The 57,671-nt window shown below is 31.9% G+C and carries 52 protein-coding genes (2 of these 52 only partly in view); 41 read left to right on the top strand and 11 right to left on the bottom strand.

Annotation, left to right across the window (positions count from 1 at the left end; all coding sequences use genetic code 11):
* The 27 genes from QBK95_RS13980 to QBK95_RS13850 form a co-directional block, all read left to right on the top strand.
* Window positions 1-282: the 3' portion of a hotdog family protein gene (locus tag QBK95_RS13980; protein WP_280934809.1), read on the top strand. It extends 174 nt beyond the left edge of the window; 282 of the gene's 456 nt are visible here — the last part of the coding sequence; its start codon lies beyond the left edge, outside the window; its stop codon occupies window positions 280-282.
* 44 nt (window positions 283-326) lie between these two features.
* A complete protein-coding gene (DarG, locus tag QBK95_RS13975; protein ID WP_280934807.1) occupies window positions 327-728 on the top strand; it encodes a flexirubin biosynthesis protein DarG in 402 nt (133 codons plus the stop codon).
* On the top strand, window positions 725-1,723 hold the full coding sequence (gene darH, locus QBK95_RS13970; protein WP_280934805.1) for a BtrH-related acyltransferase DarH: 999 nt from the start codon (window positions 725-727) through the stop codon (window positions 1,721-1,723). Before DarG ends, darH begins: the two co-directional genes overlap by 4 nt.
* A gap of 7 nt (window positions 1,724-1,730) precedes the next feature.
* The gene (locus QBK95_RS13965; protein ID WP_280934802.1) at window positions 1,731-2,489 is read left to right on the top strand and encodes an ABC transporter ATP-binding protein; all 759 of its coding nucleotides are present in this window, start codon (window positions 1,731-1,733) and stop codon (window positions 2,487-2,489) included.
* Complete coding sequence (locus tag QBK95_RS13960) at window positions 2,482-3,771, top strand: ABC transporter permease (protein WP_280934799.1); 1,290 nt, start codon at window positions 2,482-2,484, stop codon at window positions 3,769-3,771. Before QBK95_RS13965 ends, QBK95_RS13960 begins: the two co-directional genes overlap by 8 nt.
* Entirely contained in the window at window positions 3,749-4,195 is a 447-nt protein-coding gene (locus QBK95_RS13955; protein ID WP_280934797.1) for an acyl-CoA thioesterase, read from the top strand. The genes QBK95_RS13960 and QBK95_RS13955 overlap by 23 nt, the downstream gene beginning before the upstream one ends.
* Window positions 4,192-5,331, top strand: coding sequence for a beta-ketoacyl synthase N-terminal-like domain-containing protein (locus tag QBK95_RS13950; protein WP_280934795.1), 1,140 nt, complete (start codon window positions 4,192-4,194; stop codon window positions 5,329-5,331). Before QBK95_RS13955 ends, QBK95_RS13950 begins: the two co-directional genes overlap by 4 nt.
* Window positions 5,328-5,942 (top strand): hypothetical protein, encoded by a 615-nt coding sequence (locus tag QBK95_RS13945; protein WP_280934792.1) that lies wholly within the window; start codon window positions 5,328-5,330, stop codon window positions 5,940-5,942. The genes QBK95_RS13950 and QBK95_RS13945 overlap by 4 nt, the downstream gene beginning before the upstream one ends.
* A 2-nt stretch (window positions 5,943-5,944) precedes the next feature.
* The gene (locus tag QBK95_RS13940) at window positions 5,945-6,202 is read left to right on the top strand and encodes a phosphopantetheine-binding protein (RefSeq protein WP_280934790.1); all 258 of its coding nucleotides are present in this window, start codon (window positions 5,945-5,947) and stop codon (window positions 6,200-6,202) included.
* A 1-nt stretch (window position 6,203) separates the two neighbouring features.
* Entirely contained in the window at window positions 6,204-7,400 is a 1,197-nt protein-coding gene (locus QBK95_RS13935) for a beta-ketoacyl-[acyl-carrier-protein] synthase family protein (protein WP_280934788.1), read from the top strand.
* Window positions 7,400-8,464, top strand: coding sequence for a beta-ketoacyl synthase N-terminal-like domain-containing protein (locus QBK95_RS13930; protein WP_280934786.1), 1,065 nt, complete (start codon window positions 7,400-7,402; stop codon window positions 8,462-8,464). Before QBK95_RS13935 ends, QBK95_RS13930 begins: the two co-directional genes overlap by 1 nt.
* Complete coding sequence (locus tag QBK95_RS13925) at window positions 8,458-9,231, top strand: polysaccharide deacetylase family protein (protein ID WP_280934784.1); 774 nt, start codon at window positions 8,458-8,460, stop codon at window positions 9,229-9,231. The genes QBK95_RS13930 and QBK95_RS13925 overlap by 7 nt, the downstream gene beginning before the upstream one ends.
* Entirely contained in the window at window positions 9,224-9,853 is a 630-nt protein-coding gene (lolA2, locus tag QBK95_RS13920) for a flexirubin biosynthesis/transport protein LolA2 (protein ID WP_280934782.1), read from the top strand. Before QBK95_RS13925 ends, lolA2 begins: the two co-directional genes overlap by 8 nt.
* Window positions 9,834-10,454: a flexirubin biosynthesis protein LolB2 gene (gene lolB2, locus QBK95_RS13915; protein WP_280934781.1), complete on the top strand. Its 621-nt coding sequence runs from the start codon at window positions 9,834-9,836 to the stop codon at window positions 10,452-10,454. Before lolA2 ends, lolB2 begins: the two co-directional genes overlap by 20 nt.
* A gap of 1 nt (window position 10,455) precedes the next feature.
* A complete protein-coding gene (locus tag QBK95_RS13910) occupies window positions 10,456-10,821 on the top strand; it encodes an ApeI family dehydratase (RefSeq protein WP_280934779.1) in 366 nt (121 codons plus the stop codon).
* 19 nt (window positions 10,822-10,840) lie between these two features.
* A complete protein-coding gene (locus QBK95_RS13905) occupies window positions 10,841-11,311 on the top strand; it encodes a hypothetical protein (RefSeq protein WP_280934776.1) in 471 nt (156 codons plus the stop codon).
* Window positions 11,312-11,509: 198 nt separating this feature from the next.
* A complete protein-coding gene (locus QBK95_RS13900) occupies window positions 11,510-13,993 on the top strand; it encodes a T9SS type A sorting domain-containing protein (RefSeq protein WP_280934774.1) in 2,484 nt (827 codons plus the stop codon).
* A 30-nt stretch (window positions 13,994-14,023) separates the two neighbouring features.
* Complete coding sequence (locus QBK95_RS13895) at window positions 14,024-14,440, top strand: hypothetical protein (protein WP_280934772.1); 417 nt, start codon at window positions 14,024-14,026, stop codon at window positions 14,438-14,440.
* 111 nt (window positions 14,441-14,551) lie between these two features.
* Window positions 14,552-15,760 carry a DUF2062 domain-containing protein gene (locus QBK95_RS13890; protein ID WP_280934770.1) on the top strand — a complete coding sequence of 403 codons (1,209 nt, stop codon included), beginning with the start codon at window positions 14,552-14,554 and terminating at the stop codon, window positions 15,758-15,760.
* Window positions 15,753-19,433 carry an MMPL family transporter gene (locus QBK95_RS13885; protein ID WP_280934767.1) on the top strand — a complete coding sequence of 1,227 codons (3,681 nt, stop codon included), beginning with the start codon at window positions 15,753-15,755 and terminating at the stop codon, window positions 19,431-19,433. The genes QBK95_RS13890 and QBK95_RS13885 overlap by 8 nt, the downstream gene beginning before the upstream one ends.
* Complete coding sequence (locus QBK95_RS13880) at window positions 19,434-20,975, top strand: phytoene desaturase family protein (protein ID WP_280934766.1); 1,542 nt, start codon at window positions 19,434-19,436, stop codon at window positions 20,973-20,975.
* Window positions 20,975-22,642, top strand: a complete 1,668-nt coding sequence (locus tag QBK95_RS13875) for a C45 family autoproteolytic acyltransferase/hydrolase (RefSeq protein WP_280934764.1) — start codon at window positions 20,975-20,977, stop codon at window positions 22,640-22,642. The genes QBK95_RS13880 and QBK95_RS13875 overlap by 1 nt, the downstream gene beginning before the upstream one ends.
* A gap of 5 nt (window positions 22,643-22,647) precedes the next feature.
* Window positions 22,648-23,949 (top strand): flexirubin biosynthesis putative acyl-CoA ligase FlxY, encoded by a 1,302-nt coding sequence (flxY, locus tag QBK95_RS13870; RefSeq protein WP_280934762.1) that lies wholly within the window; start codon window positions 22,648-22,650, stop codon window positions 23,947-23,949.
* Between the two features lie 139 nt (window positions 23,950-24,088).
* On the top strand, window positions 24,089-24,514 hold the full coding sequence (locus QBK95_RS13865) for a hypothetical protein (protein ID WP_280934760.1): 426 nt from the start codon (window positions 24,089-24,091) through the stop codon (window positions 24,512-24,514).
* A gap of 3 nt (window positions 24,515-24,517) precedes the next feature.
* Window positions 24,518-25,153 carry a hypothetical protein gene (locus QBK95_RS13860; RefSeq protein ID WP_280934758.1) on the top strand — a complete coding sequence of 212 codons (636 nt, stop codon included), beginning with the start codon at window positions 24,518-24,520 and terminating at the stop codon, window positions 25,151-25,153.
* Entirely contained in the window at window positions 25,117-25,923 is an 807-nt protein-coding gene (locus QBK95_RS13855; protein WP_280934757.1) for a sensor histidine kinase, read from the top strand. Before QBK95_RS13860 ends, QBK95_RS13855 begins: the two co-directional genes overlap by 37 nt.
* The gene (locus QBK95_RS13850) at window positions 25,920-26,591 is read left to right on the top strand and encodes a response regulator transcription factor (protein WP_280934755.1); all 672 of its coding nucleotides are present in this window, start codon (window positions 25,920-25,922) and stop codon (window positions 26,589-26,591) included. Before QBK95_RS13855 ends, QBK95_RS13850 begins: the two co-directional genes overlap by 4 nt.
* Here the strand turns inward: QBK95_RS13850 and QBK95_RS13845 are convergent.
* From QBK95_RS13845 to QBK95_RS13830, 4 genes are all read right to left on the bottom strand, one after another.
* A complete protein-coding gene (locus tag QBK95_RS13845; protein ID WP_280934752.1) occupies window positions 26,586-27,770 on the bottom strand; it encodes a THUMP-like domain-containing protein in 1,185 nt (394 codons plus the stop codon). The two genes, QBK95_RS13850 and QBK95_RS13845, sit on opposite strands and share 6 nt — an antisense overlap.
* A 78-nt stretch (window positions 27,771-27,848) precedes the next feature.
* Complete coding sequence (locus QBK95_RS13840; RefSeq protein ID WP_280934751.1) at window positions 27,849-28,937, bottom strand: AI-2E family transporter; 1,089 nt, start codon at window positions 28,935-28,937, stop codon at window positions 27,849-27,851.
* Between the two features lie 8 nt (window positions 28,938-28,945).
* The gene (locus QBK95_RS13835; protein WP_280934749.1) at window positions 28,946-29,458 is read right to left on the bottom strand and encodes a TrmH family RNA methyltransferase; all 513 of its coding nucleotides are present in this window, start codon (window positions 29,456-29,458) and stop codon (window positions 28,946-28,948) included.
* Window positions 29,459-29,463: 5 nt separating this feature from the next.
* On the bottom strand, window positions 29,464-30,111 hold the full coding sequence (locus tag QBK95_RS13830; protein ID WP_280934748.1) for a DUF4159 domain-containing protein: 648 nt from the start codon (window positions 30,109-30,111) through the stop codon (window positions 29,464-29,466).
* A gap of 44 nt (window positions 30,112-30,155) precedes the next feature.
* Between QBK95_RS13830 and QBK95_RS13825 the strand changes: the two genes are divergently transcribed.
* Window positions 30,156-30,875: a DUF1223 domain-containing protein gene (locus QBK95_RS13825; RefSeq protein WP_280934745.1), complete on the top strand. Its 720-nt coding sequence runs from the start codon at window positions 30,156-30,158 to the stop codon at window positions 30,873-30,875.
* Window positions 30,876-31,210: 335 nt separating this feature from the next.
* Window positions 31,211-31,786, top strand: coding sequence for a hypothetical protein (locus QBK95_RS13820; RefSeq protein WP_348637340.1), 576 nt, complete (start codon window positions 31,211-31,213; stop codon window positions 31,784-31,786).
* Between the two features lie 112 nt (window positions 31,787-31,898).
* Here the strand turns inward: QBK95_RS13820 and QBK95_RS22955 are convergent, their stop codons facing one another.
* The gene (locus tag QBK95_RS22955) at window positions 31,899-32,114 is read right to left on the bottom strand and encodes a T9SS type A sorting domain-containing protein (RefSeq protein WP_445012629.1); all 216 of its coding nucleotides are present in this window, start codon (window positions 32,112-32,114) and stop codon (window positions 31,899-31,901) included.
* 241 nt (window positions 32,115-32,355) lie between these two features.
* On the opposite strand from QBK95_RS22955, the gene QBK95_RS13815 reads away from it, so the two are divergent.
* Window positions 32,356-34,044, top strand: coding sequence for a T9SS type A sorting domain-containing protein (locus QBK95_RS13815; protein ID WP_280934742.1), 1,689 nt, complete (start codon window positions 32,356-32,358; stop codon window positions 34,042-34,044).
* A gap of 195 nt (window positions 34,045-34,239) precedes the next feature.
* On the opposite strand, the gene QBK95_RS13810 is transcribed toward QBK95_RS13815, so the two are convergent.
* From QBK95_RS13810 to tsaD, 3 genes are read right to left on the bottom strand one after another with little or no spacing between them, the layout of a single operon-like run.
* Complete coding sequence (locus QBK95_RS13810; protein ID WP_280934740.1) at window positions 34,240-35,382, bottom strand: esterase-like activity of phytase family protein; 1,143 nt, start codon at window positions 35,380-35,382, stop codon at window positions 34,240-34,242.
* Between the two features lie 45 nt (window positions 35,383-35,427).
* The gene (locus QBK95_RS13805; RefSeq protein WP_280934738.1) at window positions 35,428-36,132 is read right to left on the bottom strand and encodes a 16S rRNA (uracil(1498)-N(3))-methyltransferase; all 705 of its coding nucleotides are present in this window, start codon (window positions 36,130-36,132) and stop codon (window positions 35,428-35,430) included.
* Window positions 36,133-36,144: 12 nt separating this feature from the next.
* Window positions 36,145-37,167: a tRNA (adenosine(37)-N6)-threonylcarbamoyltransferase complex transferase subunit TsaD gene (tsaD, locus tag QBK95_RS13800; protein ID WP_280934736.1), complete on the bottom strand. Its 1,023-nt coding sequence runs from the start codon at window positions 37,165-37,167 to the stop codon at window positions 36,145-36,147.
* Window positions 37,168-37,248: 81 nt separating this feature from the next.
* Between tsaD and QBK95_RS13795 the strand changes: the two genes are divergently transcribed.
* The gene (locus QBK95_RS13795; RefSeq protein ID WP_280934734.1) at window positions 37,249-41,676 is read left to right on the top strand and encodes a translocation/assembly module TamB domain-containing protein; all 4,428 of its coding nucleotides are present in this window, start codon (window positions 37,249-37,251) and stop codon (window positions 41,674-41,676) included.
* Between the two features lie 26 nt (window positions 41,677-41,702).
* Window positions 41,703-42,689 (top strand): 6-phosphofructokinase, encoded by a 987-nt coding sequence (pfkA, locus tag QBK95_RS13790; RefSeq protein ID WP_280934733.1) that lies wholly within the window; start codon window positions 41,703-41,705, stop codon window positions 42,687-42,689.
* 63 nt (window positions 42,690-42,752) lie between these two features.
* On the opposite strand, the gene QBK95_RS13785 is transcribed toward pfkA, so the two are convergent.
* Window positions 42,753-43,091: a cupin domain-containing protein gene (locus tag QBK95_RS13785; RefSeq protein ID WP_280934731.1), complete on the bottom strand. Its 339-nt coding sequence runs from the start codon at window positions 43,089-43,091 to the stop codon at window positions 42,753-42,755.
* Between the two features lie 207 nt (window positions 43,092-43,298).
* On the opposite strand from QBK95_RS13785, the gene QBK95_RS13780 reads away from it, so the two are divergent.
* The 3 genes from QBK95_RS13780 (at window position 43,299) to QBK95_RS13770 (ending at window position 49,001) form a co-directional block, all read left to right on the top strand.
* Complete coding sequence (locus tag QBK95_RS13780; protein WP_280934729.1) at window positions 43,299-45,548, top strand: nitric-oxide reductase large subunit; 2,250 nt, start codon at window positions 43,299-43,301, stop codon at window positions 45,546-45,548.
* On the top strand, window positions 45,545-46,015 hold the full coding sequence (locus QBK95_RS13775) for a hypothetical protein (protein ID WP_280934728.1): 471 nt from the start codon (window positions 45,545-45,547) through the stop codon (window positions 46,013-46,015). The genes QBK95_RS13780 and QBK95_RS13775 overlap by 4 nt, the downstream gene beginning before the upstream one ends.
* 796 nt (window positions 46,016-46,811) lie before the next feature.
* Entirely contained in the window at window positions 46,812-49,001 is a 2,190-nt protein-coding gene (locus QBK95_RS13770; protein WP_280934727.1) for a T9SS type A sorting domain-containing protein, read from the top strand.
* Between the two features lie 78 nt (window positions 49,002-49,079).
* On the opposite strand, the gene QBK95_RS13765 is transcribed toward QBK95_RS13770, so the two are convergent.
* Window positions 49,080-49,460 carry a Rid family detoxifying hydrolase gene (locus QBK95_RS13765; protein WP_280934725.1) on the bottom strand — a complete coding sequence of 127 codons (381 nt, stop codon included), beginning with the start codon at window positions 49,458-49,460 and terminating at the stop codon, window positions 49,080-49,082.
* A 73-nt stretch (window positions 49,461-49,533) separates the two neighbouring features.
* Window positions 49,534-52,317 (bottom strand): putative LPS assembly protein LptD, encoded by a 2,784-nt coding sequence (locus tag QBK95_RS13760; protein WP_280934723.1) that lies wholly within the window; start codon window positions 52,315-52,317, stop codon window positions 49,534-49,536.
* A gap of 199 nt (window positions 52,318-52,516) precedes the next feature.
* Here QBK95_RS13760 and QBK95_RS13755 point away from each other — a divergent pair, with 199 nt between their 5' ends.
* The 6 genes from QBK95_RS13755 to QBK95_RS13730 all read left to right on the top strand — a co-directional run.
* Window positions 52,517-53,650, top strand: coding sequence for an N-acetylmuramoyl-L-alanine amidase family protein (locus QBK95_RS13755; protein ID WP_280934720.1), 1,134 nt, complete (start codon window positions 52,517-52,519; stop codon window positions 53,648-53,650).
* Window positions 53,651-53,736: 86 nt separating this feature from the next.
* A complete protein-coding gene (locus QBK95_RS13750) occupies window positions 53,737-54,687 on the top strand; it encodes an MlaD family protein (protein ID WP_280934718.1) in 951 nt (316 codons plus the stop codon).
* A 13-nt stretch (window positions 54,688-54,700) separates the two neighbouring features.
* The gene (locus QBK95_RS13745) at window positions 54,701-56,026 is read left to right on the top strand and encodes a 4Fe-4S dicluster domain-containing protein (protein WP_280934716.1); all 1,326 of its coding nucleotides are present in this window, start codon (window positions 54,701-54,703) and stop codon (window positions 56,024-56,026) included.
* A 62-nt stretch (window positions 56,027-56,088) separates the two neighbouring features.
* On the top strand, window positions 56,089-56,535 hold the full coding sequence (locus QBK95_RS13740; protein WP_280934714.1) for an LNS2 domain-containing protein: 447 nt from the start codon (window positions 56,089-56,091) through the stop codon (window positions 56,533-56,535).
* A 63-nt stretch (window positions 56,536-56,598) separates the two neighbouring features.
* On the top strand, window positions 56,599-57,390 hold the full coding sequence (locus QBK95_RS13735) for a (Fe-S)-binding protein (RefSeq protein ID WP_280934712.1): 792 nt from the start codon (window positions 56,599-56,601) through the stop codon (window positions 57,388-57,390).
* A 122-nt stretch (window positions 57,391-57,512) separates the two neighbouring features.
* On the top strand, window positions 57,513-57,671 hold the 5' end (the start) of the coding sequence (locus QBK95_RS13730; RefSeq protein ID WP_280934710.1) for an ABC transporter ATPase. The gene runs 327 nt beyond the window's last position; only the first 159 of its 486 coding nucleotides appear in the window; it begins with the start codon at window positions 57,513-57,515; the stop codon falls past the right edge of the window.

Raw genomic sequence — 57,671 nt, 5'->3', positions numbered from 1 at the left:
GAAGGTGGACTTATCGAGAACATGGCTCAAAGTATCGCTTTACATCGTGGATATAGAGGATACATAAATCGTGGAAAAGACGAAAAACCTAAAACAGGTTTTATTGGCTCTATAAAGCATGCAACAATACATACCTTACCAAAAGTAGGAACAGAACTTATAACCACGGTAGAAATTATTGCAGAAATAATGCAGGTTTCTTTAGTTGAAATCAAGGTTAATGATACAGAAGGGAATTTAATCGCTTCTTCAGAGATGAAAACGATTATTGTAGATGCTTAGTCATATTGCCAATTAATTTTAAAACTTTTTAAAACACTATTAGGATGAAAAAGGACGAAGTACCACAAGACGAAAGTTGTTTTTCTCATACCAACATGAAAGAAGTTGTGTATGCTGTGGATAAAGATGGAAAGTATGGAAAGGCATTAAGTTCTGGTTGGGAAGCAAAAACTATAGCATTGAACGAATCTTTGGAGTTAATAGAAGAACAACTTCAGGAAACTGTTAAAAAAATAAAACAAGGAGAACTTAGCCCAATTGCGTATTATATGGAATTACAACGAATGGATGTTGTAGTTTTATCTGGTTATGTAGGTTTTTGGCAATGGAAAGTGAAAAGACACTTAAAAGCTAAAATATTTAAAAAACTTAGCCAAAAAACGTTGAACAAATATGCTCAAGCTTTTGAAGTCTCTATAGAAGAACTTAAAAATCCAAAGATTTGAAAATAAACTTTGAACACAATCAATCTGCTCATTGCGAAAATGGAGTGGTTTCTAATTTATTGAATTATAACGGACTTAAAGTAAGCGAACCCATGGTTTTTGGTATAGCTTCGGGAGTTTTCTTTATATTCATCCCTTTTATAAAAGTGAATTTTGCTCCAATGTTTAGTTTTAGACCTGTTCCAGGGTTTATTTTTTCAAGAGTAAGTAAAAGATTAGGCTTTAAGATTAAAAGACATAAGTTTAAATCTACTGAGAAAGCACAACAAACGTTAGATACAGAATTGTCAAAAAACAACCCTGTTGGATTACAGGTAGGTGTATATAACTTAACGTATTTTCCTGATGAATATCGCTTTCACTTTAATGCACATAATTTAGTAGTGTATGGTAAAGAAGGAGATGATTATTTAATAAGCGATCCTGTAATGCCAGAAGTTACAACCTTATCTGCTAAAGAATTAGAAAAAGTACGCTTCGCTAAAGGGCCTTTTGCTCCTAATGGTCATATTTATTACCCTACTCAATTACCTGATAATGTAGATCTTAAAAAGGCAATTACTAAAGGAATTAAGCAAGCATATAGACATATGCTGGCTCCTGTTCCTATTGTAGGATTTAGAGGAATAAGATATGTTGCTAAACGAATTCGTAAATGGCCAGATAAAATTGGAGTAAAGAAAACAAATCATTATTTAGGTCAGTTGGTTCGTATGCAAGAAGAAATAGGAACTGGAGGAGGAGGTTTTCGATTTATTTTTGCAGCTTTCTTGCAAGAAGCATCTGTGATTATGGAAAATCAGAAACTTGCAGATTTATCAAAAGAAATGACTGTAATTGGTGATCAATGGAGAGATTTTGCAATTGATGCCTCTAGATTATATAAGAACAGAAGTAGAGAAACAGATGCATATAATAAAATTGCAGATAAACTGGATGCCATTGCATTAGCTGAAAGAGCTTTCTTTTTAAAACTTAAAAAGACAATTAAATAATTCTGGGATGGATGCAACTCCTCTTATTCAAATAAAAAAAATCTCTAAGCAATATAAAGGAGCTACTTTTCTTTCTTTGGATGCTGTAGATTTACAAATAAATAGAGGAGAAATATATGGTTTGTTAGGTCCTAATGGAGCTGGAAAAACTACGTTGATTTCTATTTTGTGTGGTTTGATTAAACCCTCAGAAGGAGAAGTTCTAGTTTCTGGACATAAGTTTAATACTCATGCTAAAGAAATTCAAAAAATAATAGGTGTTGTGCCACAAGAGTATGCATTATATCCTAAATTGACCGCAAAAGAAAATCTATTGTATTTCGGAAGTATGTTTGGGATGACTAAATCCGAGTTAAACCCACTTGTATTATCTCATTTAGATCAGTTAGGGTTGCTTCCTTTTGCAGATAAAAAGATTAAAACTTTTTCTGGAGGAATGAAAAGAAGAGTAAATCTGATTGCAGGAATACTTCATAAACCACAAGTGTTGTTTTTAGATGAGCCTACTGTTGGAGTAGATGTGCAGTCAAAACAAGCAATCACAACCAAGCTTAAAGAACTTAATAAAGAAGGTACTACTATAATTTATACTTCTCATCATTTAAGAGAAGCGCAAGATTTATGCTCTCAAGTTGGTATAATTGACTCGGGAAAAATTATAGCAGAAGATACTCCTGCCAGTTTAATTTCAAGTATTGAACAAGCAAGGAATTTAGAAGATGTTTTTATAGAACTTACAGGAAGAGAACTAAGAGATTATGCATAAATTTTTAGCTTCCATAAAAAAAGAGTTTTTATTGCTTCTTCGTGATCCTGGAGGTCTTATCATATTGTTTCTAATGCCAATTGTATTGGTAGTTACGATCACATTAATTCAGGATGCCACATTTAAATCTATATCAAGTAATTCTATAGAAATCCTTTTGGTAGATAATGATAAAGGAGCTTTATCAGAAGAAATTCAAAAGAGTTTTTCTGAAATAGAATTTCTCGAACCTGTTTCCGAAATAAACAACGTTCCTTTAACAGAAGAAAGAGCTAGTGTGTTAGTCGCTTCTGGAGACTACCAATTGGCTGTGGTGATTCCTGAAGGTTTAAGTAAAGGGCTTAAAGAGCAAATAAATAACAACATCACTAAAATTCTCGAGGAGTTTGAAGGAGTAGAGGATTCCTTAAAAGTAACTAGTGTTCAAGAAAAACTATCAGGCAAAGTTGTTAAACTATATTTCGACCCGATAACGCAAGAAACCTTTAGGAGTTCTGTGATATTTGCAGTAGATAAGCTAGTAGCAAGTATCGAAACAAAATCTATTTACGAAGCGTTTGAAAAAGAACTTGGAGAATCAGAAAGCCTAAAATCTTTTAATAGAGAACATTTTGTGAAGTACGAACAGATTAACCCTTCATTATCAGGTGAGTCTATTCTTCCTAACTCTGTGCAACATAATATTCCTGCTTGGACATTGTTCGCAATTTTCTTTATGATTTTACCATTGTCATTAAACTTGGTTCACGAAAAGAGTCAGGGAACATTTGTACGTTTACAAACAACACCGATTAATTATTTTACAATTATTGTCGGCAAAGCATTTTTGTTTTTATTAGTGAGTTTGTTGCAGTTTACTTTGATTTTGTTATTAGGATTATTTGTATTCCCAAAACTAGGGTTGCCTGTATTGCATATAGGCGATAATGTAGGTTTATTATATGTGGTTGCTTTATCATCTGGATTGGGAGCTATTGGATTAGGAATTTTACTTGGTACTATATTTAATTCTCATGAACAAGCAGCTCCGTTTGGAGCAGTATTGGTTGTTTTATTAGCAGCAATAGGAGGAGTATGGGTTCCTGTATTTGCAATGCCAGACACCATGCAAATGATAGCTAAAATATCGCCTATGAATTGGGGATTAGAAGCTTTTTATGATTGTTTCTTAAGAAAAGGAAGTTTGATAGATATTCTTCCTGAAATAGGTTTGCTAATTGGATTTTTTATTAGTACTATCGTAATCGCTATATTATATTATGAAAAGAAAAAAGCGGTCTAAAGAAATTGTAACCGATATAAAACATGTACACGAGGTAAGAGTCCGATTTAATGACTGTGATCCTTTGAGTATTGTTTGGCACGGAATATACATAACATATTTTGAAGAAGGCAGAGAAGCTTTCGGGCGAAGTCATGGAGTTTCTTATCTTCATGTAAAAGATAATAATTATGTGACACCCATAGTTAATTCTAATTGTGATCATAAATTACCTCTTAAATATGGGGATGTTGCTACGGTAGAAACAGTATATGTAGATAGTCCAGCAGCAAAAATGATTTTTAGATATAATGTTTATAACCAAAATAAAGAATTGGTTTGTGTAGGAGAAACTACACAGGTATTTTTGGATTTGGAAGGTAATATGTCACTAAGTATTCCAGAGTTTTTTCTTGAATGGAAACGTAAAGTTGGGTTATTATGAGAAAGGTGTATCTAGTTTCTGATAATATAATTTCACCAATAGGGTTTTCTACAGAAGAGAATCTTCATAACCTACGTTTAAATCAAACAGCGATTCAAAAAGTGGATGATGATTCAGTTTGGTCAGAACCATTTTTCGGAGCTTTGATTGATAATGATATATTGTCAAAGGCTTGGAACGCTATCTCGAAAAACTCTGATTATACCAAGTTAGAGAAAATGATGTTGCTATCAATATCAAAACTTCTGAAAGAGAATCCTTCATTGGATGTTAAGAAAAGTGGCGTTGTTATTTCAACAACCAAAGGAAACATAAACAGCCTGCGTAGTGATACAGATAAAAAGGCATACTTAAGTAGTATTTCTAAAACAATCCAACAATTTTTTGATATAGAACATACTCCAGTGGTTTTATCAAATGCCTGTATTTCTGGTGGATTGGCGTTAGCTGTAGGAAAAAGAATGATTCAATCAGAATACTATGAGGATGTAATAGTGGTAGGAGGTGATTTACTTTCTGAATTTACATTATCGGGATTTTTTTCTTTTCAAGCAGTAAGTGATGCACCTTGTAAACCATTTTGTAAAAACAGAACAGGGATTAGCTTAGGAGAAGCTGCAGCTTCTGCATGGTTAAGTGCTAAAAAAGAGTATAATGTAACTGACGTTATAGAGATTACTGGCGATGCTTCTGCTAATGACGCAAATCATATTTCTGGACCTTCAAGAACAGGAGAAGGATTGTATATAAGTATACAAAAAGCCATGAAGGAAGCAGGATTAGAAAGTAATCAAATAGATTACATAACAGCTCATGGAACTGCAACTCCGTATAATGATGAAATGGAGGCCATTGCTTTCAATAGAGTAGGGTTGCAAGATGTTCCCCTTAATAGTTTAAAAGGATATTATGGCCATACTCTGGGAGCTTCTGCGTTAATCGAGATTATTGTAGCAAGACACTGCTTACTTAATAATGAATTATTTGCTTCATTAGGTTTTGAAGCGTTAGGAGTTTCGGAATCAATTAATGTGATTGCAAAGAATCATAAAAAAGAGTTGAATAGAGTTCTTAAAACAGCGTCTGGATTTGGTGGCTGTAATGTAGCATTGATTATAGAAAAAGTTACATCGTGATTGAAGAAAAATTTTACATATCAGATTCCTGCGTGATTCGAGATGGAAGAGTCTTTAAAAATGGAGATCAATTGTATGCCGATTCGGCATCTGATAATCTTAAAGATTTTGCAAAAGGAGTATACCAATTTATGGAATTAAAGTATCCAAAATTCCATAAAATGGATGAGTTGTGTAAATTAGGTTTTTTAGCATCAGAAATACTGATAAAAGATAATAACCAGGTTGATGAAGATACAGCTTTGGTGTTTTCTAATAGAGCTTCCAGTTTGGATACAGATAGAAAACATCAACTAAGTATTCAGGACAGAGAAGATTTTTATCCTTCTCCAGCTGTATTTGTATATACACTTCCTAATATTATTATGGGAGAGATAAGCATCAAAAATAAACTAAAGAGTGAGAATGCATTTTTTGTTATGGATAGTTTTGATGCAGATTTTATGGCTAAATATTCAGAGATATTGTTGAGAACCAAAAAAGCAAGTAATGTTATTTGTGGCTGGGTAGATTTGGATACTAATAAATATGACGTATTTTTGGCGTTCCTTTCAAGAAAAGGTGAAAAAGAGCTAACAAAAAAAGAATTAAATAATTTATATAAGCAATAGTTATGGCTGAATTAAGAGAAGAGCTAAAAGAAAAATTAATAGAACAATTAAGTCTAGAAGATGTAGAAGTTAGTGAAATAGGAGATAATGATCCCCTTTTTGGTGATGGTCTTGGATTGGATTCTATTGATGCTCTTGAATTAATTGTGTTATTAGAGAAGGATTATGGGATTAAGTTAAAAGATCCTAAAGAAGGCAAAGCAATATTTGAATCTATCGCTGTAATGGCCGATTATATTTCACAACATCGTACAAAATAATATGGATAAAGGCATTGCCATAACTGGTATGGGAATTATTTCATCTATCGGAAATTCGGTAGACGAAAATTTAAATGCTTTAAAATCAGTATCTCATGGTATTTCAAGAATTGAAATGCTAAAAACCCGACATAGTGATCAAATTATGGTTGGTGAGATTAAGAAGACGAATAGCGATTTAGAAAAGCAATTAGGTTTAGAACCTTTGCATAGTTTTTCTAGAACTGCTATGATTGGTGCAATTGCAGCAAAGGAAGCATTACAGGACGCTAAGATTTCTGATATAAGCGAGTATAGAACTGGTTTCATATCAGGAACCAGTGTTGGTGGAATGGATACTACAGAAAAATATTACCTGGATTATCATGATAATGAGGATAATAGGCGATTTATCCAAGCTCAACATGCTGGATATACCACCCAATCAATTTCTAATTATTTAGGAATCAAGGGATATGTGTCTACTATAAGTACCGCTTGTTCTTCTGCCGCTAATGCTATTATGCTTGGAGCTCGTATGATTAAAGCTGGAAAAATAGATAGAATGATTGTGGGTGGAACCGATGCCTTATCTAAGTTTACAATAAACGGTTTCGGTACTTTGATGATTTTATCAGATGAAGAATGCACTCCTTTTGATGATAACAGAAAGGGATTAAATCTTGGTGAAGCAGCTGCATACTTAGTACTAGAAAGTGATGCTATTGTGAAAAAGGAAAATAAAAAAGTACTAGGACGTGTTGCTGGTTGGGCAAATGCCAATGATGCATATCACCAAACGGCTTCATCTTCTGATGGAGAAGGAGCATACTTAGCCATGAATAAGGCGCTAGAAGTAGCCAATATGAAAGCTGAAGATGTGGACTATGTAAATGCGCACGGTACAGCAACTCCAAATAATGATTTGTCTGAAGGTGTCGCTATGACTAGAATTTTTGGAGAAGAAAACCCTCCAGTTTTTAGCTCAACTAAAGCATTTACGGGACATACTCTAGCTGCTGCGGGATCTGTCGAGGCAATATATTCACTATTATCTTTACGAGAGAATCTTATTTTTCCGAATTTGAATTTCAAAACACAAATGAAAGAATTTTCATTAGTACCAGAAACAGCCCTAGTTTCTAAGGAAATGAATACTATTTTATCAAATTCTTTTGGTTTTGGAGGGAATTGTTCCACTTTAATTTTTACGAAATAATGAGCAGTTGTTTTATCAATGGTATTGCTAGTATATCTGCACAACCAACTACAGAACCAAATACATTTTTAGAAGAAATTATTGCTCATAAAGAATCTATATTTAGGTCTCATGATCCTAACTATAAAGAGTATATAAAACCTGCTGCAATGAGAAGGATGTCTAAATCTGTTAAGATGGGTGTTACCACAGCATCGATGGCTTTAGATTATTCAGGAGTGGATATGCCAGATGCAATCATTACAGGAACTGGTATGGGATGTAAGCAAGATTCTGAAAAGTTTTTAGAAAATATTCTTCATAATGATGAACAGTTTTTGACTCCAACACTTTTTATTCAGTCTACACATAATACTGTAGGAGGACAGGTAGCTTTAGGATTAGGTTGTAAGGCGTATAATGTAACATATGTTCAGGGATCTGCATCCTTTGAAACATCTGTTATGGACGCACAATTAATGTTGTCTGAAGAGCCTCAAAAGAATATTTTAGTTGGTGGGATTGATGAAGTAGCTAAAAACTCTACATTATTGCATAGACTTGATGGTCAGATAAAGGAAGATAACCTGAACGTTTTAGAATTGCTAAATTCAAAAACCGCAGGCACTGTAAATAGTGAAGGAGCTACTTTTATGGTATTAGGTGCGGATAAAAATGAAAAAAGCATTGCCGAAATTGTAGATGTAGAAACAATTAGTACAGCTACTCCCGAAGGAATTAAATCAGAAATTTTATCCTTTGTTGATCGTCAAGGAATATCTATTGAAGATATTGATGCGGTTGTGTTGGGTAATAATGGAGATGTCAATTTTGATGATTATTTTGAGAACTTGCAAACTTCAATATTTTCAAATAAAGAACAACTTTGTTATAAACATTTAATCGGGGATTATCCTGTCGCTTCAAGTTTTGGTTTTTGGTTGGGGTGCAAAATTTTTGAAACAAATACGATACCTTCTGTGTTAAAGGTAAACGATGTGAGTGCGAAGAAGTATGATACAATACTTCTGTATAATCAATATCTGGGAAAAAATCATAGTATTGTGTTACTGCAACGATGCTAATCAGAAATAAAGTTAATATTATATTTACAGTTGCTGGTGTTCTATCGATTATAGGGATTATGTTCGATAAACTTCCTTGGTGGAGTTTATTTATTATAGCTTTTTTTTGGTTCTGTATTACCGCATATGGTGTAACTAATATTAGATCTGGATATTTTTTAAAAAGCCTAAGTAATAATGCTAATATTAAAGAAAAAAAAGTAGCTATTACTTTTGATGATGGCCCTGATCATAATACACTTAAAATCCTTGAAGTTTTAGATAAATATAAAGTTAAATGCACTTTTTTTTGTATCGGAAAGCAAGTAGAAAAGCACCCTGATATATTAAAAAGAATTGTTTTAGAAGGTCATGTAGTAGGGAATCATACCTTTACACATGATAAACTAATTGATTTGTATGGTACAGAGAAATTTATCTCTGAAATAGAAGCAGCTGATAGGATTATAAAAAAACATGCTGGAAAGAAACCTTTGCTATTCAGGCCTCCATATGGAATTACAAACCCTAAAATAGCACGTGCAGTTAAAAAGACTCAACACGCTGTTATTGGATGGAATAAAAGATCATTTGATACTACAATACCTTCAGAAAAAGTGATTTTTAATAGAGTTACAAAAAATCTAAAAGGAGGTGATGTAATACTTCTTCATGATACAAAAATCATAACTGTGACAGTATTGGAACAATTGTTGCTATTTTTGCAAAAGAATAATTATACAACCGTTACAATAGATGAACTATTTTCGATACACGCATATGCTTAAATACTTTTTATATAGCTGCTGTTTTTTCAGTATTTCGTTATTACAGGCTCAAGAAATAGAGCTTTCGACTTCAGAAACCAAAGTCTTTAAAGATAAAGTTAGTGCTACAGCGCAACAATCAAAAACAATTGTAAATACTTTTGTACAGCTAAAACATATAGATTTTCTTTCTAATGATATAGAAAGCAGTGGGGATTTGTATTTTAAATCCCCTAATATTATAAAATGGGCATATACTAAACCATATGAATATAGTGTGATCTTTAAAGATAAAAAACTATATATCAATGATGCAGGTAAGAAGAGTGATGTCAATCTAGCCTCTAATAAAGTTTTTAAGAAGTTAAATGACTTAATTGCTAAAAGTGTTAGTGGAGACATGTTAGATGATACTCAATTCGGAATGACTTTTTATAAGGCTGATAAATTTTATATAGCTAAATTATCTCCAAAAGATCAAACGTTAAAAGACATGTTTAAACAGATTGTATTGAGTTTTGGAACAGAAGATTTTTTGGTATCAAGTGTTAAGTTAATTGAACCATCTGAGGATTATACCTTAATAAATTTCAAGAATAAGTCTTTAAATCAACCAATTCCTGATGCGGTATTTACTAATTAGTATACTACTAGTAGTATCAGGATGTAAGGTTAGTACGGTTAAAAATTTCACAGAATCGGAGGACGTCTTGCAGGATGTAGTGTATAACCCTTATTTTGCTAATTCAGAAATAGATTATGTCTATAAAGCAGATATTGCAATCTATGGAAATGAATTTAGTGGGATACTTATTCTAAAGAAAATAAAAGCTAAAAAACATCGTATGGTGTTTACCTCACAATTCGGAAGCACTTTTTTTGATATAGAATTTGATAATGGAACCCATAAAATTAATTCAGTTATAGAACAACTAAATAGGAAAATTATTCTAAATACCTTAATTAGAGATTTTTCGTTATTAGTTAAAGAAGAAGGAATTGTTGCCGAAAAATATTTTAACGATACGTTTAATGTTTTAAAAAACATTAAAGATAAGCGTAACAATTATTATTTTTACAACCAATCAGATTCAAAACTGAATAAGATTGTTAACGCTTCAAAAACTAAAGAAAAATTTATAATACTTTTTAAAGATATTTCTGAAGATCAGGTAGCTAATAATATACATATTGATCATAAGAATATTAAATTGAAAATAGAATTAAACTTTTTAAAAAAATAAAATGCTTATAGCTGATTTATATAAAATTAATGAAGATACTGTAAGGGATGGTGTTCAAACTACGTCTATTACTTTAAATCCAGACAATGAGGTTTTTAAAGGTCATTTTCCTGGTAATCCTGTAACTCCTGGAGTTTGTATGTTACAAATTATTAAAGAACTTACAGAGAATAGAGTTGGTCGTTCATTGTTCTTAAAAAAAGCATCTAATGTAAAATTTATGGCAGTAATAAATCCTGAGAAAACTCCAGATTTGATTATAACCAACGATTTTACAGATTCTGAAGATGAAATTAAAGTAAAAAACACTTTTAAATATGATGATACGATCGCATTAAAAGTTGTAGTGACCTTTATTAAAATATAATAACCATAAGTTAAGTATTATGAAAGTTTTTGTTTTTTTTATTGGATTCCTGTTTTTAGGTAGCAGCATAATTGATTTAACCGAGGTTCGAAACTCATATAGGTATGCAAAAGAATCTAAAGAAAATACAGAGAAGTTTTATGAATTAACGCAGAAAACAGATCATCAGAATAATCAGCTATTGTCCGCATATTATGGATGTGCATTAACCTTAAAAGCTTCTTTTTCCGAAAGAAGAGGAGAGAAAATATCTTTTTTTAAACAAGGAAGAAAACGTATAGAAAATGCTATTGCATCTGATCCCAATAATATAGAGCTTAGAATGATTCGATTAAGTGTGCAAACCAGTGCTCCCAGAATCACAAGATATTATAAAAACATAGATGGTGACAAAAAGTTTATAATAGAGAATATTGACAAAGTTTCTTCTTCTAACCTAAAAGAGTTTATTAAGGGGTTTATGTCTAAATCTTCTGCATTTACCGAATAAAAGAGATTATTATAATATTTATAAAAGGCCGAAAGTATATTGCTTTCGGCCTTTGTTTATGTATATGAAGATTGTTTAATTATTATATCTTTTTTAAGGTATTATAGTTTTTAATACTTTATTCTTGATTTTCTTCAAAAATAATTAGGGTTATATCGTAATTACTTGTTTAAGATATATCAATTAATATCAACTATAATGAAAAAAATTAACCTAGTAATTTTGTTTAGCCTGTCAATTTGCTTCTTATCAGCACAAGATTGGCGCCAAGCAGCATTTGAAGAAAATAGTAATTATTTCGACATAATAGATAGCAAGAAAAATGAACTTTCTACCATTCGCAATAGTAAACAAAGAGAAGATAGGAAAAAAGTTAAGCAATTTGAACGTTGGGCTTATTTTTGGGAAAGACGTATTAATGATGATGGTTCTTTTCCAAGTCCTATGAAAACTTATAATGAATGGAATAAATATCAAAAAACTCAAACGAATCAAAAAAATGTTCTTGCAGGAGATTGGACTATTTTTGGACCTACTGTTATTCCAGAATCTACAGTTGGTTTTTATGCTGGAATGGGAAGATTAAATGTAGTGACATTTAACCCAACGAACACTGATGAAATATGGGTTGGTTCTCCAGGAGGTGGAATATGGAGGTCTAACGATGCGGGAGCAAACTGGATACCCAAAGGTGATGACATACCTAACCTAGGAGTTTCTGATATAGTCTTTGATCCAACAAATCAAAATGTTATGTATCTAGCAACAGGAGATTTTGATGGTGCACAGAACAATTCAATAGGTGTCTTGAAATCTACAGATCATGGTGAAACATGGGTGCCTACTGGTCTTAATTATGATGTTACTCAAATTAGAAGAATAGCACATTTGTTAATCGATCCAAATAATACCAGTACGATTTTTGCAACAACAAGTTTGGGAATTTATAAGTCTACAGATGGCGGTATAAACTGGGCTCTTAAATCTGCCGCAGTTGGATTTAATGATATTCTTTATAAAGAAGGCAGTGCTACTACAATGTTTGCTACGGAATCTGGAAGTACTAAATTTTATATTTCCACGGATAACGGAGAGAATTGGACAGAATCTTCAACAGGTCTTACTAGTGCTCGTAAATTAGATATTGCTTTAACAGCTGCGGATCCAGAAGTTATTCTTGCAATGAATAATAGTTCGGTTTTTAAATCTACTGATGGTGGAGCGTCATGGGGATCATTACCAAGCCCATCTACTTTAAGTACGCAAGGAGGCTATAATCAAACAATTTTGGTAGCTCCTAATAATAAAAACCTAATCATTATAGGTGGAGTTGATGGATGGAGAAGTACCAATGGAGGATTTACTTGGCAGAAATATATGGATGGATATTGGGAAGCAGGACAACCATTTTTCTATGTGCATTCGGATCATCATGATTTAGAATTTTTACCAGGTAGTAATACAGAAGTGTTTTCTGCTAATGATGGAGGATTGTTTAAAGGGGATATTACATCAGATAATGCTTGGACAGATTTATCTTCTGGTTTAGCGATTACCCAGTACTATAAATTGGCAGGAACTCCTCAAAATAGTAATTTAATTCTAGCTGGAGCACAAGATAATGATGTAACACACTATGATGGAACTAACTGGAATAATAGAAATTATGGAAGTGATGGAGTAGAAGCCTTGTGGAATTATAGTGATTCTAATATTGCTTGGAGTTGTAGTCAAGCAGGAGGAATGGAGCGTACAACTGATGGATGGGCCACAACCCCACGTTTTATTAGTACTCCTAGTGGTGCAAATTTTGTTTGGCCTCTAGAAATAAGCCCAACGAATCCAGATATTATTTATGGAGGTTTTAATAGCCTTTATAAATCAGTGGATAGAGGAGATACTTGGACTTCCTTAAATTCTCCAGGTTCTTCTCCAAGAGTTATTACAATTGCTCCATCAAATGATCAAATAATTTATACTAGTAATGGTAGTGGATTGTATAGGACAATTAATGGAGGTATTACTTGGAACATGTTAACACTTCCCGTAGGTGGTTCAGTTACAAGTATTGCAGTTAATTCTTCGGTTCCAGAAGAGGTTTATATTTGTTACGGAAGGTATAATGACGGGAATAAAGTGTTTAAATCTACAGATTCTGGTAGTAGTTGGACAAATATTTCTGGTACCTTACCTAACCTGCCTGCAAACAAAATATTATATCTTACAGGTGGAAATGGAGATTTGTTTCTAGGAACTGATGTAGGAGTGTTTCATAGAAACAATGGAACCACAGACTGGCAAGTCATAGGGAGAGGATTACCTAATGTGATCGTTAATGATCTGGAAGTACATTATGGAACAGAAAAATTAAGAGCAGCTACCTACGGAAGAGGTATTTGGGAAATAAATATTACAACCGAAGTACTAGGAGTTACCGAATTTGATGAAAATGTGTTGGCAATATACCCTAATCCTACAGAGGGGATATTTACCATTCAATTAAAAGATATAGAAGGTGAATCTGATATTACTATTTATAATATTATCGGAGGAGTGGTTAAGAATTTTAGAACCAGAGAATCTGTAATTGATATGAATATGACTGGATATAGTTCTGGGATATATATGGTACAGGTTAGAAATGGAAACAAACAAATAGTTAAAAAACTAATTGTAAAATAAAATCAATATTAGAAACCGTTATTAGATGTTATGAAAATATTTAAAATCACTTTTTTACTTCTAATAACGGTTTTTTCTTCTTGTAAAAAAGATGTAGAAATACTTTCTGCAATAAAAGAAACAATCATTCCTGGAATTCCTGAATCAAAACCGTATGTTCGGTACGTAGTTGATTTAGAATTATTAAATGATCATAATGTTGAGATTGAAAAAATAGAGTTTCTTCAGAATAAAGTATCTGATTTTTCTATTGTTGATAGTAAGAATAATACTGATATATCAAAAATAGAAAAAAAGGGGATGTATAAACTTATAGTCACTCCAAATATGGAAAACAATGAGTCATCTGATATAAAAGATACATTGGTCATATTTTATAAGTTTGATGATCAAAACAAAAAGATCACCCTAAATTCATTTACTGAAAAAGTTACTAGAAGACGCTAGCATACCTCATAGAGTAATATTGAAGGATATATTAAAAGATCCTAATTTCATTACTATAATTTCAGAGCATAACAGAGATTATGTTATTTTTGCAACGGAAAATAAAGCTCTGTGACCATAAACACATTACAAGATCATCGTTTTGAAACACTTAACTGTTGTGTTTTTATACCTACCTATAATAACCAGAAAACACTGGATAATGTTATTAAAGGAGTATTAGAATACACAGATCGAATCATAGTTGTTAATGATGGGGCAACGGATGATACGTCAAATATATTAGCAAAGTATAAAGATACACTAAGAATTATAACGTTTCCTGTAAACAAGGGTAAGGGAGTAGCTTTACGAGAAGGATTTAAAGAAGCGGATCGTTTGGGCTATGATTATATGATTACTATTGATAGTGATGGGCAGCATTTCCCTAATGATCTTCCAGTTTTTTTGGATCAACTTGAAAAGCAGGACCCTAATACTTCCTTATTACTAATAGGTTCCAGAAATATGGATGATCCTTCAGTACCTGGAAAAAGTAGTTTTGGAAATAAGTTTTCTAATTTCTGGTATTATATAGAAACAGGAATCAAACTTAAGGATACGCAGTCTGGTTATAGGCTGTATCCAATAAAAGAAATAAGTAAGTTGAAATTGTTTACTTCTAAATTTGAATTAGAAATAGAAGTTATCGTAAAGCTTGCCTGGAGAAATGTTGAAGTTCGTAATATACCTGTTCAAGTGCTATATGATGAAACAGAACGAGTATCACATTTTAGGCCTTTTAAAGATTTTACTCGTATAAGTATTTTAAATACCTGGTTAGTTACATTAACACTGTTTTATTACCTTCCTAAACGATTAATCCGTAGAGTAAAAAAAAAAGGGTTTAAAAAGTATTGGAGAGAAAACGTATTAAGAAGTGATGATCCTCCTTTTAAAAAGGCGAGTGCCATATCCTTAGGCCTTTTTATCGGTATTTCTCCGCTTTGGGGTTTTCATACTATTTTAGCATTGTCTTTGGCGGTTGCTTTAAAATTAAATAGAGCAATTACCTTTCTGTTTTCTAATATTAGTTTGCCCCCTTTTATTCCCTTTATTATATATTGTAGTTATCAACTCGGAGCAATTGCAATGGGAAAACAAATGGATGCAACACTTAATATCGAAGATATAAAATCAGGTACAGATGTGTTTAAGAGTTTAGGTCAGTATATTTTAGGTAGTTTTATTTTAGCAACATTAGTCTCATTGATTTCAGGAGTCATTGCGTATTTGTATTTTAGCCTTCGCAAATCAAAAAGTAGTGCTATCGATGCATAATTTTTTTCTTTCAGTATATCAATTTATTAAGCAAAATAAATTAATTGCCTGGCCAATAATTATTGGAGTTTTTGCTGTATTTGCCTTTTTAGCAAGTTCTATAGGTTTCGAAGAAGATATCACGCGATTAATACCCAATAGTGATAAGTCTGAAATTACTCAGAAAGTTTTAAAAACGGTTTCGTTTTCGGATAAAATCGTGGTTAATATCAGAAACAAAGGAGAAAATCCAGATGATCTTACTGCATATGCTTCAGCGTATATAGATTCCTTAAATAAGCACCTTCCTCAATACATTAAAAAGATACAAGGAAAAGTAGCAGATGATAATGTTATGCAGTTATACGATTTTGTATATAAACACCTTCCTTTTTTTCTTACAGAATCTGATTATAGGGATATAGATCATAAAATTAACCCAGATTCGATCTCAAAAATCATCGAGAACAATTACAAAAGTTTAATCTCTCCAGCAGGATTGGTTACCAAAAAATATATAGTAAAAGATCCATTAGCATTAACTCCAAAAGGGCTTCAGAAACTTGCTCAACTTCAATTAGGAGATAATTATGATCTCTATAATGGTTTTTTGATTACAAAAGACAGAAAAAATCTTTTACTGTTCCTTACTCCTGCATTGGCTACTAATGAAACAGGAGAGAATACGATTTTTGTAGAAGGGTTAAAAAAAATTACTTCAGAGTTAAATAGTAAGTATGCCTCAAATGCAGAAGCTACATTATTTGGAGCGACCTTATATGCTGTTGCTAATGCAAAACAAATTAAAGGAGATATACAGCTTACAGTTAGCATTGCGATGAGTATATTATTACTTATTTTGATTTTCTTCTATCGAAAACTTGCTGTACCACTTATTATTTTTACTCCTACAGTGTTTGGAGCCATAGTAGCCATTGCAATGTTGTACCTGATTAAAGGCAAAATTTCTGCAATATCGCTGGGTATCGGATCTGTATTATTGGGCATAACATTAGATTATTCTTTACACATTCTAACACATTTTAGGAATAATAATAATGTCAAGGAGTTATATCGAGATGTCTCAATGCCTGTTTTGATGAGTAGCTTGACTACTGCGGTTGCTTTTTTGTGCTTAGTTTTTGTGAAATCCGAAGCGTTAAATGACCTAGGGATTTTTGCAGCAATAAGTGTAGTAAGTGCATCTATATTTGCCTTAGTATTTATTCCACAAGTGTATCGTTTTTCTGAACATAAAAAAGCTAAAAGAAGAACGTTTATAGATAAAATTTCTCAAACGGATTTTCATAAAAATAAAATTCTTATTTCTATAATTACAGTTGTATTTATAATTGCATTGTTCTTGTTTCACAAAGTTGGATTTAATACAGATTTAAATACAATGAACTATCAACCAGAAGAGTTGGTTGCAGCAGAAGTTGATTTGGATCGTATTAACAATAATAAAGCTAAATCAATTTACCTGGTTTCCTATGGCACATCGCTTAATGAAGCATTAAATGCTAATAATAGACTTTTTGAAACCTTAGATCAGAAAAAATCAAATAATGAGTTGATTAATTTTAGTTCTGTTGGTGGTGTTGTACTTTCTCAAGAGGCTCAAAAAGAAAAAATAAAGCTATGGAATGAGTTTTGGACAGATCAACGTAAAGATTCGATTACCAATCTTTTGAAACAAAAAGGATCATTAATTGGCTTTAAACCAGAGACATTTACTCAGTTTTATAATGCCTTGAATGTAGAGGTTTCGCCAATAGGTTTTAATACTTACAAACAAATTAAAGAACTTTATTTAGATGAGTTCGTTACGGATCAAGAAAATTTCGCAACGGTGGTTTCTGCGATCAAGGTGGATCATGAGGATGCGGATAATATTAATGCTTCGTTAAGTAAGATACCCAATACTGTAGTAATTGACAGGAAACAATTAAATGAAACATTACTAGGTAATCTTAAGAATGACTTTAATTCATTAATTGGATATTCTTTAATTGCAGTTGTACTATTATTACTCATTTTTTATCGTGATCCAATGTTAACGTTACTTACCGCGTTACCAATTGCGATAACCTGGGTGATAACATTGGGAGTAATGAAAATACTCGGTATTGATTTCAATATTTTTAATGTGATTATATCTACGTTTATTTTTGGACTGGGAGTCGATTACAGTATATTTATCACCAATGGACTTGTTAAAGAATTTACCTATGGAGTAAAAGAATTATCAACTTATAAAACCTCTATTCTATTATCTGTAATAACCACAATATTAGGAGTAGGAGTTTTAATTTTTGCTAAACACCCAGCGCTCCGTTCAATTTCTACAGTATCTCTAATCGGTATTCTATCAGCTGTTTTAGTAGCGTTTACCATTCAACCTATGTTGTTTAGACTATTTATTACGAATAGAGTAAAAAAAGGGTTAACACCACTTAGAATAAGACAAACCTTATGGTCTATATTTAGTTTTGGATATTTTATTATTGGTGGGTTTCTTGTCTCTATTATGAGCAGTCTTATTATCCCTTGGTTTCCAGTAAGTAAGAAAAAGAAAATGGGAGTTTTTCATAAAATAACTTCTAGGTTAATGGGATCCGTTCTGTATTCTAATCCTTTTGTAAAAAAACGAGTATATAATCCTGAGCAAGAAGATTTTAGCAAACAATGTATTATCATAGCCAATCACTCTTCATTCTTGGATATTATATCTATTGGCATGCTATATCCTAAACTAATATATCTTGTTAAAGATTGGGTATATGATAATCCAGTATTTGGAAGAGCTGCTAAACTGGCTGGGTTTTACCCAGTTTCTTCAGGAATTGAAGGAGGTGTAGAACATCTTCGCGAAAAAGTGAAACAAGGATATTCGTTAATAGCATTTCCCGAAGGTTCTAGAACAGAAACAGCTAAAATGAGTAGGTTTCATAAAGGGTCATTCTATCTGGCGCAAGAATTAAATTTGGATATACTTCCAGTGGTAATTCATGGAAATGCACAAGTATCTCCTAAAGGTGATTTTATTATTCATGATGGTGCGGTTCAATTAAAAATACTGCCAAGAATAACTGTAAATAATAAAGAATTTGGGAATGGATATGCAGAGAGAACTAAAAAAATAAGCACATATTTTAGAGAGCAATATTCGGATTTACAGAAAGATTTAGAAGGTGTAGATTATTATAAAAAAGCACTACTTAATAATTATAGATATAAAAGTTGCTATTCTGATATAAAAAATGATTTCAAAATTAACAAAGAAAAATACTATAAAGCAGCTAGCTATATTGAACATAAAAACAATGTACTTCAGTACAGCGATGATTACGGACAGTTTCTTTTGTATCTAAGTTTTAAAAAACCATATACTAAACTAAAAGGGATACTTACAGAAAGTGAGAAGTTATTGGTTGCACAAAATTGTTATACAACAATACGTAATAAAGTAGGATTTGTATCAAATATGGATTTGACTTCGACAAAATTTGATGTACTTTTGCTAAACACAACCACACCAATACAACCACAATACATAAAAGAATTAGTATCAGAGGATATAAAACGAATTATTATTTTCTCTGGACATAATGAATTTCCTGATGCAATAAAAACTACTTTTAAAGTAGATGTTCAGGAGTTTGGATTAACAGTTTTGAATAGAATATCGTAAATGCAAGATAAGTTTGACGTTATTATCATTGGAAGTGGATTAGGAGGATTGGTCTCTGCTAATATCCTTGCAAAAGAAGGTAAGAAAGTTTGTGTTTTAGAAAAGAATAATCAGTTCGGAGGAAATCTACAAACTTTTGTAAGAGATAAAAGTATATTCGATACAGGTATCCATTATATCGGTGGTTTAGAAAAAGGGCAGAATTTATATCAGTACTTTAAGTACTTGGATATTATGGATGACCTTAAGATTACAAGAATGGATATCGATAGTTATGATGTCATAACTTTTGATGATGATGAATTAGAATATCCACATGCGCAAGGATATGATAATTTTGTAAAACAATTAGTTAAGTTCTTTCCAGAGGAAGAAAAAGGAATTAAAGAATATGCTGATAAAGTAAAAGAAACCTGCTATAAATTTCCGTTATATAACCTAGAACCTGGAGATAGATATTATGGAGAAGATCTATTAACATTAAAGGCTAAGGATTATATTGATAGTGTTGTAGAGAATCCAAAATTAAGAGCGGTACTTGCGGGATCTAATTTATTATATGCTGGAGATCCAGATAAAACACCTTTTTATGTACATGCATTGTCAATCAATTCTTATATAGAAAGTGCTTGGAGATGTGTACAAGGAGGAAGCCAAATTGCAAAATTACTGGTAAAACGATTTAGAGCTTTAGGAGGTACTATCTTTAAATATCAAGAAGTAAATAAATTTAATTTTGAAGAAAATCAGTTAGTATCGGTTTCTACTACAAAGGGCGATACTTTTTTTGCAGATAACTTTATTTCTAATGTAGACCCTAAACTTACGTTACAAATAATAGGAAAAGAGCATTTCAGAAACATATATTACAAGAGGATTCTGAATACAGAAAGTATTATATCCTCATTTAGCTTATATATTGTTTTTGAAAAAGGTACTTTTCCATATATCAATAAAAATTATTATCACACCAATACACCAGAAAAGGTTTGGACTACCCAAAACTATGAAGAAGAAAATTGGCCAGAAGCATATTTAATTTCTACCAATGAAGATCTTAAAAACCCTGGTTTTGCAGAGAATTTAACATCTATCGCATATATGCGATTCGAAGAAACACAACCTTGGGCAGATACTTTTAATACTGTTGCAATTAAGAATGATAGAGGAGAAGATTATGAGGATTTTAAACAACGTAAGATAGAAGCTTATCTAAAAGAAATAGAGAAGAAATTTCCTGATATTCGATCTTGTATTAAGTCTGTTCATACTTCTACACCATTGTCTTATAGAGATTATATAGGATGTTATGAAGGATCTATGTATGGTTTTGCAAAGGATGCGGATAGTCCAATGAAATCCTTTTTATCTCCAAGAACCAAGATTCCAAACTTATTGTTTACGGGTCAAGGATTAAATATGCACGGTGTTTTGGGAGTAACAATAAGTGCAGTAGTAACTTGTGGAGAATTAGTGGGTAAAGAGTATTTATTACAACGTATAAAAGATACATTGGCAGAAAAAGAACTGACCGATTCATAATGAGAAATTCCATTTATCATATACTTTTTCTTACGCTTGTTATTTTGTCATCATCTTGTGGTGTCAAGAAATCATTGGCTGCAAGACCAGATATTTCTGGAATTGAACGTATAGATACAACCAGAGTGCAGCATAGTGAAAATTTTTACACATTGAATGGTAATCTACTTCGTAAAAATACTCAAGGATTATGGGAGTTGTATCTCGAAGGAAAACCATTAGAAAGAGGAATTGCAGCAGGAAGTTTAGCTAGGGAATTAATTAAGATTCAGGAGGACGCTTTTATTGGAAAAGTAACAGAGCTAATTCCATCAAAAAGTTATTTGAAATTTTTAAGCAAAATCGTAGCCTGGTATAATAGAAAGTTACACCTTAATGTACCAGAAGAATATAAAGCAGAAATCTATGGAGTATCCAGATATGCATCCAATGATTATAATGATTTTGCAGAACCTTATGTGCGTATGTTATACGCTCACGGAGCTCATGATATTGGACATGCATTACAGGATTTAATGTTGGTAGGATGTACTTCGTTTGCTGCTTGGGGTGATAAAACAGAAGATGGACAATTACTGATTGGACGTAATTTTGATTTCTATGCTGGAGATGAATTTTCTAAAGAAAAACTAGTCACTTTTATGAATCCTGAAAAAGGACATAAGTTTATGACCTATGGTTGGGCTGGAATGATAGGTGCACTATCTGGAATGAATGAAAAAGGACTAACCGTTACGATTAATGCTGGTAAATCTAAGATTCCTCTAATTGCTAAAACACCAATTTCAATTCTTACCCGAGAAATATTGCAATATGCTGCAACTATAGATGAAGCCATTGAGATAGCCAAAAAAAGAGAAGTTTTTGTTTCAGAGTCTATCATGATAGGGAGCGCCAAAGATAAAAAAGCAGTATTAATAGAAGTTTCACCAAATAATTTTGGAGTGTATGATGTGCCCAATACCGATCAATTGATTTGCTCAAATCATTTCCAAAGTGAATCTTATAAAGATGATAAACGTAATCTAAAAGCTATCGCAGAAAGCCATTCTTTTTACCGTTATCAACGTATGACAGAGTTATTATCTGAGCATAATATTTTAAACCCTAAGAAAGCTGTTGAAATTTTAAGAAATCGAGAAGGATTAAAAGATAAATTAATTGGATATGGTAACGAGAAAGCATTGAACCAAATGTTAGCACATCATGGCATTGTTTTTCAACCAGAAAGCAGAAAAGTTTGGGTATCTACTAATCCTTATCAGATGGGAGAATTTGTAGCCTATGACCTTGATGAAGTTTTTAGTAAAATGAAAATTCAAAAAGAAGAAGTTGTAATTGCTTCTGAATCGTTAAATATTCCTGAGGATACATTTATACACACTGAAAAGTATATGAATTATGAGTCTTTTAGAGTGTTGAGTAGGAAAATTGAAAACGCTGTAGATGATGAACAAAAAATTTCTGAAGAAGAATTAAAACAATTCGAAAATCTAAACCCTAATTATTGGGCAACGTATTTTGTACTTGGGAAATATTATTACGTTCAAAAAGATTTTAAAAAAGCATTGACAGCTTTTAAGCAAGCTAAGAAAAGAGAAGTAACCACAATTCCTGATATGAAACAAATAGAGAAGTATATCAGAAAATGTGAACGAAAAATATAACATCCATGATCCAAAGCATCGAACAATCAACACAGACAGAAATATCGAACCTTCAGAATAAGAAGCTTCAGGAATTGATTGCTTTTGTGTTTCAACATTCTCCATATTATAAAAGGTTGTTCTCCAAATATGATATTGCCTTGGATGATATTAATACGGTTGAGGACCTTAAAAAACTTCCGATAACAACTAAGGATGATTTACAAGCTTACAATGATGATTTTTTATGTGTTCCAAAATCCGAGATTGTTGATTATGTAACAACATCTGGAACTTTGGGGAAACCAGTTACATTTGCATTAACAGAAAATGATCTGGAACGATTAGCCTATAATGAAGCAATTTCTTTTGAAACTGCTGGCGTCACTAAAAATGATGTAGTTCAACTAACAACAACGTTGGATCGTAGGTTTATGGCTGGTCTTGCTTATTTTTTGGGAACCAGAAAACTAGGTGCAGCAATGGTTAGAGTAGGTGCTGGAATTCCTGAACTACAATGGGATTCTATACAGCGGTTTCAATCTACCTATTTGGTTGTAGTACCTTCATTTTTACTAAAGTTGATTTCCTATGCAGAAACACATGGGATTGATTATAAAAACTCTTCAGTAAAAGCAGCAATATGTATTGGAGAACCATTAAGAGACCAGGATTTTAATCTAAATACACTAGGAAGTAAGATTAAAGAAAAGTGGGATATCGAATTATATTCTACATATGCTTCTACAGAGATGAGTACAGCGTTTACAGAGTGTGAGGCACATCAAGGAGGGCATCATCGTCCAGAATTGATTATTGCAGAGATTTTAGATGAAAATGGAGCGCTGGTACAAGAAGGAGAAGTAGGAGAGTTAGCTATAACAACACTAGGTTTAGAAGCGATGCCGTTATTACGGTATACAACTGGTGATATGGTTCAATCTCATAAAGAGAATTGTAGTTGCGGAAGAACAACCATGCGTTTAAGCCCTGTTCTTGGTAGGAAGAAACATATGATTAAATATAAAGGGACTACTTTATATCCACAGAGTGTAATTGAAGTGCTCACCAGTTTTGAAGGATTAGGTATGTATGTAATCGAAGTGGTTATAGGAGATCTTGGAACAGATAAATTGTTAATACACGTGTCGAATTCTTTAACAGCTATACAACAAAAAGAATTGAAAGAACATTTAAGAGCAAACTTAAGAGTAGTACCAGATCTGGTTTTGAATACCAAAGAAGCGTTAAAAGCAAAAAAATTCCCAGAGATGAGTCGTAAACCAATTTCCTTTATAGATTCTAGAGATACGGTATCAAACTCCTGATAAAGCCAGTTTTAATTATTTGATTTTCAAATAAAAGGGGAATTCATCTATGTTTTAAATAATTTTTTCACAGATATTTAACGATTTGATTAGTATTTATTCTAAATTTAGGGAATACTAATTTTAAACCAAACAAAAAATGAATCCTAACACGGAAAACACAGTTGAATCGGATGTAGCAGCAGAATGGACAGCTAAATGGAGAGAAACTTGCCCTGATAATTGTAAAGCCTTTTTAATACCTGCAGTAGATTTAATTGAAGTCTTAAATGATATGGGACTTATTGGAGATAAAGCCGCTGCTAAAGCTCAAAAAAGAGCCAATAAGAATAATCTAGATGTTCGAGCATATATGGCCATTGGAGCAGAACCAGGACAAGAAACACAAGAAAAAATATTAATAGTAGGAACACAACAGGTAGACGGAGTATATAGAGATATTATCAATGGATCAGTAGATGGTAAATCATTAGGATTGACAGATGACCCTTCTAGTGGTATTTATGATTTTACAACTCCTTGTCCTCCAGTTTGTGACCCAAACAGTCCCCTATTTGGAGGGTAATTAATGGAATTACTAAAAAATCTTGGCTATACAGCTACAATATTATTAATTATTAATACGATATTATATATAAAAGCCTTACGTAATGGAGGTAAGGCTTTTAAAATATTTACTCTTTATTTAATATTGATCCTAATTATTGAAATTCTATCCAAGATTATTGGACCTTTTTTACATTATAATAACATATATCTATCAAATATTTTTTTGATTGTACAGTTTTCAATGTTATCTATCTTTTATAAGGTGTTATTGGATAAAAAATGGATTTACTATATCGGAGTTGCTGTGCTAGCTTTTTTAGCAATTCAATATCTTACAAACCTTGATTTGTTTACTAAATATAATGCTTTAGGGATTAGTCTTACCCAATCTATTTTAATCACATATTCGATTATGTATTTCTACAATTCGTTACAAAGGAAAGAGCCAAAATTTTTAATAGTAAATATTGGAGTTTTTTTATATTTGATTTGTAGTACATTGATCTTTGCTTCTGGTAATTTGGTGTTTAATATAGAGATACCGACCGAAACATATATTTTGTTGTTAAAGCTAAATGCGTTTTTATATATTATCTTTCAAATCCTAATCTTTACCGAATGGAGAAAGAATTACTACAAGAAGATTCACAAATAGTTGTTATTGTTTTAATAGCCATCATGATATTGCTATTTATGGCAATAGCTCTGGTTTTGTTCTTTTTCTTTTCTCGTAAAAAGATTATTGCTTCAGAATTAGAAAAAGCAAATTTGGAGATTTCTTATCAAAAGGAATTACTGCATAGTACAATAGAAACACAAGAAGAAGAACGTAAAAGAATCGCGCAAGATTTACACGATGCTATTAGTGCTAAATTAAATGTAGTTAGTCTTAGTACTAATGTTTTGATTGATGGTACATTAAAAAAAGAGGAACAAGAGCATACCCTACAACATATATTATCTGTTACTACAAAAACATTAGAGAGTTCCAGAAGGTTAGCACATAATTTATTGCCACCGATTTTGGAGAATTTCGGGCTTCAAGCGGCAATAGAAGAACTGTGCGATGAGTTTGAAAGTAGTAAAAAAATAAAAGTAGAATATCAAATTGACTATCACAATATATTATCTAAAAGTAATGAGCTGCATGTTTTTCGGATTGTTCAGGAACTTTTAAACAATTCTGTGAGGCACGGTAAGGCAAAAAATGTTACATTAAAAATAAATAATCCCGATACACAATTGGATATAGAATATTCTGATAATGGAGAAGGATTTAATATGGAATCAATAGCGAAAAAGAAAGGAATAGGACTCAAAAATATAGAAAGTAGGGTAGAGATACTCGATGGGGAGCTTTCATATCACAGTGAGATCGGTAATGGAGTTACGTTTAATATCAGTACTAAAAAACCTAAACCATGAAAAAAAACATTATAAAATTAGCCATAGCCGACGACGAAACATTATTCAGACAAGGCATCACTTTTATTCTGGATAAAGAGAGTAATATAGAAATATGTATTCAAGCAGAAAATGGTAATGACCTTATTAAGCAACTAAATCATACCAGAGAAATACCTGAGATTATATTGATGGATCTAAAAATGCCAGATCTTAATGGAGTAGAAACTACCAAAATAATCAAGAAGAAGTTTCCAGAAATAAAAATTATTGCGCTGACAAGTTATTATAGCAAACCTTTTATTATTAATATGATGCAACAGGGTTCGGTTGCATATCTTGCCAAAAATGCTACTCCTACAGAGGTTGTAAATACAATAAATCAAGTTGCTGTAAAAGGGTTTTATTATGATGAAAGCGTTATGAGTATTCTAGAGGAAGCATCATTAAAAATGAATAAACAGTTTAAGGATGATGATGAATATTTAACACGCCGTGAACGTGAAGTTTTAAAATTAATATGTGAACAGAAAACTACTACAGAAATAGCAGAACAATTATTTATAAGCCCTAGAACTGTAGAAGGGCACCGTAATAACTTATTGGTAAAAACAGGCTCTAAGAATATTGCAGGGCTAGTGATACATGCAATAGAAAATCAAATATTTGTGCGTAACGCTGAATTATAAGGTGGTTTTACGACAAACCAAAACTATCTTCTCATTTGTGAGATTTGTGGTAAAAAATAAATATATATCACCACCATCTTTGATCTTAAGCTTTTTGCGAATTTCGGAAACAGTTTCAGGAAAATTACGGGTGGTGATATTGGCTTTTATAATTTTTTCTTTCTTTAGTATTTGTCTTTGATATGGTAACACCGTTAGTACTTCAAAACTCCTTCCAGGAAATTCTATTTTTTGATTAGAAGTGTATAAATGAGAATGCTCGTGAATTTTTTGTAATTCATATGCCTTTGCAATACTATAAAAACCTCCACTTTTCATAATAGCAGCGTTAGGTTCATAGATGTATTTTTTAGGTTGTGACAGTGCTACATTACTATCATTTTCTTTAAGTAACTCAAAAGAAAAACGAATCGTTTTACCTTTTACAAGATTAATGGTATGAGCAATAGTGGGTTTCTTAGTTTCTTTTTCTAGTACCCATAACAATTCTTTTACTTCGTTATTAACAGCAACGATATGTATTTCTTTAACAAATTGTAATGACTTTAATCCAGAATGGATGTCAAGTAGCGGAGAGGTTTTGATCAGTATATGATTGCTTTTCGAAAATAACATATCCAGATTTGATGGAACATCTGGTAAACAATCTTCTAAAAAAAATACTTTTCCTTTACTATTGTGTCTTCTTGATGGATCAATATAAATCCAATCAATAGTATCTGATTTTTTTAACGTTTGTAAACCGTCACCACAAATACAGGTAATATCAGCATCTAAAACCTTAAAATTATGAGTCGCAATTTTACTTAATTCCTCATTCATTTCGCAATGAATTACTTGATTGATATTTTTAGAAAAGAAATAATCATCGATTCCAAAACCGCCTGTAAGGTCTATAAGAGTGTTGCCAGAAACCAATGTGCTTTTATACACTGCAGTTGCTTCAGAAGATGTCTGCTCTAAATTTAATGTTGGAGGATAAAAAATTCCTTTTGTTTGATGCCATAGAGAAAGTTTATCTTTAGCTTTTAATCTTCCACTGATTTGTTGAGCCAATTCCTGAACTGTTATATCATCATAAGGGCTTCCAGAAAGAATAAACTTTGAAATGTCTGTTCTTTCATCAGATTTTTTGAAGATAAAATCTTGTATTTCTGTATGTAAAATATTGTTGTTCAATGTTTTTTAGACCAATGTTGTGTGTCTTAACTGTGAATCATATAATACTAATGTACTAGAAAATAAGATCAATGAGTATTATAGCTCTTTGGTTAATTGCTTTACGATTTTATATTCTGACAAAAATTCTTTGGAAATGACTTTGATAGCAGTATAAAAAGGAACTGCTACAATCAATCCACCGATCCCAAAAAGAGCTCCAAATATGAGTATAGCCAAAAAGATCTCTAGCGGATGTGATTTTACACTATTCCCAAAAATTAATGGCTGATTAAGGAAATTATCAATTAACTGGATCACAACGTATCCTATTAAAATATACGTTAGTTTCGGTAAAATAACAGATTGAAAATCCAACCCAAGATTACTTGTGGTAGCTAGAATCAAGACCAATGCTCCACCAAATAAAGGTCCAACATACGGAATTAGATTAAAAATTGCAGCAATCAATGCTACCGCTACTGCATTATGTACACCGAATATTAATAATAAAATCGTATATAAAACAAACAGAATCAAAATTTGAAGTAATAAACCAACAAAGTACCGAGATAATAAATCTTTGATCTTATTAAAAGCTCTCATAAACCTTGTCTCATCATCTTTCTTAGCAAATACCAACATACTGTTTACTAATAGCCTACTATCCTTTAATAGAAAAAAAGAAATGAATAACACTGAGAATAACCCTACGAGTAATGCTCCAAAACCACTTAAAAAAGAATTTATAGCATTTGGAATCGCTTTAAGGTCAAAAAATTGCATTAGATCTGTTTGTTTGATCAGTTCTACAAAGTTTAGTTTTTCTACATTAAAATAGTCACTGATCTCTTGATTTAAACGATCCAGATCATCACTTACTTCATTAATATCTATCTCACTAATCAATTGACTTTGTTCTGTAATAATAGGAACGAATAACAGAAATAAACTAAGAAACAGTACTATGGTTATGAACAAAGCAAAGACTGTAGCTAGCGTATTATTAAACTTCAATTTTCTTTTTAAGAATAGTACTAATGGCCTTCCCATCAGGGAAATTACAGCAGCAAAAGTGATGTATAGTAGGATGGATTGTATTTTATATAAAAACCAAAGTAGTAAAAGTATTCCAACAATAAAGGCTATAGCTCTTAGAATACCGTACGCGATCGTTTTAGAATTCATATTACGATTTATTTAGATAACTGTTTAGTAATTTCATATAGTGATATTGCAGTAGCAGTAGCTACATTCATACTACTATTATTTCCATACATATTTATATGTATATTTTTAGAGACTTTTGTTAACACATCTTCCGAAATACCTGATTTTTCCTCACCTATAACCAATGCAATTTTATCACCATAAGCACATAGATGTTCTGAAACAGGAATACTGTTTTTAGTAATTTCTAATCCAAGTATTTTATAGCCTTGAGATTGTAGGGTATTAATTATCGGTAAAACTTGTTCTTCTTGTTGATAAGGAATAATTTCATGAGTTGATCGCGCTGTTCGTAACATTCGTTTGCTAACAACGGTTATGTCTTCACCACAGAAATAAATCTTCTCTACACCAAAGCTGTCTGCAATTCTAAATATACTACCAATATTTGCAGGAGAACTAACGTGATCACAAATTAATGTAATAGGGAACTGTTTTTTTACAAACACAGAATTGTCATGATGTAATTGCTCTGCCATTAGTATTAATTCTCAAAAGCGTATTTGATAATATTAGCACCCATTTTTAATGCTTTTTGTCTAACTTCTTCAGAATCATTATGGATTTCAGGGTTTTCCCAACCATCTCCTAAATCACTTTCAAAAGTAAATAACAATACCAACCTTCCTTCATAAGTAATTCCTAAAGCTTGTGGACGTTCTCCATCATGTTCATGAATTTTGGGTAATCCATTGGGAAACTTATATTTAGAAGAGAAAATTGGATGAGAAAGAGGTAATTCTAGTAACTCCTTATCTGGAAATATTTTAACTAATTCTTTACGAACATAGGGTTCCATACCATAGTTGTCATCGATATGTAAAAAACCACCACTTAATAAATAGTTTCTCAAATTCTCTGCATCTTGTTCAGAAAAAAACACATTACCATGACCAGTCATATGAATATATGGATATTGAAAAATATCAACACTTTCGGGCTTTACTGTTTTAGGCTTGGTACTTATTGTAGTACTAATGTTCTGGTTACAAAAGGTAATTAAATTAGGCAAAGCAGTACGGTTGCTATACCAATCACCACCACCATTATATTGTAATACTGCAATATCCTGAGCAAATATACCTCCAGAAAATAATATCAGGCAAAGAATACTTGTAAGCTTTGTAATCATAAACGTCTAAAATAATAGATTCTAAAAGTACTAAAATAAACGAGATGATGAGGAACCTTTTGATACTATTAACGATAACAATTTCTGGATTGATTACAGCTCAGGACAATAACAAAGCAATTGTGGTTATGGAATTATTTACTTCGCAAGGATGTAGTAGTTGTCCTCCAGCTGATAAATTATTGGAAGCCATTAAAGAAGAACACAAAGATGACAATGTGTTTGTATTGTCATATCATGTGGATTATTGGAATAGATTAGGTTGGAAAGACCCTTTTAGTTCTGAAGAGTTTAGTGATTATCAAAGAGATTATGCGCAACAGTTCTATAGTAGATCTATTTATACGCCACAATTGGTAGTCAATGGAAGTGAACATTTTACAGGATCCAATTATACAAAAGCACAAATCGCACTACGTAAGTATGCTAAAACAAAAACCACCAACACGATAAGTATAGAAAAAATACAACGAGAAAATGAATCTGTAATCGTTAATTGCGCTATTAAAGGAAAGGAGTTTGACAGAGTTACGCTTGCACTGGTTGTGTCAGAACGGATTACAGAAATAGGTAGAGGAGAGAATCGTGATAGAACTTTGAAAAATTCAAATATTGTAGCAAGTCGTTTGGTAAAAGAAGACGTAACAGGAACTATTAACTTACCTATTCCTGATTGGGTAAATTCTAATGACAACCTTACACTTATAGCATATACTCAGGATATGTCATTAAAAACTACAGGAGCTACTAAAGTAGATATCTAAAAATCCTGTTAATAATAAATTCGAAGTCATAACATCCTGTGTTATGGCTTTTTTGTTTAGAGAATTTGTGCTACTTTAAGAAACTATGAATTTATAATTCTTAATTAAAATTATGAGGGTTGAATTATTCATAGTGATACATACAACCTGATACTTACACTTTAACGTATTATAATTTGATTAAATACCTTTATTTATCTGATTTAGATGATTTTCTTATAAAACAATATAGGAGCGCAATAAAATTGGCTTTTCCAGAAATTATTTTAAATTCCCAAACCACTGAAAAGTACTGGAGTACCTTAGAAAAATATTTCCCGCACACCCAACTTTTTATGGTGAACGAAGACAATAACCTTATAGGTTTTATGAATATTGTTCCTGTATTTTGGGATCAACCATTAAAAGAATTACCAGATAAAGGATGGGATTGGTTGGTACAGAGGAGTATATATGATTATGAAAATAATATACAACCAAATTCTTTGGGTGGTTTACAAATTGTAATTACTAAGAAGTTTCAAAGAAAAGGGTTTAGCAAACTATTAATTTCTAAAGCAAAAGAAATAAAACAAAACTTAGGGTTGATAAATTTTGTAATTCCAATAAGGCCTGTTTTTAAACATAAATTTCCAAAAATGAAAATGGTTGATTATTTAGAGTTTAAAAAAGACCAGAATATCTATGATCCATGGATAAGAACGCATCTCAATGCGGGTGCAAAGATTATAAGCGTATGCAAAAACTCAATGAATGTAAAAGGGGATATCGTTTTTTGGCAAGGATTGCTTAATAAAAAGATTGTTGAGTCGGGTTCTTATAAAATAAAAGGAGCTTTGAATTTAGTAACTATAGATATTGAAAAGGATTTTGGAGAATATAGAGAAGAGAATATCTGGATAGCTTATTAGTTGGTATTGGATGTACTAGCAAAAAAACAATCCAAGAGCATAAGTGTAAAACTAAAAAAGAGCATTGTCATACTGACAATGCTCTTTTAATATATTCAAAAAAATTAAAAGCTTATTTGATCACTAATTTCTTAGTAATAGAGGTGTTATTTTGATCTAACTTGATAATATAAATACCAGCATTTAAATGAGATATATTTAAAATTTGATCATTAACAGTCTTAGAAATAACTCGTTTTCCTAATATATTATACACATCTACATTTATTGCAGTATTTGATTGAGTAGTTATATTTAGGAACCCAGTAGTATTTGGATTAGGATATATACCGAAGTTTTCAGAAGGATTATCGAATTAGTTAATTATAAACTAGCGTATTTGTTTTAAGGTTCTTAGTTATATCAGGACTATTATTACCAAAAGATGAAACGGTTTAAAGTAATTGAAGATAAAGTTGTTGTTGTTTTATCTTAAGGTTAAATCCTGGCTTCATCTTATGGATTACTCGTTTAAAAGGTAATAATTATGTATCTTTACCTGTTATTTTTTATAAAACTTAAACTCAATCATGAAAAAAATTACTTTTTTATTAAGTCTTTTACTAACTTCTTTTAGTTTTGCTCAGTTATCTATTAATGAAGTAGATGCTGATCAAACTGGTACAGACTCAGCAGAATTTATTGAATTATTATCATCTACTCCAAACTTTGCGCTAGATGGCTTTGTTGTCGTTTTATATAATGGAAGTGATGATCAAAGTTATGCTGCTTATGACTTAGACGGTTTTAGTACAGATGCAAATGGATTATTTGTTTTAGGAAATACTGGTGTTACAGGTGCTAGTATCACATTACCTTCAAACGGTATACAGAATGGGGCAGATGTAGTTGCCATTTTCCAGGCGAGTGATACCGATTTTCCTAATGATACTGCTATCACCACAACTAATCTAATTGATGTTATTGTTTATGGTACAAACGATGCAGATGACACAGTGTTATTAACAGGTTTTGGGGAAACTACACAATATAATGATACTGCCACAGAGTCATTACAATTAACAGATGATCAAACTAGTTATGTAGCTGCAGCTCCAACTCCAGGTGCTTTGAATAATTTATCTAACCCGTCATTGTCAATTGATTCTCCGTCCGATAATAATGTGTTTACTCCAGGTACAGCTTCTGTAGATATTTCTTTTACTGTAGGTAATTTTGCGTTAGGAGGTTCCAATATTGTTGAATATATTGTTAATGGAGGTACACCTATGACTACTACATCAAGCCCAATTGCAGTTTCAGTTATGGATGGACAATCATATACCGTTACACTTGAGTTAAAAGATGCAGGTGGATCTCTTATGCCACAAGTACTTGAAACTATTAATTTTTCTGTAGGTAGTCTTACTAACGTTGCTAATATTGCTGCCCTTAGAGCAGGAACAGTAGGTAACTTTTATACTTTAACAGGAGAAGCGATCTTGACTTTTCAACAGAGCTTTAGATTTCAAAAGTTTATCGAAGATGGTACAGGAGCTATATTGATTGATGATAATAGTGGTACAGTTACTACTGCCTATTCGATTGGAGATGGTATTACAGGTATTACTGGAGAATTAGGTGATTTTAATGGTCAATTACAATTTATACCATCTTCAGATCCTGGTGCTGCGAGTAGTACAGGTAACTCTATAGATCCTCAATTTATTACAGTTGCAGATCTTGTAGCAAATCCTGAAGACTACGAATCTGAGTTGGTAGCTATTGGAAATATTACCGTTGATAATACTCCTTCTACAACTTGGGATAATGGTACAGAATATCCAATAACTCAAAATATGGATAATTTCACTTTTAGAACTACTTTCTTTGATGTAGATTATATAGGCCTTACTGTGCCAACAACTCCAGTTAATATTGTGGGGTTAATTACAGAAAGAAATAATGGTAGCTATTTTATTACGGCTAGAGATAATAATGATTTTCCTGCAACTTTAAGTGTGGCTGAATTTACAGACGATAATCGTTCTTTAAGAATATTTCCTAATCCAGTATATGATGGTGTAATTAACTTCCCAGCTATAGAAAATAGTAATGCAGAAATTAAGATCTTTAATGTTCTTGGTACAGAAGTAGTAAGAAAAAGATTAAATAGTGATACTGTTTTGGATGTTTCTAATTTAACTACAGGAATATATCTAGTTCAATTATTTGAAAATGATAAGAGAGTTTCTACAGATAAACTTATCATTAGATAATATTTTTTAATTTATATATCAAGAAACACCTCGATCCTAATTGAGGTGTTTTTTTATATAATTATTTAATTATTTGTACAGTTGTGTTATTTCTGTTTTTACCAAAATAAGTATTCAAAATAAAAATATTTTAAAGAGGAGAATTGCAGTTTTTTAAACATAAATAAACTAACCAACTTTGTTTTTCAATCAGAATTAAGGAACCACCCTAAATACAATTAACTGATTCAATTGAGGTAAAAAGGCATTAAAATTATTATCAGAAACAACTACCAGAGATTTGCTACCATCAATCAATGTGGGACCAAATGTAATTCCTTCTATATTATCGACAATACCATTCGTTAACTGATTGCGGATATCTTCAAATTCAAACAACAATGTTTTAGTAGCTTTAGTATAGGTTCCAGCAGAAAGTACTGTTGTAGTTAATGTATTGGTAGCATTTGTAGCATCTACTTTATATATCTTAACCGTATTTCCTCCATCCAGATAACCAGATGAGAAGGAACGTTCTATTGCTAAGAATTTATTTTCATCATATTCCAAAATCTCAACAAGACCATTAATGGTAAAGGTTGTTCCAAGTGCAGGTGCTCTATCAACGGGATCTAGCTCATACGCAAATTGCCTTTCTGCTTGTTTAGTAGATTTATCGATGCGTGTAACACGCACAGGTGATTCTGTTTCTGTAATTGTAGGCTCAGGCCCATCTTCTATAAGAGGAAGCTCCATACCTATCCAATATGCATTAGTGTCAAAACTTATAGATAAAGCTTCTAAGGCACCATTATGCCTAGGACCTGATAAATCATCAACGGTATTTGCTGCCAAATGGTTAGGAAGTGTAAAACTTTGTAATTGATTTCCGTCGGTTGTAATTTCTAATAAAGCGGGGTTTATCCCATTTGCTATAGCACCTTCACTAGTATAAATAAGATTTCCTGTACTTGTATCAAATCTGATTGCTTCTGGATCTACTTGATTTTCAGAAAAAGAATTACCCAAAGCATCTTTGATTTCTATCATTGTGTGAATAGACACATTGGTAAACTGATCTTGATTGTATGAGATATCGGCTGTGTAATATCTAATAGGATCAGATCCATCACTTATAATATACCAATTACCATTTTTATAGTCTATACCAGAGAAACCACCTATAGGAACACCATCTATGTTTTGTACAGGAATTATGAATTCATCGATATATTCTAAATTACTTATAGTATTAACTGGTTCAACAGGCGGTTGAGTATCATCACTAGTATTACTACTAGAAGAACAATTAGTACACAATATAATTACTAGTATGAAATAAGTAATTTTAGCTATCATTTCTTTAGCGTTAGTGAGTTTAAAGATAAAGATTTGTTTTTTATATTATGAATTAAGTAATGCGATACTATGTGTGGCAACAATTGCGGCAGTTTCAGTTCGCAATCTTGTTTCTCCTAATGTAATCGGAATGTAACCAGCATCTTTGGCCTTTTGTATCTCATTTGTAGAAAAATCTCCTTCAGGACCGATTAGGAGCGTAGTAGTGTTATTGAGTGTGAGAACGTCTTTTAAGGATTGTTTTTTAGTCTTTTCACAATGGGCAATCAGCAATTGACCCTCATTTTCTTTTGTTATAAATTCAGAAAAGGAGATGGCAGGATTTAATTTGGGAAGATAACATTGTAAAGATTGTTTCATTGCACTTTGCAGGATGCGTTCGAAACGTTCTGGTTTTATAACTTTTCTTTCACTATGATCACAAATAACAGGAGTAATCTCATCGATACCTATTTCTGTAGCTTTTTCTAAAAACCACTCATATCGATCATTCATCTTTGTAGGAGCTACAACGAGATGTAATTTATAATTTTTAGGAATCCGAAGTTCTTTGGATTCTATTTGAATAATACATTTATTAGGACTTGAAAAAGTGATCGTTCCTGTACAGAACAATCCTAATCCGTTGGTAATGTGTAAGATATCTCCCTCTTTTTTTCGTAGTACTTTAGTAATGTGTTTACTTTCTTCTCTGGAGAATTCAAATTCAGTACTAGTTTCTGTAATATTTCCACTATAAAATAATTGCATAAAAGATGAGGATTAAAACTTAATTCTGGCTTTTGCAACAACGCTCATATCTGTAAAATCTTTTTTAAGATATTTAAGATGCCCAACAATTCCTATCATTGCCGCATTATCGGTTGTATATTCGAATTTAGGGATAAATGTTTTCCATCCATATTTTTGCTCCCCTTCTTTAAGAGCTTTTCGTATTCCAGAGTTTGCAGAAACTCCGCCACCTATAGCAATAGTTTTTATTCCAGTTTCTTTAGAAGCTTTTTTTAATTTATCTATCAAAATATTAATAATAGTGTATTGAATAGAAGCGCATACATCTTCAAGGTTTTCTTTTATAAAATTTGGGTTTTCTTTTACCTTTTTTTGCACAAAATATAATACAGCTGTTTTAAGTCCACTAAAACTAAAATTTAATCCATCTACACGTGGTTTGGTAAACGGAAATGCCTTAGGGTTTCCTGATTGTGCATGTTTATCAATCAATGGTCCTCCAGGATATGGCAATCCTAATATTTTAGCACTTTTATCAAAAGCTTCTCCTACGGCATCATCTATAGTTTCTCCAATAACTTCCATATCAAAGTGATTCTTAACTTTTACAATTTGTGTATGTCCTCCACTAATTGTCATTGCTAAAAATGGAAACTCTGGTTTGTCAGTTTCCTCTTCTTCTATAAAATGTGCTAAAATATGTGCTTGCATATGATTCACATCGATAAGAGGGATATCTAGAGATAATGCTAAAGACTTGGCAAAAGATGTTCCTACCAGTAATGATCCCATTAAACCAGGACCTCTCGTAAAAGCAATTGCACTTAGATCAGCTTTGCTAATATTAGCTTGTTTTATAGCTTGATCTATTACAGGAACAATATTCTGTTGATGTGCTCTAGAAGCTAATTCTGGTACAACTCCGCCATATTGTTCGTGAATTTTTTGAGTAGCTACAACATTTGATAATACTTTACCGTTGCATAATACAGAAGCAGACGTGTCATCGCACGAAGACTCAATACCTAGGACATATACATTTTGTGAACTCATTATGAGGAAAAGGGCATAGAAATTGTTAATATTGTCAGCAAAGTTAAAACAATAAAACGTATCAAAAAATTTGGGAAAATATTGAAAAGGGTATTACTTACCCTAATCACCCTATTTATACTATTGGTGATCCTATTTTCTATTCCTGGAGTTCAAACTTTTTTCGGTAAAAAAATCACCAATTATCTTAATGATGAGTATGGTGTAGATATTAATATTGGTAGAGTAGGACTTACATACTCTGGTGATATTGATTTAAAAGAAGTTTTTGTAAAAGATCATCATCAAGATACTTTGTTATATGCGAAAAGCATTGCTACGTCAATTTTAAATTTAAAAGAAATCACGAAAGGACAACCTGAATTGGGAGATGTTACTATTAATGATCTAACTTTTCGAATGAAAATGTACAAAGATGAGCGTAGCGACAATCTCATGACTTTTATTCGAAAATTTAATACTGGAAAACAATCAACATCCAATACTAAATTTGTACTTACTACAGGTAATGTAACGATGAATAATAGTAAGTATAGCTATATAGATGAAAATTTAAATACTACAAATATTGTTGTACTTAGAGATATTATGCTAGACGCAAAAAGCCTAAAAGTAGATGGCGAAGATTTCTATATTAATACAAATGTATTATCATTTAAGGATCATAGAGGGTTGAATGTTTCTAATTTGAAAACAGGATTTTCAATTACGCCCACAGAAATGCGTTTTCGCGAATTATTGATTCAAACTCCAGATTCTAAGGTGCAAGGAGAGGTTGTGTTTTCTTATAAACGAGGAGGACTTGTAGATTTTGAAAACAGTGTGAATATTGTAGCTGATTTTAGTGATGCAACAATCTCGACCAATGATTTGATTCCGTTTTACAAAGAGTTTGGCCGAAACGAAGATCTAATACTTAAAAATACGTCAGTAAAAGGAACACTGAATGATTTCGAAATATTAAACTCTGATATTACAGGATTGGATAGATCTATTATTCAGGGTGATATTAGAATACGTAATGCGGTGACTAATGTTTCTAAATTTAGACTAGATGGTGATTTAACCAACTTAACAACGAATTATTATGATCTCGTTAATTTGTTGCCTGGTATATTAGGAGAGTCTTTGCCTAAACAATTATATCAATTAGGTAGTGTTAAAGCTATAGGAAGCACCATTGTTACTATTAAGGATGTAGATGTGGATATGGACTTCTTTTCTCAATTAGGAAAGATCAGTGCATTCGTTTTATTAGGCGATTTAGATAATGTAAAGAAAGCTACTTATAATGGTAATGTGATTTCTAATAATTTTAATGTAGGACAATTATTAGGTAAACCAAGATTGGGTAATGCTGTTTTTGATATCCATGTTGATGGAAGCGGTTTTACGTTAGATAATCTTGATACCAAATTAGAAGGAGATATAAGAAAATTAGAATTTAATGGATATTCTTATACAAACCTTAAAGTGATCGGAGATTTAAAAGATCCAGTTTTTGATGGTAAGTTAGTCTCGGACGATCCTAATGTTAAATTTAGTTTTAACGGAGTAGCGGATTTATCCGAAGAAATCAATAACTATGATTTCGTGGCAAATGTGGATCATATAGATTTAAAAAAATTAAACATTTTTACCAGAGATAGTACATCTGTTTTTAACGGGGATGTGATTATGAAAATGAAAGGAACTGGTATTAATGATGCTTTTGGAACTATTTCTTTCGAAAAAACATTGTATAAAAATCAAAACGCTAGTTACTATTTTGATGACTTTGAAATCAAATCTAGTTTTGATGATGATAATATCAGAACCATAACTATGAATAGTCCTGATATAATTGAAGGTAGTGTAAAAGGGATTTTTAGATTTGAAAACGTGTATGATTTGTTCCGAAATTCTATAGGTAGTTTATACACCAATTTTGAAGCTACAGAGATTACGGATAATGAATTTATGGAATTTAACTTCAAGATCTATAATAAAATTGTAGATGTGTTTTTTCCAGAAATTCAGTTTGCACCAAATACGTTTATAAAAGGAAAAGTAGAAAGTAACGATTCTGAATTTAAGCTTACATTTAAATCCCCTTCTATCAGGGCATTTGATAATTTAATGAAACGAGTAGATATACAAGTGGACAATAAAAATCCTCTATTTAATACCTATGTTGCTATTGATAGTATAGATTCTAAGTATTATGATGTGTCTAAATTTAGTCTTATTAATGTGACATTAAATGATACCTTATTTATGCGATCAGAGTTTAAAGGAGGTAAAAATAATGTGGATAATTATAATTTAGAATTTTACCATACCATCAATGAAGATAATAATTCTGTGTTAGGATTTAAAAAGTCAGATTTTACTTTTAAAGGATATACGTGGTATGCAAACCCTAATAAAAGTAAAAGTAATAATAAGATAATATTCGACAATAATTTTCAGAATATAGATATTCGATCCATAATTCTAAGTCACGAAGAAGAACTAATTAGTGTTTCAGGTATTATGGAAGGTATAGGTAATAAAGATGTTAAAGCAACCTTCAGAGATGTAGATTTAAATAAAATTACTCCAGATATTGAAAACTTAAAGTTAACAGGTATTGTGGATGGAGATCTCACAGTGTTGCAAGATAAAGGTACTTATTTTCCTAGCTCTACGGTTGTAATCAATGATTTGGCCGTAAATGATTCGAATTTGGGAGAACTAAGAGTTAATGTTTCTGGTAATGAAACGTTAACACAGTATAAGGTAAATACAAGATTGGTAAACAATGATCGTGTAAAAACTCTTTCTGCAATTGGATCTATTGATGTTTCGGATAATAATCCTGATATGAATATAGATGTAAACTTAGACCAGTTTAATATGTCTGGGTTTAGTGAGTTAGGAGGAATAGTGATATCAGACCTTAGAGGTTTTGTGAGCGGAAGTGCTAAAGTGTCTGGGAATTATAATAACCCTTCTATTGATGGTGTTTTGACATTAAATAAAGCTGGATTAAAAATTCCTTATTTAAATGTAGATCTTGATCTTGAAAAAGATTCTAGGGTTATTTTAAATGAACAACGTTTTAATTTTGATAGCGTTGATATTACCGATACAAAATATAATACAAAAGGAATTTTAGAAGGATATATTGGTCATCAACGATTTTCTAAATGGGAACTTGGATTAAAACTAATTGCCAATGAAAGACTTCTAGTGCTGGATACCGAAGAAGATGAAGAATCACTGTATTATGGAACAGGGTTTATTAGTGGAGATGCTACGATTGAAGGACCAACCGATGGTTTGGTTATAGAAGTAAACGCTACTACCGAAAAAGGAACTGTTTTTAAAATACCTTTAAACGAATCTGAGTCTATTGGTGATAATTCATATATTCATTTTTTAAGTCCAGAGGAAAAACAAGCCCGACTGGATGGTAAAGAAATTATTTTAGAGGAAATAAAAGGACTTGAACTTAACTTTGATCTGGATGTTAATGATAATGCATTGGTAGAGGTTGTAGTGGATAAGAAAACAGGTAGTTCATTAAAAGGTCGTGGAGCAGGAACACTGCTTATCGAAATCAACACCAACGGAAAATTTAATATGTGGGGTGATTTTGTAGCATATGAAGGAAGTTATAATTTTAGATATGGTGCTTTAGTTGGAAAAGATTTTACAGTACGATCAGGAGGAAGTATTAATTGGGATGGCAGCCCAACCAGAGCTAAACTTAACCTAAGCGCCGTGTATAAAACGGAGGCAAACCCAGCGGTACTTCTAGAAAATGCTACAATCAACCGTAAAATCCCCGTAGAAGTAGTGGTTGATTTAAATGGAGAATTGATTCAACCAGACCTTAATTTTAATATAGAACTACCTAATTTAAGCTCTGTTGCTAAAAGTGAGTTAGAATATCAATTAGAAGATCAAGCAACAAAAGAGTTACAAGCATTATCCTTAGTTACTCAAGGACAATTCTATAGTGGTAATTTAGATCCTACATTTATAACAGGAAACTTAGTAGAGCGCGCAGCAGGATTGGTGAATGGTATATTTTCTGGTGATGATGATAAGTTTAGAGTTGGAGTTAATTATGTTCAAGGAAACCGTAATGTGGATCAAGAGGCAGCTGATCAATTTGGAGTTACCGTTTCTACACAAATAAATAACAGAATTCTTATTAATGGTAGAGTAGGAGTGCCTATTGGAGGCGTAAGTGAATCTGTAGTAACAGGAGATGTTGAGGTAGAATACCTTTTTAATGAAGACGGTACCCTAAAAGGAAAGATTTTTAATCGTCAAAATGAAATTCAATACATCGGTGAATCTCAAGGATACAAACAAGGTGTTGGGCTTTCTTATTCTGTAGATTTTGATAACTTTAATGAACTTTGGAAAAAAGTATTTACCTCCAAAAAAGTTAAGGATTCTATTCCCGAAAAAACTAAAGATACTTCTAAAATAGAAACACCAGAATTTATTAATTTTACAGATAAGAATAAATAATTTGGTTAAACTTTACACAAAATTAAATGGCTAAACAGATTAGAACAATCGGTGTAATGACATCGGGTGGTGATTCTCCTGGAATGAATGCAGCAATAAGAGCTGTCGCACGTGCGTGCTCTTATTATAAGGTAAAATGCATTGGTTTTTATAGAGGGTATCAAGGAATGATTGAAAATGATTATTGCGAAATGACAGCAAGGAGTGTTCGTAATATCATTAGTGCTGGAGGTACCATTCTAAAATCTGCACGATCAGATGAATTTAGAACATCCGAAGGAAGAAAGAAAGCCGCTGATAATCTAAAAAATATAGGCGTTGATGCTATGATTTTAATTGGCGGAGATGGTACTTTTAAAGGAGGTAAAATTTTTAGCGAAGAATATGATATTCCTGTAATTGGTGTTCCTGGAACCATAGATAATGATATTGCAGGTACTAATTTTACAATAGGTTATGATACTGCACTAAATACTGTAGTAGAAGCTATAGATAAGATTAGAGATACAGCTAGCTCACACGATCGATTATTTTTTATTGAAGTAATGGGACGTGATGCAGGGTTTATTGCACTAAATAGTGGAGTAGGTGCAGGTGCAGAAGAGATTTTAATCCCTGAAGAAGATTTAGGTTTAGATAGGTTATTAGAATCCTTAAAAAGAAGTAAACGCTCAGGAAAATCTTCCAGTATCGTTGTGGTGTGTGAAGGTGATAAAATAGGAAAGAATGTGTATGAACTGGCGGATTATGTAACCGAAAATTTACCAGATTATGATGTAAGAGTGACAGTTTTAGGGCATATGCAACGAGGAGGTTCTCCTTCTTGTTTTGATAGAACTTTGGCCAGTAGATTATGTGTTAAAGCAGTAGAGTTATTGCTGGATGGAGAAGAAAACGTAATGGTTGGGTTGCTTAATAATAAAATAGTAGCTACTAATTTTGATGAAGGTCTAAAAGAAGATCATAGCATTAATAAAGAATTACTACGAATTTCTGATATACTCTCTGTATAGTTTAAATCCTCTTACATATATAATCGTTTTAAATATAAAGTAACTCATAGGCTGTAATCTAAGTTACTGATTTATTTTTTGTACTCTTTGCACAGAATCTTTTTTAGATAATGAAAGACGAACAATACTGTTTTCTGATGCAATTAGATTATGACTGATATTAGGTTCTAATGAAATTATATCTCCTCTTTTTAGAACGTACATCATACCATTAACACCAAAACCAATTTCCCCTTCAAAAATCTCTACCGTTATAGGATACAGCGTTTTGTGTTTTTTCATTTCCTGCCCTTTTCTAAATACAATTCTTATCTCTTTGGTGGCCTCGTTTTCTATTAATTTGGTAATTACAGGTTTTTTATCTCCATAAGAAAGATCCTTTAGTAATGACGTTATCTGCATATCAATTGTATTTTTAGTTCTTTCAAAATTAGAAGCTTTTTTTCTCCTATTTTATGAGTTAGATCATAAAGCATAATGTTGTATGTTTTGATTTGACAGACGATTATTTTTTTAAAATATATTTTCTAACATGATCTCAATCATAAAAGATGGATAATTCTGATGGTAGTTTTGTATCTAAAATTATTAGAAACCAAAACGAGAACCATGAAAAAAATATGGATAGCATTTACCACTATTGTAGTACTGTCTTTTACTGCGTTAATTTGGGTAGGAATAAAAATATATCAGGAAAAACCTCCGATACCTGAGAAAGTATTGATTAATAATACAAATGAGGTTTTATTTACAAAGGAAAACATACAAAGAGGACAGAATGTGTGGGAGTCTATCGGAGGTATGGAAGTTGGGTCGATATGGGGACATGGAAGCTATGTTGCTCCAGATTGGTCTGCAGACTGGATCCATAGAGAAGCGGTGTTCTTATTAAACAAATGGTCCGTTACTTACGGAAAAGATTATGAAAACCTATCTTTTGAAAATCAGGCCTTATTAAAAGGAAGATTAATACATCAGGTAAAGACAAATACCTATGATACACTTACTGGAAATATCGTGATAACCAAGGATCGAAAAGAAGCAATTCTTTCAAACTCCAGACATTATAAAGATATTTTTTCTAAAGGTCATGAAAAGTATGCAATACCAAAAAACATGCTTACCGATGAGTCTAAATTGAATGACTTGAATGCATTTCTTTTTTGGACTTCTTGGGCAGCTTCAACAAATAGGATAGACGATACTATTACCTATACATCTAATTGGCCACATGAACCTCTGATAGATAATACAATAACTGTAGATGCCCAAATATGGTCAGGATTTTCAATTGTTCTATTGTTATTGTTTATATCGATTATGGTATGGTATCATATTAGAAGTAATCATAATGAAGAACAAAATGATGAAATTCCAGAGAAAAATCCTTTGCACGGAATTATGTTGTTCCCATCACAAACAGCAACATTGAAGTATTTTTTAGTGATTAGTTTTTTAATTGCCTTGCAAGTTATTCTAGGAATTATAACCGTGCATTATAGTGTAGAAGGACAAGCTTTCTTTGGATTTGAGTTATCTAAGTACCTTCCATATAGTATTAGTAGAACATGGCATACGCAACTGGCAATATTTTGGATTGCAGCGGCTTGGTTATCTACAGGGTTATTTATAGCTCCATTAGTTAGTAACAAAGAATTAAAATTTCAAAAGTTTGGAATTAATTTTCTTTTCATAGCCATATTGATTGTTGTACTTGGATCTATGATTGGAGAGTGGTTAGGAGTAAAACAGTATTTAAGTTTGACCATGAATTTTTTCTTTGGACATCAAGGATACGAGTATATGGATTTAGGAAGATTCTGGCAAATACTACTTGCAGTTGGTTTAGTGTTATGGGTGTTTTTAGTAGGTAGGCATATTATTATTGGTATTAAACGAAGAGATAATACAAGAAACTTGTTGATTTTGTTCTTAATATCTGTTATTGCCATTGGTGCATTTTTCTTTTCGGGATTAATGTATGGAGAAAACACTTCCTTATCTGTAATAAATTATTGGAGATGGTGGTTGGTTCATCTATGGGTAGAAGGATTTTTTGAGGTATTTGCAACTGTAGTTATCGCATTTCTATTTGTAAAAATGAAATTAATAAAAGAGAAATCTGCTGGCAGAGTTACTGTATTATCAGCAATCATATTTCTTTCTGGAGGAATCATAGGGACATTGCACCATTTATATTTTTCGGGAACACCAGTTCATGCAATTGCTTTTGGTGCAACATTTAGTGCATTAGAAGTAGTTCCATTGACTTTGATTGGTTACGAAATATGGGAAAATTGGAATTTATTGAAAGTAAAAAAATGGGTGCAGGAGTTTAAATGGCCAATCTATTTCTTTCTTGCCGTTTCGTTTTGGAATATGTTAGGAGCAGGTGTGTTTGGATTCTTAATAAATCCTCCAATAGCATTATATTATATTCAAGGTTTGAATACCACTGCAGTACATGCACATACAGCTTTATTTGGTGTATATGGGATGTTGGGAATGGGATTGATATTATTTTCATTACGAATGATATCTAATACAATCTGGAATGATAAGATATTAAAAATTGCATTTTGGTCACTAAATATAGGGCTATTGGCAATGGTAGTATTTAGTTTGTTACCTCAAGGAATTATTCAAACATTAGCATCTATAAAACATGGATATTGGTATGCTCGTAGCGAAGAATTGTTGTATTCTCCAACCTTTCAGGTGATCAAATGGTTACGAATAATAGGTGATGTGATTTTCTCTGTGGGTATTGGATATTTTTGCTGGTTTACAATTAAAGAAACTTTAGGTTGTATGCGTAAAAAGAAACCAAAAGAGAATCTAAAACCTATAAAAGCATGAAAAGAATATATAGCTATGGTTTTGTGCTAACATTTATTTGGATAGGCTTTTTACTAGCTATTAGTTTTATGGAAGCTCCCTTAAAATTTCAAGCACCATCTGTGACTACTGCGATTGGAGTGGAAATAGGAAAGATAGTTTTTAAGGCATTGAATGCACTGGAAATTATTTTTAGTATGTATTTTGTATTACAAATTGGATATGTCTATAAATTAGACAAGAAATTATTCGTTCTAATATTTTTCCTTTTCATAATTGTAATGATACAGTCTATTTATTTATTACCGACTCTAGATCGTTATGCGGATATAGTTATTAATGGCGGTTCATCTCCATCTAAAATAGCGCATATTGTATATGTAATTTTTGAAGTAGTTAAATTGTTTCTTCTCTTTTTTGTTGGATTCAGACAGTTATCCTGGTTTAAGAAAGAAATAATAGCAGTATATGAGAAGGTTGTGAAGTAGTGCAATAAGAAGGTAAATATTTAAAATAGAAAAGCGAGATTATTGTTACAATATCTCGCTTTTTACGGTTTCCAAAATTTTCGTACTCGATGCTTTTCGGGTGAACCAGATTTCTTTCTGGTTATAGTTTCCTTACATATCATCTTCGAATTACCTATGGATTGCATAAGCTGAAGATGCAGGAAGTTCTTTTAAAAAGTTAATAAATGATGTAAAATCAAATCTGAATTTAAAATGTAAATTTTTCATAATATATAATTTTAATTGTTATTTATTATATAGTAATCAATTGGCGTGCCAAAATTAATAAAACGTTGTGAAGTGTTTATTTTACTGACACTTCAAAAGTATGTGTTTTTGAGTTATAGAAATTATGAGACAATGAATTAGTGAAAAATAGTTGTGTATAAACAAAAAAACTCAAGCAAATTTTGCTTGAGTTTTTAAGATATTTTTTGAAATGGATGTCATTTCACTACAATAACTTAGATTTCTATATTTACGAATTTAGGGAATGAAGTAACCGCTGCAGTTTCTCTGTTATGAACCAGAATAAACTTATTAGTACTGTTGTAATTGTAAACTATGGGCTTTATATCTTAATAAGAGTAGAATTTTCCCTATATAAAATAGTATTTTAATCGAAGATTAATTTAAAAATACAGTTAATTTATTAGAGTAGAAATAAAATGTTTATTACCTAATTTAAGGTTTGATTAAAAAAGAAGATCATTAATTTTTTTGTTACCTCATTCGCATATTTTCGCGAAAAACTAACAACTAAATATAACTTCACATGAAATCAAACCTAAAAAAAATAGTCTTCTTATTTTTATTCACACATTATTTTTATGGACAACAAGTAAATACGGTTCTTACTAAAATAGAGCGAACTGTTGATGTTGGAAACGTATCCGATTATTTTGATCCTTCTCTAGCACCATTTTATCATGGAGTTGCGTCTGGAGACCCTTTAGAAAATGGAGTAATTATATGGACCAGAGTTACAACCAATATAAATAGTGTAGAAGTAGATTGGAAAGTAGCCAAAGACCCACAGATGAATCAAATAGTAGATCAAGGTTCTATTCATACAACTCAAACAAAGGATTATACGGTAAAAATAGATGTAACTGATTTAGAACCTTACACTACATATTATTATCAATTTGAATCTTTAGGTGTAAAATCTATCGTTGGAAAGACAAGAACAGCTCCTGCACAGGAAGATTTGGTTGATAACCTAAGATTCGCAGTTGTATCCTGTTCTAATTACCAAAACGGATATTTTAATGCATATAATCAAATTGCAAGTCGCTCGGATTTAGATGCAGTAATACATTTAGGTGATTATATCTATGAATACGAATCAGGAGGATACGGCTATAGTGACGAAGTTGAGCGAGGTCATGTTCCCGAAAACGAAATTATTACTTTGGATGACTACAGAGTGCGTCATTCTTATTATAAATTAGATCCAATGCTGCGTAATGTTCATCAACAACACGCATTTATTAATATCTGGGACGATCATGAATTTGCAAATGATGCTAATAAATTTGGAGCAGAAAATCATACGCCATCTTCAGAAGGTGATTGGGAAACGAGAAAAAACAATGCTTTTAAGGCATATTTTGAATGGATGCCAGTAAGAGCTAATTCTATTGAACAATATAGACTGTATCGTAAGATCTCTTATGGAAAGTTGATGGATTTAATCATGTTGGATACTAGAATAGAGGGAAGAGATACACAGGTGAATTCCTCTAAAAACTTAATTAGCGCAGCCGCTTCTAATGATACATTTAAGGCATTTGCTCAAAATGTAATTGCAAAAAAAGATCTTTCTAATGAAAAAGAATTGAAAGAAGTTCTAAGAGAGGTACTGCCGATGATCTTATTTGTTGCTGATGGTACTGAGAAATCAGACAATGAAAAGGTATTGACTTCAGAAGAATTTAATAAAGTTATTGATGGTTTTGTTAAACAAGTTTTAGATAAAGGTGCTACAGATAATAAATCAACTGATGCTCTAGAAAAATTACTACAGAAAGGAACAAAGTATAAAGAAATAGATCTTACAAAGTCTAATAAAGAAGTTTATAAATCTATATTAGGATCTGAGCAATTTACTTGGTTAAAAAGCCAGTTACAAAACTCTTCTGCTAAATGGAAAATTATAGGAAATCAGGTAATGGTAATGCCTTGGAATGGAGTTCCATCTAATGATGCTTGGGATGGATATCAAGAAGAAAGAGAACAGCTTTTAAAATTTATTAATTCTAATGATATTAATAATGTAATTGTTCTTACAGGAGATATACACAGTACTTTTGTTGGAGAGGTGCGATATGGAGGAGATTGTAAAATGTGTGAGTTTGTTGTTCCTAGTGTCACTTCTACAAATTTGGATTTTTTAGGAGGAGTTGCTTCAGGATTATCAGAATTCTATATTAGGTTGCTAAATAGACATATAAAAGATGTTGATTTAGATAATCATGGATATTATGTACTTGATGTAAAAGAAAATAGGGTACAGGCAGATTGGTTTGATACAAATGATGTTTCAAAACCAATAGCACAAGAAAATAGATCAAGAGGTTGGTATGTGAATTCGAATAATTGTAAAGTGATAAGAGCTTCTCAATCTGCAATAGCATTAAATACGAGAGACGTATATCAGGAAACTGTAGCGATGCAAAAATTATCTTCAGAAAAGATAGAGAAAAAAATTGTGGTCATAGGAGTATATCCAAACCCTGTTTTGGACAAAGGAAATATTCATTATGTTATGAATTCAGAAGGTAAAGTGACTATAAATTTATTTGACATACAAGGTAGATTGATTCAGCAATTACAGGAACAAGAACTGCAAAAAGGAATATATAACTTATCATTTGATGTAAATGGATTGAAAGCAGGTAATTACATAATTTCTATAGAAAGTAAAACTACAAAAGCGACAAGAAATATAATTATAAGATAAGTTCTATAGTTTTTTACAAACACAAAAGGCCTAAGTCATTTAACTTAGGCCTTTTGTATTATTATTTTAATTAAGTTCTTATTTAACTGCGATTACAGAAATTTCAACATTTACAAACTTAGGTAAAGCAGCTACAGCTACTGTTTCTCTTGCAGGAGCAGTATCTTCATTAAAGTAGTTTCCATATATTTCGTTAACCTGTGAAAAGTTATTCATATCACTAAGAAAAATAGTGGTTTTAATTACATTTTCGAAAGTCATATCTACTTTGTCGAGTATTGCTTTAAGATTTTGCATTACTAGTTCTGTTTCAGCTTTAATCTCATCGATTACTAGTTCTCCAGTTGCTGGATTAATAGCGATCTGACCAGAGGTGTATAATGTGTTACCGCTCATAATTGCTTGGTTATATGGACCAATGGGCGCAGGAGCTTTAGTTGTAGTTATGATTTTTTTCATGATGTGTGAAGTATTATCGTTTATTTTGATTTTGTAAACTAACTATTAAATATCTAAAATTTCAAACCTAATATTATAGCTGTCGGTCTGGTTCACGCCTTTTATCATACTTAATATCGCTCAGTACAGATGATTTAATCCCAATAAAGAAGTTCCAAGAAGTTCTTTCGCTAAAAGGAATCCAATTAAAACTCATTCTCCAACTATCTAAGTCTCTTTGAAACCTAAGATTAGTGTATGTGAAACCTGGGTTTTTGAGGTCATATCCAGAAGATACACCAACAGACCATTTAGGAGCTAGTTCTACATCACCAGAAAACATGATAGAATGTGATGATATTTCGTTTTGACGTGCATTATTACTATAATTAACAGTATAAGACAATCGTAACGACCAAGGAATTTTATAGTTGTAGTTTTTAATATCTTTACTCTCTCTCTTATCGTCTTGAGTAAATTTTTGTTCTTCTCTAAAATCAGTTCCGCCACCAAATAAATTATCCTGCCTACCACCATTTCTCAATGTTTGATTATCTAGTGGATCATCATCTGATTTTCCTTTTTCAAAATCTTTACTAGAAAAAGAGTATCCAAAATTGGCACTAGCTCTGGTCAATCTAAATAAACTACCACCATTATTAATATTTAATTTATCAATTTTTCTATTGTTGTTATCTAATGCATAAGGATCTAATTCTGCATTAAAGTTAATATCTAGTTTGTTTTCTACAATAGGTATATTACCAGTTATGGATAGAGGACTAAATTGTAGAGAATCTCCTGCAATGTTATATGCCGTTCTAAAAGTTAAGTTATTTAACAACTTAACTTTTTTTGCTTCTGTAGCAGTTGTATCTCTACTTCTTACTTTGGCTTCAAGATTATTACTTAAAGAAAACCCTACATTACTAGAAAAATTATTACTAGGTGCACCAAAAAAACCACCTTCAAAACGAGAATATTCAACATCTTCAAATTCTTCTACTAGTGGAGTATTAGGATCATCTTCTACAGATCTTCTGTATGTTGTATAAAACCTATCAAAAGCAGGATTTATACTATAACTTATAGAAGGCCTCATTGTATGACGAATCGCCTGTATTTTTTTACCTTTTTTGAAGTTGAAAGTTCCATATACCGTAGTACCGATGCTCGCTGAGAAATTATAAGTTCTAAAGGCATCAAAACCAGAAATGGTATCTCGTACAACTTCTCCTGCACCATTATTGGCATCTTCATCAAACCTTTGATTAATTGTTTCGAATACCCAGTTTTCTTGGTAACTGGTTCCCATAGAGGCGCTCAAATATTTGAAAATCTTAAAATTTGTACTGATTGGGATAGAATGTTGTAATCCCATTCGAGCATTTTTAAACATATCAGAAGTAAATAGATCATCATCTGTCGTCTGAATTCTATTTTCTCCTCTAAAATTGTATTGTGTATTTATATTTTGAATAATACCTTTTTTAACTCCAACCTTTGGTGCAAATGGAAATACCCTTGATACACTAGCATTTACGTTAGGTAATGATAAATTTACAATACCTGTATTGGTGTTAGAGTTATGTGTAGCTGCAATATTAATATTAACCTGAGGATCTCCTTGAAATGTTTTAGCATAAGAAACAGAAGAACTAAGCTGATTATTTAAGAAATTTCCAGTATTTAGCTGATTAGTAGATTGTTGGAAAAAATCACTACTACCAAAATTTACAGAAGCAGAGAATCGGGAATTAGGACTGGCCTTCTGATCTTGAGAATGTGTCCACTGTATATTGTACGTAGTTCTTCTGGAGAAATCAGGGAAACCTCGTTCACTAGTCAAATTGTTTTCAAATCTAAATCGAAGGTTTCCTCTATATTTATAACGAACAGCATATGCTGATTCTGTTAGGAGCGTATAACTTCCATTGGTATAGTAATCACCAGTTACCGTTAGGTCTGCAAAATCACTTAATGCAAAGTAATATCCACCATTCTGTAGAAAATATCCTCTGTTATTCTCCTCTCCATAACTAGGAATAATAAAACCAGAAGTCCGATCTTCTTGTAATGGGAAATAACCAAAAGGTAATCCAAGAGGAGTAGGCACATCTGCAATAAACATATTTACTAAACCTGTAACAATCTTCTTCTTTGGTACAAGTTTAATTCGTCTCGCATAAAAGTAATAATCTGCATTATCCACATCTTCTGATGTGGTAAATTTTACATTACTCATATATATTACAGAATCATTTACTCTTTTTGAGACTTCACCCTTAACGTTCATTTCTCCTTGTTTGGTTCTGGAGTTATAGATAAGTGCTTTTTCGGTATCAAAATTAAATCGAATAGAATCTGGTTCTACCACATTTTGAGCTTGTTTAAAAACAGGTGTTTGTGTGTATTCTCCAACAGAATCTTTGATGCCATACGCATAAACTTCATTTTTAGCATTATCAACAATAATGAGTCCTGCATTAATTTGCATTTCTCCATAAATGATCTCAGCTTCATTATAGAGATACATTTTATTCTCTCGACGACTCAACCTCATATAATCCGTAGACTTATATTTAACCTTATCAGTCAAAAGCTGTGGAGGAGCAACAGCAGTATCTTTCTTAGTAGTATCCTGAATTTTTTCATTTAAGGGTACTTCTAGCTTTATAGTATCTTTATCTTTTGGTAAAGAGATAGAGTCTTTTTGTACCGGAACTGGTTTCTTAGTGGTTTTGTCAAACTCTTGTGCAGTTGTATAACAAATACAAAATAGTGAAAAACTTAGTGAATAAAGTATGTTACGTACCGTTGTTTGCAATGGTTTAAATCCTATTTTTGTAAAACTATGGCTTAGTTTTTGAAGTGCCAAAATTACATATATTTTTTATGTAGAGATTGTAAATGATAAAAAAATAAATATTTATATCAAATACAGTACTCTATCGTTATTTTAAATAAAAACTTGTATTGTAATTTCTAAGATCATAACCTTATGATTTTAGAATTATTATACTAAATACGTAAACAATTTGGTAATGTTTCAAGCTAAGTGATAATTTTGCATAATTATGAAGAAGAAAATAATATATAGCTCTTTAACGATTGTATTAGTTTTTATACTATCTGCATTTTCAACATCTATGCTAGAAAATGACAAGAAGAAGAAATTTGTAGTCGTATTGGATGCTGGACATGGAGGAAACGACCCTGGAAATCGTGGAAATGGATATAAAGAAAAAGATATTTCGTTAAAAGTAGTGCTAGCGATAGGAGCAGCTTTAGAAAAAGATGATCGATTTAAGGTTGTATATACAAGAAAAACCGATGAATTTATAGAATTACACGAACGAGGAAAAATAGCTAACAAAGCAAAAGCAGATCTGTTTGTATCTGTGCACTGTAATTCCCATCATTCTCAAGCATACGGTACAGAAACGTTCGTATTAGGTTTACATGCGAATGATGAAAACTTTAATGTCGCCAAAAATGAAAACTCTGTAATTCTATTAGAAGATAATTATGAAGCGAATTATGATGGTTTTGATCCTAATTCTCCAGAATCAATTATCGGACTCATTTTATCGCAAGAAGAATATCTTGATCAGAGTCTTACATTAGCAAGTTTTGTTCAAAACAGATTTAATAAAACATTAAAAAGAAAAAGCAGAGGTGTAAAACAAGCTGGTTTTGTAGTATTACACCAAACCTATATGCCCAGCGTACTTATAGAATTGGGTTTTTTGACGAATGATAAAGAAGGGAAATATTTAAATTCTAAAAAAGGTCAGGAAGAAATGGCAGCATCGATTATAACCTCTATTGTAGATTATAAAGAAAGCTTAGATGCCGTGTATTATGTTCCAGAACCAGAAGCCACTAAGGTTGTAAATAATGATTCTATCACTAAATTAGTAGGAGAAGAGTTATATGATGGAATAACTTTTAAAGTTCAAATTGCAGCTGGTTCGAATGATTTAGAGCTTGCCCCTAAGAACTTTAATGGGTTAGATCAATTATCTAAAGTTAAGTTCGGAGAATTGTATAAATATTATTTTGGAAACACGTCTAATTACAATTTAATCAAAGAATTAAGAGATGTAGCTAGTCAAAAAGGATATCCTTCATGTTTTGTTGTTGCTTTTCAGAATAATGAGTTAATTCCACTAACAGAAGCACTAAAAGTGAATACTTCATCGAATTAATCTAAATAAATACTGATAATTCGTTTGTAAATAATCTTTGGAAGTATATTTTTTATTCTAAATTTGTGTCCTAAACATATGCTATTTTGAAATTTACTCGCGAAGTTAAAACAGGAATTTTAGCACTGTCTGCTATAGCACTTTTGATTTTTGGATATAGTTTTTTGAAAGGCAAAAACCTATTAGAAAATGATAGAACGTTTTATGCGGTCTATGATAATGTAGAAGGTTTAATGCCATCTTCTCCAGTAACTATAAACGGATTGGTTGTTGGTAAGGTTGTGTCTATTAATTTTGCTGATACTAAAGGAAACCTGATTGTCGAATTTAGTGTTAGTAATGATTTTTCTTTTTCTAGAAATAGTGTGGCGATGGTCTATGGAGGAGATTTAATAGGAGGAAAATCATTAGCAATTAATCCATTATATGAGATTGGACTAGAGGCCCAAGATCGAGATACACTCCCAGGAAAAGTAAAAGCAGGATTACTAGAATTGGTAAATGAACAATTAACACCACTTCAGTTAAAGCTAGAAGCTGCAATTAAAGATGCAGATACATTACTGACTTCTGTAAATGGTATTTTATCTGTCGATAATAAGAACAATCTAAATTCAATATTTAAAGATTTAAGTGTAACAGTAAGAAACTTCAAAGGAGCTTCTGGGTCCCTCAATAATATCTTATCAGGAAATGAAACTAAACTAAATAGTACATTGTCTAACTTAGATGAGATGTCGACCAATTTGAATCAGTTTTCCGATTCTTTATCAAAAATTAATATTGGTAAACTCGTAAATGATCTAGATGGTGTATTAGCTAATTTTGATAAAATATCTAAAGATCTTGAGGTTGGAAATGGAACAGCTGGAAAATTGTTGAAGGATGATAAGTTATATACCAATCTAGAAAAAGCTAGCAAAGAATTAGAATTATTGCTACAAGATCTTCGATTACACCCAACGAGATATGTTAATATATCTGTTTTTGGGAAAAAGAACAAGCCTTACGAAAAACCAACAGACTCGATAAACTAACCATTACTAAACTATGCAATATATTCCTAACATCATTTTTGTAATCGCTTTAATAGCAGGGATTGGATATTTTACCAAAAACGTTCGCAAAATAATCCGAAACATTCGATTAGGTAAGGATGTGGACCGAACAGATAATAAAAAAGAGCGTTTTGCTAATATGGCTCGCATCGCTTTAGGGCAATCTAAAATGGTAAGAAGGCCAGTAGCTGGGATATTGCATATTGTAGTCTATTTGGGATTTATTATTATTAATTTAGAAGTATTAGAAATTATAATAGATGGTATTTTTGGAACACATAGAATATTTGCATTTCTAGGTGGTTTTTATGATTTCCTGATAGCTTCTTTCGAAATATTAGCGTTTTTAGTATTTATAGGAGTTGTTTTATTTTGGATACGTCGTAATGTAATTAGATTAAAGCGTTTCTGGAACCCAGAGATGAAAGGTTGGCCAAAAAATGATGGGAACCTGATTCTATATTTTGAAATGGTATTAATGACCCTGTTTTTAGTGATGAATGCAGCAGATTTACAACTTCAAAACTTAGGAGCTGAGCACTATATCAAAGCGGGATCATACCCTATTAGTCAGTATATCTCACCATTGTTTAATGGAATGACAGAAGGTTCTTTAATTTTGGTAGAAAGAGGTGCTTGGTGGTTACATATTCTTGGGATATTAGTGTTTTTGAATTACCTATACTTTTCTAAGCATTTACATATACTATTAGCTTTCCCTAATACATATTACGGAGATTTAAAGCCTAAAGGGCAAATGGATAACTTAGAAGCAGTTACCAAAGAAGTAATGCTAATGATGGATCCTAATGCAGATCCGTTTGCAGCTCCTGCAGAGGATGAATCAGAGGCAGAACCAGCTAAGTTTGGAGCATCGGATGTTATGGATTTAAACTGGGCTCAGTTGCTGAATGCATATACTTGTACAGAATGTGGACGTTGTACCAGTGAATGCCCAGCAAACCAGACTGGCAAGAAGTTGTCGCCTCGTAAAATTATGATGGACACCAGAGATCGACTTAAAGAAGTTGGAGATAATATTGATAAAAACGGTAGCTTCGTTGATGATGGTAAGCAATTGTTAAATGATTATATTTCTACAGAAGAATTATGGGCGTGTACCAGTTGTAATGCTTGTGTAGAAGCTTGTCCTGTTAGCATTAGCCCGTTGTCAATTATTCTGGATATGAGAAGATATTTGGTGATGGAGCAAAGTGCTGCGCCATCAGACCTTAATAATATGATGTCTAATATAGAAAATAATGGAGCTCCTTGGCCATTTAACCAAATGGATAGAGTAAACTGGAGTAAAGAATAATAATTGAATTAACCATAACTATTAACCCACAAACCTTTAAAAATTAAGAGAATTTAGAAATTATGAAGAAGGAAGAAGTAGAGAAATTATTGCATGACAAGGTAGAAGCAGGAGAACATATAAGTCCTGTGTTGCCAGAAGGGATTAAAAATTATTTAATTGATATTGATGGAACAATTACAGAAGATGTTCCTAATGAAGAACCAGAGAGAATGGTTACCTGCGAACCTTTTCCAGATGCCTTGATAACACTAAACAAGTGGTTTGATGAAGGACACATTATTTGTTTTTTTACTTCAAGAACAGAAGATCATAGAGAAGTAACAGAAACCTGGTTGAAGAAACACGGATTTAAGTATCATAGTCTGCTAATGGGTAAACCTAGAGGAGGAAACTATCATTGGATAGATAATCACTTGGTTAAAGCTACAAGGTATACAGGGAAATTTACAGAGCTAGTAGAAAGAGTAGTTACTATCGAAGTTTTTGACGACGGTAAACATGATTAAATATAGATTTTCGTTTTGAAAAATATTTTGAAATGAAACATTACATATAAATAGTATATACATATGAGTGAGACAGTAAAGGTGCCAACAATGGCAGAGTATATGGCTGAAGGAAAAAGGCCAGAAGTTTTATTTTGGGTAGGCTGTGCAGGTAGTTTTGATGATAGAGCTAAGAAAATTACAAAAGCTTTTGTGAAATTACTTCATAGTGCCAATGTAGACTTTGCTGTATTAGGTACTGAAGAAAGTTGTACTGGAGATCCTGCAAAAAGATCTGGTAATGAATTCTTGTTTCAAATGCAAGCAGTTACTAATATCGAAGTAATGAATGCATATGAAATTAAAAAAGTAGTAACTGCCTGTCCTCATTGTTTTAATACTTTAAAGAATGAATACCCTGCTTTAGGAGGTGATTATGAGGTAATGCATCATACGCAGTTTCTTAAATCACTTTTGGATGAAGGAAGACTAACTGTTGAAGGAGGAAAATTTAAAGGAAAAAGAATTACTTTTCATGACCCTTGTTACTTAGGAAGAGCAAATAATGTCTATGAGGCTCCTAGAGATCTTTTAAGAAAACTGGAAGTCGAACTAATAGAGATGAAACGCTGTAAGCGTAATGGTTTGTGTTGTGGAGCTGGTGGAGCACAAATGTTCAAAGAACCAGAACCAGGGAATAAAGATGTCAATGTAGAAAGAACAGAAGACGCTTTAGAGACCAAACCAGATATTATAGCTGCAGGTTGTCCATTTTGTAATACGATGATGACAGATGGTGTAAAGAGTAAAGAAAAAGAAGATAGTATTGATGTAATGGATGTAGCAGAATTGATCGCAAATGCTCAAGATTTATAGTAGTATTTTTTAGAATACTATATGCAATAAAAAAAGAGTTGATATGTTTATTCATATTAACTCTTTTTTGTTGCAACAATTAGAAATAGTTTTTGTTATTTTAGAGAATAAAAAGAAAGCGGATGTTAGTAGATTTTAATGAGCTCCCAGATACTTCTAGAATTTGGATATATCAAGCCAATAGATCCTTTACTGTAGAGGAGTTACAAGAGATTAAAGATAAGTTAGATGCATTTATAACACAGTGGACTGCTCATGGCGCAGATCTTAAGGCTGGTTAT

Source organism: Aquimarina mycalae (assembly GCF_029906345.1).
Taxonomy (GTDB): domain Bacteria; phylum Bacteroidota; class Bacteroidia; order Flavobacteriales; family Flavobacteriaceae; genus Aquimarina.
This window is presented reverse-complemented; position numbering and strand designations above follow the sequence as displayed.

Excerpts from the sequence above, each read along its gene's own strand:
- QBK95_RS13755 (WP_280934720.1), top strand. The coding sequence starts at position 52,517 with ATGAAGAAGAAAATAATATATAGCTCTTTAACGATTGTATTAGTTTTT.
- QBK95_RS13925 (WP_280934784.1), top strand. The coding sequence starts at position 8,458 with ATGCTAATCAGAAATAAAGTTAATATTATATTTACAGTTGCTGGTGTT.
- QBK95_RS13735 (WP_280934712.1), top strand. The coding sequence starts at position 56,599 with ATGAGTGAGACAGTAAAGGTGCCAACAATGGCAGAGTATATGGCTGAA.
- QBK95_RS13740 (WP_280934714.1), top strand. The coding sequence starts at position 56,089 with ATGAAGAAGGAAGAAGTAGAGAAATTATTGCATGACAAGGTAGAAGCA.
- QBK95_RS13885 (WP_280934767.1), top strand. The coding sequence starts at position 15,753 with ATGCATAATTTTTTTCTTTCAGTATATCAATTTATTAAGCAAAATAAA.
- pfkA (WP_280934733.1), top strand. The coding sequence starts at position 41,703 with ATGGCTAAACAGATTAGAACAATCGGTGTAATGACATCGGGTGGTGAT.
- QBK95_RS13880 (WP_280934766.1), top strand. The coding sequence starts at position 19,434 with ATGCAAGATAAGTTTGACGTTATTATCATTGGAAGTGGATTAGGAGGA.
- QBK95_RS13830 (WP_280934748.1), bottom strand. The coding sequence starts at position 30,111 with ATGATTACAAAGCTTACAAGTATTCTTTGCCTGATATTATTTTCTGGA.
- tsaD (WP_280934736.1), bottom strand. The coding sequence starts at position 37,167 with ATGAGTTCACAAAATGTATATGTCCTAGGTATTGAGTCTTCGTGCGAT.
- QBK95_RS13840 (WP_280934751.1), bottom strand. The coding sequence starts at position 28,937 with ATGAATTCTAAAACGATCGCGTACGGTATTCTAAGAGCTATAGCCTTT.
- QBK95_RS13765 (WP_280934725.1), bottom strand. The coding sequence starts at position 49,460 with ATGAAAAAAATCATAACTACAACTAAAGCTCCTGCGCCCATTGGTCCA.
- lolB2 (WP_280934781.1), top strand. The coding sequence starts at position 9,834 with ATGCGGTATTTACTAATTAGTATACTACTAGTAGTATCAGGATGTAAG.
- QBK95_RS13820 (WP_348637340.1), top strand. The coding sequence starts at position 31,211 with ATGGTGAACGAAGACAATAACCTTATAGGTTTTATGAATATTGTTCCT.
- QBK95_RS13785 (WP_280934731.1), bottom strand. The coding sequence starts at position 43,091 with ATGCAGATAACGTCATTACTAAAGGATCTTTCTTATGGAGATAAAAAA.
- QBK95_RS13965 (WP_280934802.1), top strand. The coding sequence starts at position 1,731 with ATGGATGCAACTCCTCTTATTCAAATAAAAAAAATCTCTAAGCAATAT.
- QBK95_RS13850 (WP_280934755.1), top strand. The coding sequence starts at position 25,920 with ATGAAAAAAAACATTATAAAATTAGCCATAGCCGACGACGAAACATTA.
- QBK95_RS13835 (WP_280934749.1), bottom strand. The coding sequence starts at position 29,458 with ATGGCAGAGCAATTACATCATGACAATTCTGTGTTTGTAAAAAAACAG.
- QBK95_RS13875 (WP_280934764.1), top strand. The coding sequence starts at position 20,975 with ATGAGAAATTCCATTTATCATATACTTTTTCTTACGCTTGTTATTTTG.
- QBK95_RS13960 (WP_280934799.1), top strand. The coding sequence starts at position 2,482 with ATGCATAAATTTTTAGCTTCCATAAAAAAAGAGTTTTTATTGCTTCTT.
- QBK95_RS13940 (WP_280934790.1), top strand. The coding sequence starts at position 5,945 with ATGGCTGAATTAAGAGAAGAGCTAAAAGAAAAATTAATAGAACAATTA.
- QBK95_RS13950 (WP_280934795.1), top strand. The coding sequence starts at position 4,192 with ATGAGAAAGGTGTATCTAGTTTCTGATAATATAATTTCACCAATAGGG.
- lolA2 (WP_280934782.1), top strand. The coding sequence starts at position 9,224 with ATGCTTAAATACTTTTTATATAGCTGCTGTTTTTTCAGTATTTCGTTA.
- QBK95_RS13770 (WP_280934727.1), top strand. The coding sequence starts at position 46,812 with ATGAAATCAAACCTAAAAAAAATAGTCTTCTTATTTTTATTCACACAT.
- QBK95_RS13895 (WP_280934772.1), top strand. The coding sequence starts at position 14,024 with ATGAAAATATTTAAAATCACTTTTTTACTTCTAATAACGGTTTTTTCT.
- QBK95_RS13810 (WP_280934740.1), bottom strand. The coding sequence starts at position 35,382 with ATGATAGCTAAAATTACTTATTTCATACTAGTAATTATATTGTGTACT.
- QBK95_RS13855 (WP_280934757.1), top strand. The coding sequence starts at position 25,117 with ATGGAGAAAGAATTACTACAAGAAGATTCACAAATAGTTGTTATTGTT.
- QBK95_RS13910 (WP_280934779.1), top strand. The coding sequence starts at position 10,456 with ATGCTTATAGCTGATTTATATAAAATTAATGAAGATACTGTAAGGGAT.
- QBK95_RS13930 (WP_280934786.1), top strand. The coding sequence starts at position 7,400 with ATGAGCAGTTGTTTTATCAATGGTATTGCTAGTATATCTGCACAACCA.
- flxY (WP_280934762.1), top strand. The coding sequence starts at position 22,648 with ATGATCCAAAGCATCGAACAATCAACACAGACAGAAATATCGAACCTT.
- QBK95_RS13900 (WP_280934774.1), top strand. The coding sequence starts at position 11,510 with ATGAAAAAAATTAACCTAGTAATTTTGTTTAGCCTGTCAATTTGCTTC.
- QBK95_RS13780 (WP_280934729.1), top strand. The coding sequence starts at position 43,299 with ATGAAAAAAATATGGATAGCATTTACCACTATTGTAGTACTGTCTTTT.
- QBK95_RS13825 (WP_280934745.1), top strand. The coding sequence starts at position 30,156 with ATGATGAGGAACCTTTTGATACTATTAACGATAACAATTTCTGGATTG.
- QBK95_RS13805 (WP_280934738.1), bottom strand. The coding sequence starts at position 36,132 with ATGCAATTATTTTATAGTGGAAATATTACAGAAACTAGTACTGAATTT.
- QBK95_RS13860 (WP_280934758.1), top strand. The coding sequence starts at position 24,518 with ATGGAATTACTAAAAAATCTTGGCTATACAGCTACAATATTATTAATT.
- DarG (WP_280934807.1), top strand. The coding sequence starts at position 327 with ATGAAAAAGGACGAAGTACCACAAGACGAAAGTTGTTTTTCTCATACC.
- QBK95_RS13955 (WP_280934797.1), top strand. The coding sequence starts at position 3,749 with ATGAAAAGAAAAAAGCGGTCTAAAGAAATTGTAACCGATATAAAACAT.
- QBK95_RS13865 (WP_280934760.1), top strand. The coding sequence starts at position 24,089 with ATGAATCCTAACACGGAAAACACAGTTGAATCGGATGTAGCAGCAGAA.
- QBK95_RS13745 (WP_280934716.1), top strand. The coding sequence starts at position 54,701 with ATGCAATATATTCCTAACATCATTTTTGTAATCGCTTTAATAGCAGGG.
- QBK95_RS13935 (WP_280934788.1), top strand. The coding sequence starts at position 6,204 with ATGGATAAAGGCATTGCCATAACTGGTATGGGAATTATTTCATCTATC.
- QBK95_RS13775 (WP_280934728.1), top strand. The coding sequence starts at position 45,545 with ATGAAAAGAATATATAGCTATGGTTTTGTGCTAACATTTATTTGGATA.
- QBK95_RS13815 (WP_280934742.1), top strand. The coding sequence starts at position 32,356 with ATGAAAAAAATTACTTTTTTATTAAGTCTTTTACTAACTTCTTTTAGT.
- QBK95_RS13905 (WP_280934776.1), top strand. The coding sequence starts at position 10,841 with ATGAAAGTTTTTGTTTTTTTTATTGGATTCCTGTTTTTAGGTAGCAGC.